Below are 57409 nucleotides of genomic sequence, written 5' to 3' on the forward strand. Positions count from 1 at the left end.
ACCTACCAAAGCCTGGCCGGGATTTAAACTGCCCACGACCTCTTGACCCATGGCCTTTTCTTTGACTTGCTGAACAAACTCCCTAACAACGGGCAAAGCAACGTCCGCCTCTAATAAGGCCATGCGGACTTCTCTCAGCATTTCTTGCGTGTTGGCTTCGGTAAGACGAGCCTGTCCACGCATAGTTTTTACTACTCTAGATAAACGATCAGTTAAATTATCAAGCATTATTCATCACTCTATGGTTAGGCAGAAAGGTATATAATGATCTTTATTCTTATTGTTTTAATTAATTAAAAGAAGCCTTTCTACTTTATGTCACTAGACATTGTATTGCACTATCTATCAGCTTTGGCATATCTGTTGCTTGCAGCTTCAATTTGGTATCCTTTGTGGAAAAACCAAACGCTGGAAAAGCACAATAAGCTCCGCCACTGGACGTTGTTGCTTATTTTACTCTTGCATGGCTGCGCCGTCCACACGGCAATGCTCTACAGCGACCATATACGCTTAAATTGGGCGCTCAGCATATCTTTAACCGTTTGGATTGGGATGTTCATTTTCTGGATTGAGAGTAATTTCGTGTCACTAAAGGCACTACTACTCCCACTAGGCATCACCAGTGCTCTGGGCTGCTTATTGACCGTATTCTTTCCCATCACCGATACTGGTCTGATCATTAATGTTAACAGTGAGATCTTCCGTATCCACTTGATTATTTCTCTCTTTGCCTATAGCTTCATTGCACTCGCGACCATTCAAGCCCTATTAACTGCCGTTTTGGATCGGCACCTGCATACACCACATGATTTTGATTCTAAGCAAAAACTCTTCAACCGCTTAATTGAGGCACAGCCTCCTCTACTACTGCAAGAACGCATATTATTCAGATTAATTTGGATAGGGTTTGGCTTACTGACACTTTCTGTCATCACCGGCAGCTGGGTTTCCATACGTTATTATGACCAATTACTACCCTATGATCATAAGACTTTATTTACCCTACTTGCTTGGATAGTTTTTGCCTTTTTATTAGCGGGACGCGCGCTATGGGGTTGGCGTGGTCGTATTGCTCTTCGATGGAATCTACTAGGTTTCTTCCTATTGATGTTAGCGTATACTGGTTCTAGATTTGTTTTTGAAATGATTCTCAGACAGTAGGATCAAGCACTTTAAGGTTTAAATGAGATTTATAATTTTAGCCGCCATCATCTTTATCGCGCTCTTATTAATTAATCGCGCCTTGGGCAATGCTCGTCAAGCAATACAACGAGATAAAAACCAGCAACGTGCTAATAACATCAAGGCTGTATCTATTGTCAAATGCGCTCATTGTGGCGTACACCTGCCTGAAAACGAAGCGGTACACTACCATGATCAGACATGGTGCAGCCTAGAACACGCAAAAGAGGCTGACAAACAATAAGCTTTAAAAACTAGAGACAGTTTAGGAGCCGGAGATGAAACTCTCGAGTGACACCAAGAAAAAAACACCTACACTCAAAATCGATCGCCATGGCTGGTTAAGACAATATACCGGCTATATCAGTTCGGGTTTCAATCTCCCGACCGCAGTGCCTGCAAGACAAACTCGGACTCGATCTCCTAATCAAAGCAAACCGGTGCTTCTGAAGCACGTCATGTCACCTAATTACTCTGGTCGGCCCAAAGGCATCAAGCCTAGCTTATTAGTGATTCACTACATAAGCCTACCACCGGATCAGTTTGGCGGCCCCTACATCGAACAGCTCTTTACCAATCACCTAAATCCGACACAGCATCCTTTTTTTGAAGAAATAAAGGATTTACGCGTTTCAGCACACTTTTTAATTCGTCGCAATGGACAAATCATCCAGTTTGTCAGCACAGAAAAGATGGCTTTCCATGCCGGTAAGTCAGATTTTATCGGACGTGGACCGTGTAACCCCTACTCTATCGGCATTGAGCTTGAAGGTAATAGCACCACCGCATTTGAAGAGATTCAGTATGAGCGTCTAGCTTTATTAACCCTCGCGTTAAAACGACGCTATGGTTTGACTGCTGTCAGAGGTCACGAGCATATTGCACCTGGACGCAAACAAGACCCCGGTCCATACTTCAATTGGCAATATTATGGCAAAAGCGCCGGTTGGCTCAAAAGACAGCAGCCTTAATAAGCTAACTAGTAGTTATAATAAATACTACGGATGCTTATTTTTAATGCGCTCTTCCTGGTTAATACGAAAGACCAATTCAACAATATTTTTAACATTATATTTTTGAATTAGATTGGTGCGATGAACCTCGACTGTTCGAACTGAAAGATCCAAAGCAATAGCACACTCTTTACTGGTTAGTCCCTTTTTAATTAAAAGAAAAATCTCTCTTTCTCTATTGGTCATCAGGTCCATCGTAAAAGGTCTATTTTTATTCGTTAGTTTATTTTCTTCATCTGCTTTATTAGCTTTAACGTGCTTTTCTGTTGCTTGTTTCTTGTTGAAAGAGTTTGTTTTCATAATGCACCATAAAATTATTGATTACCCAAGTTTTTATAAAAAAAACGACCATAGTCATGCTGTAATTCAGCTGCATTATGTACACTGAGTTTTCTAAAAATATTTGCTCTATGTGTTTCTACCGTACGCTCAGAGATGAGTAAGCGGCTACTAATCTCCTTATTGCTGCACCCCTGAACCACCAGCTTGCAAATACTTTCCTCCCGCTTAGTCAAACCAATAACTGCCGCAGCCGGCGACTTACTGTTTTTCTCATAAACAATGTTTTTCATGAATTAAAAACTCCTTACTTTTAATTGATATGATTTCTTTATCATGAAAATAAAGAAGCAATTCCTGCTTCTAATCTCCCACCCGAAGCAAGATGTTTCAATTAAATAGTAATTTGGCCCCCATCGAAACAAGCAAATTGTTACCTCATGTTATTTATAAGTAGTTTTTTTAGATTTGTAGGCAATTACCCTAAAAAAACACACCCATTTGCTTTGCAAAAAAACAACTATTCTTTGAAAAATTGAAAATTATTTCTTGAGTTTTATAAAAAAATCTTGTTTTACTAAAAATAAAGTCCTCTTTTTTATAAAACCAATTAAATAACAAAATAAAAACATTAAATATCCATTAGTATTTTTCAATCTTGCTTAATGTCATATTTGTGCTAGAGTAGGAATTATTGAGGCGTTTTAATAACAAACCAAGAGAGGTGCTTATGAGTTCTACCAACTTATCTATTAACGGTCACCACCTAGAGGTTACACCGGCTATCCGTGAATACGTCATGAAGAAAATCGAACGTGTTCTTAAGCACACGGATAATGCAACAGCAGCCATTATCAACCTATCAGTTGAGCCACTTAAGCATCGTGCAGATATTACTGTCCGCGTTCCCGGCAAAGAGCTATTTTGTGAGGCTACTGAAGATGATCTATATGCGGCGATTGACATGCTAGCTGACAAAGCAGATCGTATGGTTCTTAAGCACAAAACTAAAAAATCTGACGCTGCCCGACGCGCAGTTTAGGTCTTAAAAACCACATTTACGCATTGCCTAAATAATCATGTATTGATTATTTAGGCAGTATTGATCTATAACTACTCTTATAGTCGTTCTATTGCACTGCAATAAATCCAGCAATCCGCTGAACTTATCCTAATTTTTAGTGAAATTAAATCCTCATCACGAGGTAAATCATTCATATATGAACCAATTTGCGAATATTTTGAGCGTTGAGAATATCCTTCTCGATATAAATGTCACAAGCAAAAAGCGTGCTTTTGAACAGGCAGCTCTCCTCTTTGAAAACCATCAAGGAGTTTCTCGCTCAACTGTCTTTGATAGCCTTTTTTCCAGAGAGAGGCTTGGCTCTACGGCTTTAGGACATGGGGTAGCTGTACCTCACGGCCGCATTCCAAACTTAACTCAGCCGGCTGCGGCTTTTATGCGTTTGGCCAATCCTATCCCTTTTGACGCCCCGGACAATGAAAATGTCAATATCTTGGTGATACTACTGGTCCCTGAAAATGCCACTCAAGAGCACTTGGAAATTTTAGCTTCTCTAGCAAAAACATTATCCAATGAAGAAATTAGAGCTCAGCTACAATCACTAGACGATGAAGAGGCAATCTATCATCTCTTTGCTCAATCATAAGCCCTAAGGTATCCCCATGGTAACAATCCAAGAATTGGCAAAAGAACATAGAGAAAGCCTGCATTTATCTTGGATAGCCAATAAAGAATTTGGCGACAAAGCACTACCTGAAACTGACCTGTCTTCAGCTGATTTGATAGGCCATTTAAATATGGTCCACCCCGATCGCATTCAAGTATTTGGTACTGAGGAAGTGGGTTTCTTTAATGGCCTACCAAAAGCAACGCAAAAGCGCTTACTTAAAGAACTGGGGGATCATAATGCCCCTTGTATTATTATTGCCGAAGGCCAAAAGACACCAAACACGCTATATAAGTTTTGTCTACAGCAAGGCATTCCTCTTTTGAGCAGTATCGTTGATGCGGCCTATTTAATTGATGCCATCAGGATTTATCTAAGTCGTCGCTACGCACCAAAGACCTTAGTCCACGGAGTATTTATGGATGTCCTTGGGCTAGGCGTCCTTATTACCGGCGAGTCCGGTCTCGGCAAAAGCGAGTTAGCACTCGAACTTATTTCAAGAGGACACGGCTTAGTCGCTGACGATGTGGTTGAGCTGAGTCGGCCGGCGATTGGTGTCATTGAGGGGCGATGTGATACCCTCCTACAAAACCTCCTAGAGGTAAGAGGTATCGGCCTTTTAGATATTAAAACCATCTTTGGTGAAACCTCAGTTCGCCGCAAAATGAATCTTAAACTGATCGTGCACCTAGTGAAATCACACGGCGAAGACTTTGAGCGCTTACCTCTCAATGAACAAAGTGAAGAGGTTTTAGGTCTGCCTATTCCTCGTGTTAAACTAGCAGTTATCGCTGGACGCAACTTAGCCGTTTTAGTAGAAGCCGCGGTACGCAACACCATCTTAAAATTACGCGGCATTGACACCTTGGCTGAGTTTATGGAACGTCAATCACAAGCCATCATGGAAAGCTCAAAAGATGAACCAAGAGATTAGCCCCTTAGTCCTAATTACCGGTATTTCCGGCTCAGGAAAAAGTGTTGCTCTAAACCAATTAGAGGACTTGGGTTATTACTGCGTAGACAATTTACCCATTCAATTACTACATGACTTTGTCGCCACCACGCGTGATGCCGCGATCAAAAAAGTAGCAGTGGCAATTGATATCCGCACGCCGGGTGACATTGGCAGTTTACCCGACATTATCACTGCGTTACGAGCCAGAGGCACGCCAGTCCTGACTATTTTCTTAGAGGCTGATGATCACATTATTCTCCAGCGCTATTCTGAATCCCGCCGGCGCCACCCCCTAACAGACCGTGTAAATAATACGGAGGGAGAAACACCCTCTTTAGAGGAATGCGTACGCTACGAACGAAAGCATTTAGCCCGTCTAAAGTTGCAGGAACACAACATAGACACATCAAATATCAAACCTGCCCAACTTCGCGCGTGGATAAAGGACCTCGTGGGTGTTGATACTCGAAGTATCCTTTTGACTTTCGAATCTTTTGCCTTTAAAGTCGGTGTTCCTTCTAGCGCAGATTTAGTTTTTGATGTAAGATGTTTACCAAATCCTTATTACGACCGTGAGCTGCGTCCTTTGACCGGTCGTGATGAGCCCGTAGCTTTATGGTTATCACAATTCGATATTGTGAATGAGCTAATCCAAGATATCGCCAGTTACATTGAAAAATGGCTTCCCTGTTATCAGCAAGACACACGCAGTTATCTTACTATAGCCATTGGATGTACCGGCGGACAGCATCGTTCTGTTTATGTTGTTGAGCAATTAGCCAAGATATTCTCCAATCATAAGTCGCTACGCGTCAGGCACAGAGCCCAGACGCCCAACCTATAATCATGATGAGTATAAAAAAATCATTGCTCTCTGCTGTATGTGTTGGCGGTTTATTTTTTTCAAGTATAGCCTCCGCTGCCCTACAGCAAGACTCCTCAATCCAGCAATTAATTGGGGAGAGTGAAAGCACAAACACACCTACAACCGAATCTTTCCGCATTACCGTACACGGTATTTTTCCGGAAAGCGAATATGAAAGTCTATTTAACGGTTCGCTAGAAAACGCTCCCACTCACAGTGCGGAAGAGTTGCAAGCCGCCTTAAACCCGCAAGCCGCCATTGAGCTTACGCATGACTTAAAAACTCAACCTACCTTACGTGCTGAGAGCCAGCAGGGTTTAACCGGTCAACATGTCCGTGCTAAGCGTGGTAAGTCCTATGTCGTAAAAGGCATACGATACACCCCTTTTGCTTCCATCTCTGAATTTACCGAAATAGGCGAAGCTTCTTGGTATGGTCCCGGTTTCCATGGTCGAAAAACGGCTGCCGGCGAGCGCTACAATCAAAATGAGCTAACCGCTGCCCATAAAGAGCTGCCTCTTAACAGCGTCGTGCGTGTAACCCACGAGATCACAGGCAAAAGTGTGGTAGTGCGCATTAATGACCGCGGTCCATTTCATGGTGATCGCGTCATTGACATGTCGTATGCTGCTGCCAAAGCGATTGGTATGCTCCAACAAGGTAAAGCCAATGTCAAAATTGAGCTTTTACCCAAAGGCAAACCAAGTCTTTAAGCTGTTAGCCTAGAGCTTGCTACGAGTACAAGCGCCTAACTTATTCATTTAAGTAGGCGCTTTTTGATCCGCTTAGCTATCTTTCAACTCCAACGCCGCTTGATAAGCCTCATCCCTAGACACGCCCATCACTTTGTGAAGGATTTTTGCGCTGTCTCGTACCGATACGCCATGCGCCAGCAACTCCTTTAACAAAGGCAGATAGTCATGATTGACTTGACTCTTGCTGGGTGGTTCAAACACTAAAACAAACTCACCCTTTTCTCTTTGCTTATCCACAGCGAGCCAATCAGACAGCTCTACAATCGGCAGACACTGAATTTGCTCAAAGCGCTTAGTCAACTCACGCCCCACCATGATCTTGCGAGCAGGCTGTGTAGCACACAACTCAGTCAGCACCTTAAAACACTCTTTTAAGCGATGGGGCGTCTCATACATAACTACCGTCATAGGTTGTGCCAACCAATACTGCAACCACGCCTGACGCGCATTCTTTTTGGCTGGGACAAACCCCGCAAAGGCGAAACTTGGCTGCTCATCTGTCGTAAACCCACTAGCCATCAAGGCCGTAATAACTGCAGATGGCCCGGGAATAGGAGACACATTGAAGCCTGCCGCATGCACCTTAGCAACCAACTTAGAGCCCGGGTCACTGACCGCAGGCGCACCTGCATCAGAGACTAAGGCGACTCGTTTGCCCGCCGCTAACAGCTCAATCACTTTCTCCGCAGCTAACGACTCATTATGCTGGTGCGCTGCAATTAACGGCTTATGAATTGAGTAAGCGTTTAACAATACTTGCGTAGAGCGCGTATCTTCGCAGGCGATCACATCAACCATTTGCAATGCATACAAAGCACGCTGCGAAATATCGGCCAAATTACCAATAGGCGTAGCCACCACATAAAGGCAGTGAGACGGCCATTGCTGACGCGACAAGCGCTCCTGCACCGTCATATTAATTAATTCATGCTCAGCATCAGCTGCTGCTAAGCTAGGTAGACAATTTGATCCCTCTTGACTCATTTTTCACCTTCCCATGACTAAGATAAGATTTTAACCCCTAGCCTACAGCAAGGTGAGCTTATTATGAAAAATGACAAGACTCAAATTAATATTAATAACACAACGCTTAAAGTTGCCATGCAACAGGTTCCCTGCGAGCAGGAAGTCGTTTTTAATTTAGCTTCAACACCAGACTTGCGACGCCCATACGGTCGCTATGGTAAAAGGCGCAACAAAAGAAGAGCGAGTATTCACTCAACTAAGTCGGCACCTTCTCCTAGCCTCTCATCCTCTCAAGCTCAGGGACAATCTTTTGAGCAACGAGCGATTAGTTTTTTGCAAACAAAAGGTCTGCGCTTAATCGCCAAAAACCTACGCTGCAAGGCAGGAGAAATTGACTGTGTAATGCTAGATAAAAGCACCCTAGTCTTTGTAGAAGTGCGTCAGCGTAGTCATCGGCATATTAGCAATGCAGCAGCCAGCATCACCAAAGAAAAACAACGTAAGATTAAACTGGCGGCTAATTACTTTTTACCCAAGTTGCACCAACACCTAGGACTCAATGAACCACCCTATTGCCGCTTTGATGTAGTCACTTATGATGGCGAAGAGCAAAGCCATCGGTGGTTTATTAATGCATTTTATTAAATTGCTTCAGGTTACTCGGTTCAACAATCACCCGACTAAACTTTCGGCTATGATATTAGTCTACTCTCTTAAACCAATCACGATACTTTTAAAAGATGAGCACCTTAAATCGCATCGAACAGCACTTCCTTGACAACGCAGCCCTTGTTGAACAGAGCTTAAAGGTCTTAGCTGAGCCTTTAGCACAGGGGATCGATCTGATGTTTCAGACGATTAGTAATAATGGCAAGGTGTTAGCTTGCGGCAATGGCGGCTCCGCTGCAGACGCACAGCATTTTATTGCAGAGCTGGTCGGGCGTTTTGAACGCGACCGCTTTCCCCTGGCCGGCATTGCGCTTAATACAGACACCTCTATTTTAACGGCTGTTGGCAACGACTATGGCTATGACCAAGTTTTCGAGCGTCAGGTACGTGCTTTGGCTCAACCTGCAGACTTATTAGTGGCAATTTCTACAAGTGGTAACTCAACGAATGTTATTCGCGCTATCGAAGCAGCAAAAGAGTATGATATTCCTATTATTGCCCTCACAGGTCGCGGTGGTGGAACTATTGGGGAGCTTTTGACATCTAACGACATTCACCTTTGTGTACCCCACGACCGCACCATGAGGATTCAAGAAATCCATATCTTGCTTTTACATATTTTATGTGATGGTCTGGATGTAGCCATACTCGGAGATTAAAGGATGTTATCTAACACCCATTTAGGCCCTAAGTCAGTAAACTTATCGAAAAAAACTAAGCTTCGTCAATTATTAATTGCCGGCACACTTGCTTCATCACTTGCATTGACTGCTTGTGTACCCCTTGTCGTTGGTGGGGCAGCTGTTAGCGTTGCTACGGTGGTCAGTGATCGCCGCCCTGCCAGTATGCAGGCCAATGACAAAAAAATCAGCATATACGCCGAAAACAAAACAGGTGCAGTTGTTCCATCAGCGACATCACGAGTCAATGTGATGACATTTAACCACCGTGTTTTATTGACTGGTGAGGTAGCATCAGAAGAAGACAAACGCATCGTAGAGCAAGAAGTGCGTGAAATTGACGATGTCACTGACGTTGTCAACCAATTAATTGTTGGTCCGGTCGCCGATTTCTCTACTCGCAGCAATGACACATGGATTAGCACCAAAGTCAAAACAGACTTCTTAGCTACTTCCGGCGTCCCGAGCGGCACCATTTTAACAACTACCTCACAAGGTGTGGTTTATCTTATGGGTCAAGTTACTGCGCAAGAGTCTGAAGCAGCAGCTAACGCAGCAGCCGGTGTCTCTGGGGTCAAAAAAGTTGTTAAAGTATTTGATTTGGCAAGCACCACAAATAAGATCTCGACTTCGGCTGGCAACACGTCCAGCACAAGTGCTCCAAACGCAGGTAGCAACGTAAATAGCTCAGCCTCTACTAACGCAACACAAACTTTTCCTTTGGCAAACTAACATAAAAATTCGCTAACGCTCTAACCATGAAAAAAAGTTTTATCTCAATTATCGCTGTAGCAGTGATTGCTGTTTTAGCTTTCTTTACTTACAACACGGTATTTGCAAGCAAATCGGCACCACAAGTTACCTTTAACAGCATTGATGGCAAGACCTTCAAAACGGATGATTTAAAAGGTCGTGTCACGATGGTCAAGTTTTGGGCTACTGACTGCGTCACTTGCATGAAGCAAATGCCCGATACCGTTGCCCACCATGAAAAATATAAGGCTCAAGGCTTTGAGACGGTTGCTGTCGCCATGAAGCACGACAGCATCGACGCGATTCAACGCTTAATTGATGAACGTGGTTACCAATTTACCATTGTGCACGATGTCGATGGCGCCATAGCCAAAGCGTTCGGAGAGGTACGCTTTACTCCCGTCGCTTTTTTATTTGACCGTAAGGGCCAACTTGTTCGAAGCTACATTGGTGATTACGACACCAATTTATTCATCGAAGATTTAGAAAGAACCCTAGCCCAAAGCTAATGGCCTTTGAGCTGCTGCATCCTTATTTATAATTACCACTTTTAGAGACAACAATGACTGAAACCAGTATCACCCCTGCCATAAAGGCTGAGATCATCTCTGAATCAATGCCCTACATTCGTCGTTTTCATGGCAAAACGATTGTCATCAAATTCGGTGGTAATGCCATGATTGACGAGCAATTGCAAAAAAGCTTCGCTCACGACGTTGCTCTTCTTAAGCTAATCGGTTTAAATCCCATCGTTGTTCATGGTGGTGGCCCACAAATCGATAAAGCCCTTAAGCGTTTAGGAAAAGAAGGCACATTCTTACAAGGCATGCGTGTCACTGACGCTGACACCATGGAAGTGGTCGAATGGGTCTTAGGCGGTCAGGTACAGCAAGATATTGTCATGATGATCAACCAAGCTGGCGGCAAAGCGGTGGGCCTAACAGGCAAGGACGGTGGACTCATTAAAGCAAAGAAAAAACTGATGGATAACCTACAGGATCCGGACAATCCTTTAGACATTGGTTTTGTGGGTGATGTGCAATCAATCGACCCCTCGGTTATTAAGGTGCTTCAAAACGATCAGTTTATCCCTGTCATTAGTCCTATTGCTTATAACGAAGAGGATGATGCTGTTTATAACATCAATGCCGATATCGTTGCCGGCCGTATCGCTCAGGTCATGATGGCTGAAAAGCTTGTTTTATTGACCGATATACGCGGTGTGTTGGATAAAGAAAAGCAGCTAATCAAACGCCTAAACACCAAGAGCATTAATGAGTTAATCGAAGATGGCACGATTAGCGGCGGCATGTTGCCTAAGCTGACCGGTGCATTGGAAGCAGCCAACGCCGGGGTTAACTCTGTGCATATTATTGACGGACGCGTACCGCACAGCTTATTACTTGAGATTTTGACTAATGACGGCGTAGGCAGTATGATTACCGTATAAAGGTAGCTTACTTACTAATGAACCGCAGTCGATTTATCAAGCCATTACAAGCAAAAAGTCACTCTTACCGCGCGAAGACATCACCTTCTTCGCGTGTCTGGTTTTTTGATTTAGATAATACCATCCACGACGCCTCTCACTCTTTCTTTGAGCAAATCAGTATTGGCATGGTTAATGCTGTCATGCAGCATATGCAATTAGACAGCGTAGCGGCTAAAGAGCTCTGTGAGCTTTATTGGAAGCGCTATGGTGCAACCATGATTGGTATGCACAAACATCACCAACTCGATCCCGAGCAGTTTTTGCTGGACTCACATAACTTTGATGTCAGCAAACACATGAAGTTTGAGCACCACCTACCCGCGTTATTAGATGCCGTTCCCGGTACTAAATATATTTTGACCAATGCGCCTGAGCACTATGCGGTACAAGTAGTAGAAGGATTAAATATCAGTCAGTATTTTGCCGGTATTTGCGCAGTCAATCATATGATCGTATTTGGCAAGTACAAGCCAAAACCGGCGCCCGCTCTTCTACGTCAATTACAAGCCAGTCTAGGCTTAGAGCCTCAACAATGTGTCTTGGTAGAGGACACTCTAAGCAATCTTAAAACCGCAAAAAAAGAGGGATGGCAAACAGTGTATATCTACCATCCCGGCACGCCTTTTGGACCTCAACAAGTGATTCGTCCTGCTTATGTAGACTTAAGAGTGCGCTCTCTCTCTGAGCTACTAAGACACCCCTTTGCCCAAGAGTAACACCTACCTACTCAGCCATCTTTTCTTTCATCGCTGCAGCTGTCGCAAAGCCATTAATACGCTTACCGTTATCAAACATAATTGCCGGCGTGCCTGAGACATTAGACGCATGCATCAAAGCCAGAACTTCATTAAATGGCGGGTCACAATCTTCTTGTTGCGCTGGCTTGATATTATTATCCATCCAGTCTTGCCAAGTAGTCACCGGATCATCCGAACACAGAATATTACGCGATTTTGCGAAAGAATCCGGACTTAAAATAGGCGTCACAAAGGTATAAACGGTCACATCCATCTTTTTAAACTCCGCCTGTAGCCTTTTGCACCAAGGGCAGTTAGGATCTTCAAAAGTAACCAGGCGCTGCTCACCTGTACCGTAAGTTGCCTTGAGCGCCATATCTAAAGGTAATGAATCAATATCAATGCGATTCATTTCTTCCATACTGAGCTCAGTGAGATTAGCTTTATTAGCCAAGTCATAAAGCTGGCCACTAAAAATAACAAACTCACTATCCGCATCGGTATAAACAATACTACCCTGCACTCGAACCTCATAAAGATTGTCAAAAGGGGTTTTATTTACCGCCGCAATAGGCAAATTAATTCGATCGCTTAGATTCTCTTTGATTTTCTCTTCGATGGTTTCTGCTGCAGCCACTTGAGCCACACACAAACTTAAGGCACTCAGAGTAAGGCATGTAATTTTCTTAAACATACTAACAACAACTTGATTTGACACGGTCACTCCTCTTCAATGACGTACTGTACTATAGCTATTTATGCGACATTAACACGCTAAAAATGCGTTTAGTTCCTCGCCGCTGAGCGCACAAAATAATGTTTGAGTAGCGGCATCTTATTAATGAGCTTGAGCCCGGCATTGCGAAGCATAGCCACCGGGGGAAGATTAATTGAAAACAATCTGTATAGCCCATCAGTTGCCACTCGCATATTAAAAATAGCCTCGGCACGTTGATGCTTATAGCGTTGCAATAAGCGTATATCATTTAATGCTCGCACAGACTCACGATCAGTTAGTACCTTACACAAGGTTTCTACATCGCCTAAGCCAAGGTTAAGACCTTGTCCGGCTAGAGGGTGCACCCGATGCGCTGCATCACCGACTAAAGCAACGCCCGGCCCAATCATCCCGGAGCTTTCTAAGGTTAATGGGAAACCATACATTGGACTACGCAATGTCACATTGCCCAATCTACCCTGAGCAGTCGCCTGTAAGGCATTGGGCAAACGCTTCGCTAATTCATCTGAGTCCATGGCTTGATACTTATCAGCAATGTACTGCGGTGCCGACCAAACCATCGAAACTTGATGGCCATCTGCGGTGTCCGGCAGCGGTAAAAAGGCCAATACGCCAAAATCGCCAAACCACTGAATTGCCGCATCTAAATGAGGTTTATCAACGGTCAACTGAGCCACTAATCCACTATCACCATAGGCCTTACGCTCATGACGGATACCGCAGGCTTGGCGCACCGTAGAATTTGCTCCATCAGCCCCTATTAGCAGCTGAGTCTTTATGATCTGACCGGAGCCGCATTCAATGTTTCCATGCCATTGATCATACGATTTAAATGTATCCTCGATCCAAGGTACGCCGTACACCTTGAGCGCATTAAACAGCGCGTTTTCAATTTCACCGGACTCAACGATATAGGCCAGTTCCAGCATCTGTGATTGCTTAGCATCTAGCACAATCATGCCGTCAAGATCGCCATGAACCTCCATCTGACGCACCGGATTACGGCGCTCATTAGGCATCATAGACCAGATGCCTAGGTGCTCTAAAAACTGCTGGCTCGCCAAAGATATCGCATAAATACGCGGATGATATTGCTCACCCAGACTATGCTTAGGGTGTATTTTTGGCGCTAATATAGCGACGTTAAATTGATTTTTTGCCAGCTGTAAAGCTGCTGCCATGCCTACAATACCGGCACCACAAACGACTACATCATAGGAAATATTTTTCATCTTACTCATCGCGCGTTAGGCTCTCCCATACCAACAGGCCATAAAACCCAAACCCTTGTATCTTGCTTCATACGACCGGCCATTTCACCCGCTTCTTCACCACTGCCCCAAAAAAAGTCAATACGAGCAGCACCTTTAATGGCGCCTCCTGTATCTTGGGCAACCACCACTTTTTCTAGAGGGCGATTAGTGGATGGATAAGTCGTCGCCAGATAAAGAGGACTCCCCAAAGGCACATAATCAGGGTCCACAGCGACCGTCCTTTGTGCCACTAATGGAATGCCATAAGCACCCTTAGGTCCGGCGATACTATCAGTAATACGCTCTTCTCTAAAAAACACCATCGCCTCGTTGACATTGAGCATCTCATCGACACGGTGTGGGTTTTGCTGAGCCCATGCCTTAATGTTTTGCATTGAGGTTTGTGCCAAAGGCAATTCCCCCTGATCTGCTAACCAACGACCAATCGACGTATAGGGGCGACCATTATGATCTGCATAAGCCAAGCGTATAGAACGGCCATTGTCTAATTGTACGCGACCCGACCCCTGGACCTGCAAAAAGAAAGCTTCAACCGGATCATTTAGCCAAGCTATCACCGGAGGCTTGTCACTATTGCTGCCTATTTGGGCTCGCGTATCATAAGGCACGACCTTATTGCCCTCGACCTTACCACGAACACGCTTACCGGCTAACTCCGGATAAACAGCCCCCAAATCAATGGTTAATAAATCCTTAGGCTTAGCATACATTGGCCATTGATAGTCACCGCCTTGAGAGGTTGAGCCCTGCACAACCGGCTCATAATAACCGGTCGCCATCCCTCGTCCAACCAGCTCCCAAGGCTGTAAGTGCTGCTCTAAAAAAAACTTGACCATACTGGGATCGGGCTCTTCGCCATTATGCTGAGTAAACTCTGCTACATCGGCACAAAATGGCTGCCAATCCTGTGGGGTTGCACGAGCTGGAATTGTTAAAGAGCCTGATACCGGACGCATCAACCCCCGGCAGTTATTGATCAACGTAATCCAGAGATTCTCTGTATTGTCATCCTGCCAGCCCGGCAGATTTTCCCATTGCACCGGTCGGTACTGCCCTCGCAACGAGCGAGGATCAGTCTGTCTAAAACTTGACAATGCCGGCACCTGTAATGGGGCATGCATATCAAAGTCAGCATCAGCCCTATCATCGGCTGCGTAATCTGAAGAAGTCGTGCAGGATACCAAACCTAAACTAAGCAATCCAGCAAAAACAGATAAATATATCTTCTTCATATAAAACCTTTTAAAACAACTCTGTTAAGATGTAAAATGAATAAAAAGAATAGCTCTTATATCTTATATAAGACCCAAGCAGTAATAATAACTATATTAACCAAAGACACGCTCAAGATTTTCATCATAACATTATGATGAGCTAGGCAAAACACGCCTTTTGTAAAATCATTGAGAAATACCAATAGAAACTCTCTGAGGAGACCAAATGACTCAATCAGCGTTTAAAAAACCTTTAGAAGGCCACTCTCTTCATTACTATGATGCAAGAGCAGCTGTCGATGCCATCCGCCCCGGCGCTTACGACAAACTACCCTATTCTTCTCGCGTTTTAGCCGAGAATTTGATCCGTAAAGCCGATGGTCAAACCGATCAAGACACATTAAATACATGGTTGACCCAACTCACCGATAGAAAGCGAGACGTCGACTTCCCATGGTTCCCCGCGCGTGTTGTTTGTCATGATATTTTGGGACAAACGGCGCTGGTCGATTTGGCCGGTCTGCGCGATGCTATTGCCGACAAAGGCGGCGATCCTTCAAAAATCAATCCTGTCGTCCCAACTCAGCTAATTGTTGACCACTCCCTAGCTGTCGAGCATGCGGGCGATGATCCCGATGCCTTTGAAAAAAATCGAGCGATTGAAGATCGCCGTAATGATGACCGCTTCCATTTTATTAAATGGACCAAAACAGCCTTTGAAAATGTGGATGTCATTCCGCCGGGCAATGGTATTTTGCACCAAATCAACCTAGAGCATATGTCACCCGTAATTGAGGTACGAGAAGGCATTGCCTTTCCGGATACGCTTGTCGGTACAGATAGTCACACGCCCATGGTTGACGCATTAGGCGTTATTGCCGTCGGTGTAGGCGGTCTTGAAGCTGAAACTGTTATGTTGGGTCGTGCTTCCTGGATGCGTTTACCGGAAATTGTCGGCGTAAAATTAACCGGCAAACTCGGTCCCGGCATAACTGCGACTGACCTTGTCTTAGTGCTGACTAAGTTCTTACGTGAATCCAAAGTCGTTTCTGCTTATCTTGAGTTTTTCGGTGAAGGTACGGCCAACTTAAGCTTAGGAGACCGGGCAACCATTGCCAATATGGCGCCGGAATATGGCGCTACTGCTGCGATGTTCTATATTGATGACAAGACCATTGATTACTTAAAACTAACCGGACGCGAGCCTGAGCAAGTCCAATTAGTAGAGGATTATGCAAAAACAACCGGTCTGTGGGCAGATACATTGCAAGAAGCCCAATATGAGCGTATTTTAGAATTTGACTTATCAACGGTCAAACGCTCATTAGCAGGTCCTTCTAATCCACATAATTTATTACCATTAAGCGAATTAGAAGAACGTGGCATATTAGGCAATTATGATAGCAAAGACGGTGAAATGCCCGACGGTGCGGTCATTATTGCTGCAATCACCAGCTGTACCAACACCAACAATCCGCGAAACGTCATTGCCGCCGCTCTCTTAGCACGCAATGCTAATCGCTTAGGCTTAGTTCGCCAACCATGGGTTAAGAGTTCCTTTGCTCCTGGCTCAAAGGCGGTTGCCCTATATTTAGAAGAAGCAGGTCTTTTACCTGAGCTGGAAAAACTTGGTTTCGGTGTGGTTGCTTTTGCGTGCACCACCTGTAATGGCATGTCAGGCGCTTTAGATCCTGAGATTCAACAAGAAATCATCGATCGTGATCTGTATTCTGTCGCTGTTCTTTCCGGTAATCGCAACTTTGATGGCCGTATTCATCCACACGCTAAGCAAGCATTCTTAGCCTCACCGCCGCTCGTGGTCGCCTATGCGATTGCAGGCAGTATCCGTTTTGATATTGAAAAGGATCCCCTTGGTTTTGATCCTGACGGTAACCCGATCACACTGCAGGATATTTGGCCAAGCGATGAGGAAATTGAAGCAGTCCAAAGCCAAGCGGTGAAGCCTGAGCAATATCGCAAGGTATATATCCCCATGTTTGCAAAGGATGATACCACTGAAAAAGCCAGTAGCCCGCTGTATGACTGGCGTCCGATGTCCACGTACATTCGCCGCCCACCTTACTGGGAGGGTGCATTGGCAGGTGAGCGTACGCTTAAAGATATGATTCCTCTGGCTGTCCTAGGCGACAACATCACTACCGACCACTTATCCCCTTCTAATGCGATTATGCGCGATAGTGCTGCCGGCGAGTACTTACACAAAATGGGCTTACCGGAAGAAGATTTTAACTCTTATGCTACGCACCGAGGTGATCACCTGACAGCGCAGCGTGCTACCTTTGCAAACCCTAAGTTGTTTAACGAAATGGTTCGCAATGACGACGGTACCGTAAAGCAGGGTTCACTCGCTCGCATTGAACCAGAGGGCAAAGTCACACGCATGTGGGAAGCCATTGAAACCTACATGGAACGTGAGCAGCCACTAATCATCATTGCCGGTGCTGACTACGGTCAGGGCTCATCACGTGACTGGGCCGCCAAGGGGGTACGTTTAGCCGGTGTTCAATCGATTGTGGCAGAAGGCTTTGAGCGTATTCACAGGACCAACTTAATTGGTATGGGTGTATTACCACTTCAATTTAAGGAAGGTGTTAATCGCTTGACCTTAGCGATTGATGGCACGGAAACTTATGATGTGCTTGGTACGCCAGCGCCTCATTGCGAGTTGACCTTGAGAATCAAACGCCGTAACGGTGAGACGGTGGACGTACCGGTCATCTGTCGCTTAGATACCGCTGAAGAAGTCAGTATTTACGAAGCGGGTGGCGTACTACAGCGCTTTGCTCAAGACTTCCTTGAAGGCACTCAACACTGAGCCACAGCGCATCGCAACTTATAACCACAAACCGCTATAGAAATATCTATAGCGGTTTTTCGATATGTTCAATTGCCAATGCATTAAAAAACGCTGCGAGCCAATGACCAGCAGCGTTTTAAACTAACTCAATACAGAGTCTGATATAAATTACAAATTAACTATGCTTAAAAACTAAGCATTAAGCAACGTCATTGTGATTTTTACGTTGCTCGATCATATTCATAAGAACCAATGCATCTGGCGCATGCTCAGATACATACTCTACTTGCTGTTCTACTTCTTTGCCATTAGGCTGATAAGAAACAGCTGTAAATTCCTCACGGAGACGAGTCAATAATTTCATAATTTTCTCCTTTCTAATAATTATTTATGATTGTTTGGTCTTGCGACACACCCCTCGCAAAGACCCTAACTTACGATTACCAATACAATATCAATGAATTTCTAATAAAAATATCTTTTTTACAACGACATCATAACGAGTATATATGACAGTAGCATGAAAAAAATACTACATATTAGTCATATAATTAGCATGATTTATTGTAGTGATTTATAAGTCATTAGTATTAGACTATCAATAAAGTCCATTGGTGCCCAAGTAAAAACGTCAAAACCAGTGTTTTCCCTAGAATGTAAAGCCAGCTTGAAGATAGAGGACTTACTAAAAAGCACCTGCTTAGGTAGTACTTAGGTATCGATTAAAGCTTTTTTGATTTTGCTGCTTTTAGCGCATTGATTTGATTTCAATGATGCCTAATTTTTAAATTAATTATTAATCTAGCATCCTAACTTAGCATCATTTTTAATGACCATATAGACCATATATTTGTATATCGACCTCTTTTAGGACTATATATTTTAGGACTATATATTTTCTTTATTGTGCGCTAAGCAATAGATTAGTCTAACACAATCCAAGCAAGCCTGCAAGAGGCGATACAAAAAAAATACAATTATGCTGCACCGCCCCCATCCTTTATAATAAAAAAATGGTTGATTATCGTCATCTAATTTTAATTATTAAATGATAGTATTAATTATCTAATAAATAAAATTTTAAAGGTACGTAGTATGAGCCAAGAGTTATCTGAGCACGCCCGTCGTCTTTACGCTGAAATCATGGACAGCCTGGATGAAGAGCTGGAGATGGAAATTGATGATGAGCGCTATGACGCCATCCTGCAAGAGGCAGGCTTTGAGCATCAATCCGACAGCATGGACCGCCGTTATTATTTCCGTGAGCTGCTTCGTTTGCAGTGTGAGCTCGTCAAGTTACAAGACTGGGTCGTTAACAAAAAACTCAAAGTTGTGGTGATTTTTGAAGGTCGTGATGCCGCCGGTAAGGGTGGCGCCATTAAGCGTATTACTCAGCGTTTAAACCCTCGTGTTTGCCGTGTTGCTGCCCTTCCTGTGCCCAGCGATCGTGAACGCACCCAATGGTATTTCCAACGTTATGTTTCACACCTGCCCGCAGGTGGCGAAATCGTATTATTTGACCGTAGCTGGTATAACCGTGCCGGTGTCGAGCGTGTGATGGGCTTCTGTACCGACGAAGAATACGAAGCATTTTTCCGTGATGTCACCGAGTTTGAAAAAATGCTTGCTCGCAGCGGTATCATTTTGATTAAATACTGGTTCTCTATTTCTGATGACGAGCAACACCGTCGTTTCTTAATGCGCAAACACGATCCATTAAAGCAATGGAAACTATCGCCAATGGATTTGGAATCTCGTCGTCGTTGGGAAGACTACACAAAAGTCAAAGAAATCATGATGCAACGCTCGCATATCCCTGAAGCGCCATGGTGGGTGGTTGAGGGTGACGACAAAAAGCGCGCACGTTTAAACTGTATCTCCCACTTGTTGTCACAGATTCCGTATGATGAAACAGAACATCTTGATTTAGAGCTGCCAGAGCGTATTCATAACCCCAACTATAAGCGCTTACCAACACCTAATGAAATGCTAGTGCCGGCTATTTATTAGTAAATAGCGTGTTCGCCCACTGAGCCAAACGACAAAAGCCTTGAGCTAAATCTCAAGGCTTTTTTACATGTTGACGGACTATAACTTTAAACTACCATTACCGCAAGGATCTGCCTGGCTAATCATGCTGCCTCCGGGTACAGACCGAGTCAACCAAACATTACCGCCAATCACTGAGCCCTTACCAATCACTACTCGACCGAGAATGGTTGCACCTGCATAGATAACCACATCATCCTCTACGATAGGATGGCGGTCATTACCCTTGTGTAAATTACCGTGCTCATCGCTTGGGAAACTTTTAGCACCCAAAGTAACTGCCTGATAGATACGGACATTCTTACCAAGAATAGCCGTTTCACCAATCACCACACCGGTACCGTGATCAATAAAACAGCCCGGACCGATGGTAGCTCCCGGGTGAATATCAATTCCGGTATGACTATGAGCAAGCTCAGCAATAACACGAGCGATAATCGGCGCACCGAGTTTGTATAGCTCGTGAGCAATACGATGCGATACCATGGCGTGAACACCCGGATAGCATAACAACACTTCATCAACGCTGGTTGCCGCCGGATCACCTCGATACGCTGCACGTACGTCTTGATCTAATAGGCCCCTAACCTTCGGCAAGGTGGCAGCAAATTGACGCACGACTTCAACGGCTTGCACACGAATCCTATTAAGTGCATCACCATTACCTTGGATTTTTTGCAATAACTCTAAACGAACCTGAGTAAGCAGCAAATTTAAGGCTTTACCAAGCGTATAACCAACATAAAAGTCTTCATTTTCCTGGACTAAATCCTCAGGTCCCAAACGCATAGGGAATAAAGCTCCGGAGAGTGAATGCATCGCATCAGCAATTATCTCCGGCGAGGGCAAATGTCGCCCCCCCTTTTCATCTAAACGATTTTGCTCAGTACGCCATTCTTGACGCTTTTCTTTGAGGCCACTGACAACATCATCAATGGCAAAATCATGAGGAAAATCATTCATAGAATCACATTTAAAAAACGGCATAAACTATCCTTCAAAGAATCTACTAATTGACTGATTTTACCATTATGCTTTAAACAGCAAGTCCATTAGTTACTTGCTTGTAGTAGACGTGGGTTTTCCCAACCTCCACCCAAGGCGCGGATTAAGTTAACTTGATTCTGTAAACGGTTGGCGCGCAAATTCAATTGGCGTATTTCAGCATTATAAGTGGTATTTTGCACCTGAGTGACACTTAAAAAATCCACCAAACCTGCCTGATATTGATTGAGGGTAATTGCGAGCGATTGGCGTGACGCATTTAAAGCACGTTGCTGCGCCTCCTGCTCACGGACCAAATTAGCCCCGGTGGTCAATGCATTCTCCACTTCGCGCATTGCCTCTAAAACCGTTTGTCGATAGCCGGCAACTTCCGCTTGATAGTCGGCCTTAGCAGAAGCCACTCCGGCCCTACGCGCACCGCCATCAAGAATACTCAATACCAACTGAGGACCTAAAGACCACACATTGATGGGTGAATTAATCCAATCAGAAAAGTTTGACTCTTGAAAACTGCCACTGGCGGATAAATTAAGGCGTGGGAACCAGGCTGACTGAGCCACACCGATATTCGCATTGGCAGCAGCCACATTACGCTCTGCCGCTGCAATATCAGGACGCGCACGCAATAACTCGGAAGGTAAACCGACCGGTACGCTAATTGGTTCGGGTAAATAATTCGGCTTTTCAGCCAAACTGAAGGTGGAAGGTGTCTGCCCAATCAATACTGCGATGGCGTTTTCATGAGTGCTTCGTGTTGTTTCAATCGAAATGGCATCGACTCGCGCATTTTCCAGTTGCGCTTCAGCAGCCACCACATCTGCATAAGCTGCGACGCCTTGCTCATAACGATTGCGAGTGATTTGCAGCGATTGCTCATAAGCACTAATAATTTGCCTTAAAAGTTGACGCTCCAGATCTGTACTACGTAAACTGAAATAATTTTGCAATAGCTCCGCTTGCATGCTTAAACGCGCATCAGCCAAATTAATTGCAGCCGCTTCCTCTGAGGCCGAACTCGCTTCTACCTGCCGACGTATTCTGCCCCATAAGTCAGCCTCCCAAGATACATCAGCGCCCAAAGAATAACGACTTAAGACATCAGACTCTGAACCTCCGGATCGATTCGCTGACGTCGTACTATCTAAGCTTGGAAATAAACCGGCGCGAGAACCTCTTGTTTGTGCAATAGCTGCTTGATAACGAGCTAAGGCCTGCGCTACGGTTTGGTTCTCCTGATTCAGGATAAATATTAATTGATTTAATTCTGCATCATTAAAATCAGTCCACCAATCGCCGCGAATCCACGCTTGGCTGGGTTTAACCTCAATCCACTGCTCACTGTTGACCGGCACCCCTTTAAAAGCAGCAGCCACGGCAGAGTCCGGCACGTGATAATCGGGACCTACCGCACAAGCAGCTAACACGCTTGACATGGAAGCTGTCAGAATTAATCGCTTAATACTCATACTTTATTCTCAACAATTCTCGTATTTTTGGAACGCCTACGTTTAAACCAAGTAGATAATTTATCCAAATATAAATACACCACCGGTGTGCTATACAGTGTCAGAATTTGACTCATTACCAGCCCGCCAACAATCGTAATACCTAAGGGTTGACGCATTTCCACGCCGGCACCCGTGGCGAGGATTAATGGTAATGCACCAAAAATCGCTGCAAACGTTGTCATCATAATCGGTCTAAACCGCACTAAACATGCCTCATAAATCGCCTCTTCGGGGCTGATATTGCCCGCCCGCTGCCGCTGTAGAGCAAAGTCAATCATGATGATGGCATTTTTCTTAACAATCCCAATTAATAAAAAGACCCCGATTAGCGCAATAATTGTAAATTCCATATTCACCATATTTAACGCTAATAAAGCACCAAAACCTGCTGATGGCAACGTTGATAAAATGGTGATGGGGTGAGTGTAGCTTTCATATAAAATACCTAACACCAAATATAGCAAGACCAACACAGCCAAAATCATCAAAGGCTGCTGTTTTTCCATTTCTTCAAAGTCGGCGGCAGAACCGTCAAACCCCGCCTGCACCAAACGGGTCGGTAAATTAATATCCACCAGTGCCTGAGCAATTGCATTACGCGCCTGATCTAGGGTGACACCCTCTGCAAGAGCGAATGTAATCGCATCCGCCAACATGCCGTCCTGCTGACTCACCCTTAGAGGGGCATTACCGACTCGTAACGTCGTAAAGGAGCTAATGGGAATTGCCCTACCGTCTGAGGTCAACACCATTAAATCATCAAGGACCGACGCATCACGCGCATAACGTGACGCTGCTCCCATGACGACATTGTATTGATTAAGCTCTTCATAAATGACCGAGACCTGTCGAGAAGCATAAAGATTATTTAGCGTATTGGTGACAAGACTCATATCGACGCCTAAGCGTTGTGCTTTTTCTCTGTCAATTTCCAATTCTAAACGACGCCCTTTATCATCTGAACCTTCGGAAACATCCACTAATTCCGGTAGTGCCTGAAAAGCACGACGAACCTTTTCAGTCCACTCACGCAGCACCCCCAAATCACCGGCTTTTAGTAGAAACTCATAATCACCGCCCGCTTCCCCACCTAAACCACCGGTAAAGATATCCTGCATGGCAAACAGAAAAATTGAGGAGCCGGGAATGTGCCCCAGTTTGCGGCGCAATTCATTAATTACTTCTTGAGAACTTGCTTCGCGCTCTTCAAATGGTACTAATTGAATCGTCATAAAGCTACTCGTACTGCCGCCGCGACCACCGGCAGAACCGCTGACTGATTCTACATTTGGATCCGCTAAAATAATACGCCGATACTCTTCCAGTTTAGGCTTCATTGCCTCAAAAGAAGTACCCTCATCCACTCTAAACATACCGCGCATCAAGCCTGTGTCTTGCTGTGGAAAAAAACCCTTTGGCACCGTCAAAAACAGATGGACATTTAAAATAACAACCAATATTAACGAGAAAAAAGTGACAAAACGCCACCTAAAACTCCACGCCAAAGTCATTTCGTAGAACTTAAAAATAGCCTCATAGCCTTTTTCAAACAGGCGCACGAAAATATTGGATTGCTTGACGGCGCCCTTGTCGTTTGTTGTTTCACGTATTTTTTCGGAAGATAACCATAGCGCACACAGCATTGGCACCAGCGTTAAGGACACCACTAACGACACTAACACAGCAATAGTTAATGTCATCGCAAATTCAAAAAATAGATTCCCGACTAAATCACCCATAAGTAACAGCGGTAAAAACACGATAACGAGAGATAAGCTCATCGTCACAACCGTAAAACCTACTTCTTTAGAACCCACAAAAGCAGCTTCTTTGGGTGAAAGCCCTTTCTCAATATAGCGCGAGATATTTTCTACTACGACAATTGAGTCATCGACCACAAAACCGGTGGCAACAATTAATGCCATCAAAGAGATTGTATTTAAGGAAAAACCCATAAAATACATCACAATAAAGGTGCCGAATAAAGAGATAGGCACCGAAACGACCGGAATAAAAGTCACCCGAAGATTTCTCAGAAAGGCTAACACCACGATAGCCACCAAAATCACAGCGATGACCAGTGTCTTTTCAGCCTCTTTCAAGGTCGCGCGAATACTCGGCGAACGGTCTTGAGCTAAGATCAAATCAACTTGTCCCGGCAGCAATGCGCTTAGAGTGGGAAGTTGCTCTTTGACTCCCTCCACCGTTTCAATAATATTGGCAGATTCCTGACGGCGGACCATCAGGTTAATGGATTGCTTTTCATTCAGAAAGCCGAAGTTATACTCATTTTCAACCGAGTCATAGACATGGGCAACATCACTTAAGCGCACTGCATTGCCATCTTGCCAGCGAATGATTAAATCCTTGTAGTCATCAGCCTTATATAAAATACCGTTGGTATTAATAATCCAGCGTAAATTCTGATTCTCAATAAAACCCCGCGGTTTGTTTTGATTAGAATTACTAATCGCCCGACTCACCTCATCTAAACTGATACCGTAACTGGTTAGCTGCATTGGATTTAAATCAACGCGCACAGCAGGCATTGAACTACCACCAATCGTGACCTCACCGACTCCTTCCACTTGAGCAATTTTTTGCGCAATGATGGTGCTGGCCATATCGTACAACTCACCCAAGTTATGGGATTCTGAGACTAAGCTCAACACCATAATAGGGCTGGATGCCGGATTCAATTTACGATAAGTGGGTGGATTGCGCATGCTACTTGGCAGCAGCGGTATCGCCTTATTAATAGCAGCCTGAACCTCACGTGCCGCATCATCCACATTCTTATTCATATCAAACATGATGCTAATGCGCGTGTTGCCTTCTTGACTGCTCGCACTGATCGAGTCAATACCGGAAATACTGCCGATAGACCGCTGCAGGGGCGTCGACACACTACTCGCCATTGTTTCCGCGCTGGCGCCGGGTAAACGAGCGGTCACTGAAATGAATGGCACCGCCATTTGCGGTAACGGTGCCACCGGCATCGCTAAGTAGCTCACAATGCCGCATACGGCTAGAGTTAAGGCAAGTAAGAAGGTGGCGACAGGACGTTGAATAAAAGGCGCTGAGATGCTCATCATCAACCCTCTTCTACCGCATTAGTCGCTGATTGCTGCTCTTTATGACCTTTGCCACTCACCAAGCGGTCAAAATACAGATAAATAACCGGCGTCGTAAATAAAGTCAATACTTGACTTAATAACAACCCGCCGACCATCGCTAAACCTAGCGGCTGTCGCAATTCTGAACCTACACCGCTGGAAAGCATCAATGGAATGGCTGCGAACAAAGCTGCCAAGGTGGTCATCAAAATAGGTCGAAAACGTAGTAAAGCAGCCTGACGTACGGCATCATAGGGCGACAATCCCTGCTCACGCTCTGCTGCTAAGGCAAAATCCACCACCATAATGCCGTTCTTTTTAACGAGACCGATGAGTAGAATAATGCCGATGATACCGACCATATCCAAATCCATACCGGCAAGGCTCAACGCAATAAATGCTCCTATCGTCGCTGAAGGTAACGTCGATAAAATAGTAATAGGATGAATATAGCTCTCATAGAGCACACCCAACACGATGTACATAGTAAAGATAGCCGCTAGTAAAAGCAACGCATTACTGCTTTGAGCACTGACATACGCTGATGTCGTTCCTTGGAGTCGCATATCGACGACATCGGGCATCCCGATTTGTTCCGGTAGAGCTTCAATCTGTGGCAGCACATCAGATAATGAATAACGGGGTGCTAAATTAAAAGAAATCAAGCTTGATAGGAATTGATCAATTCGCTGCACTTCCAATGGCGTATAACCCAGCTCAATCGTCGCGACATCAGTTAACCTGACCAGACCATCCGCCCCCTCAATAAACACATCTGATAAAACAGTAGGATCTTGAGAGAAAGCAGGATCGACCTCTAATACCACTCGATATTGTGCTGACTGGGTAAATACCGTCGAAATCAAGCGCTGACCAAAGGCAATATACAAAGCCTCATCAATGTCGGCCATACGAATCCCAAAGCGCGCGGCAGCATCTCTATCAACATTGACTTTGGCTTCTAAACCATTCATTTGATAGTTTTCAACAACATCCGTAAGCCCCGCAATCTCTCTAAGCCCGTCAACAAAATAAGGCACCCACACTCTTAGCAACTCACTATCAAGAGAAGATAAACTTAACTGATACTGGCTGCGAGCAAGCTGCGTATCAATAGACAAATCCTGATTCAGCTGTAAATACACCTCAATACCCTTATAGTCGGCAGCGATTTCTTCAAGACGTGTCATGATCGTCTGCGCACTATCTCGGGCACCATGCGACTTTAATTCTATCTGCATACGACCGGTATTCAGACTCACGTTATTTCCATCAACCCCAATAAAGGAAGTGACTGATGCGATATCCTTATCCTCAGAAAAAGCATGCGCAATGTCTGTCTGTAGCGCGGCCATTCGATCAAAAGAAACGCCTTGATCGGCTTCAGTCATCACAACCATTAGGCCGGTATCTTGCTTCGGGAAAAAGCCTTTGGGGATCCACCAATACAAAGCCGCCGTGATGACTAAGGTAATCATAAAGACAACCAGCGTAAGGAATTGATGGGCTAAGACTTTATCAAGCAAACGAGCATAGCCGGCGATTAAGCGATCAATCTGTTTGCCTAACCAATTAACAATAAAATTACCCTTAGGCTCATCACCGCTTAGCTCGCCCTCTGCATTTCTTGGCGCCGCTTTAAGCATACGCGCGCACATCATCGGCGTAAGAGTTAATGAGATGACCAGAGAAATCAAAATCGCCACCGCCAGAGTCATAGCGAACTCTCTAAATAAGCGGCCGATGACATCCCCCATAAAGAGCAATGGAATCAATACGGCAATTAATGAAAAGGTAAGGGAAATGAGTGTAAAGCCGATTTCTTTGGCGCCCTTTAAGGCCGCATTCATTGGGGTTTCACCCTGCTCAATATGGCGAGCGATATTCTCAATCATGACAATTGCATCATCAACCACAAAACCCGTTGCGATAGTGAGTGCCATTAATGTCAGGTTATTCAGGCTATATCCCAAGAAAAGCATGACAATAAATGTACCAATAATAGATAAAGGCACCACAACTGAAGGAATAAAGGTCGCTGTTAATGTGCGTAAAAACACAAAAGTAACTAAAACCACCAGCAACACAGCCATCACCAGCTCAGTCTGAACATGGCTGATCGATTGACGAATAGACTCAGTACGGTCTGCCACCGCCTCTACTTGTACCGACTGCGGCAACGATGCTCTGAGTTTTGGCAATTGTGCCAAAATATCATCAACCACATTGATCACGTTCGCATTAGGTTGTCGCTGAATATGTAATAGAATGGCCTGCTTATCATTAAGCCACGCCGCTTGTCGGATATCTTCTGCATCCTGAACGACGCTAGCCACTTGCTTTAAGCGCAGAGGAGCATCATTGACATAGGTGACAATGATATCCTCATATTCTTCAGGCGTAAAAAGCTGACTGTTTGTATGAATGGTCGTGGAGCGCCGAGGTCCATTTAAATTACCTGAAGGCTGATTGATATTAGCGGAAGAAATAGCCGCCCGCACATCATTAAGGGTTAAACCATGTGCCGCCAAGGCAACAGGATTAGCCTGAACACGAAACGCAGGTTTTTGACCGCCGGCAATACTCACCATACCCACACCGGATACTTGGGAAATATCTTGCAAAATGCGCGTTTCAACCAAATCACGCACCTCGTAAAGCGGTAGCGTATCAGAGGTGATGGCCAAGGTGATGACCGGCGTATCCGCGGGATTCACCTTGTTATAGATGGGCGGCATCGGTAAATCAGACGGCAGCAGATTAGAAGCCGCATTAATGGCAGCTTGCACTTCCTGCTCAGCCACACTGATTGATAAATTTAAGTTAAATCGTAAATTTATCACCGACGCACCGGCCGCACTGGAGGAGCTCATTTGCTCTAAACCGGACATTTGTCCGAGCTCCCGCTCCAATGGCGAGGTAACCAAAGCCTCCATCGTGGCCGGACTGGCACCCGGATACATCGTCGTAACTTGGATAGTCGGATAATCGACATCAGGTAGGGCTGAAACTGAAAGCTGTCGATAAGAAAACAGCCCTGTCAACAGCACGGCAATCATCAGCAGTGTTGTTGCAATAGGCCGACGAATAAAAGGAGCTGAAATATTCAATCGACTATCTCTACTTTAGAGCCTGCACGCAAGCGATCAATACCTTCTACAACCACTCGATCGCCCTCAACTAAACCATCAGTCACTTGGGTATAGCCGGTATCCACAATGCCGGTAATAACCTCGCGCTGATTAACCGTATTGCCCTCATCAACTAAAAATACAAAGGCGCCTTCGCGACCGTGCTGAATCGCATCGGTTAGTACACTTAAACTGTGATCGTAGCGCTCAGCAAAAAGCCATGCATTCACGAATTGATTAGGGAATAAATTGTGCTCGCTATTATTGAAGCGTGCTTTTATTTTGACTGTACCGGTTGTTGAATCGATTTGATTATCCATTGATAATACAAAGCCTTCTTCAATAAATTGGGACGAGTTACGATCAAATAACTGCACTTGAATTGGAATATTCTGATAGAACTTAGAGGCTATTTGCGGTACAAACTGCTCAGAAACTGCAAACTCCACATCCATAGGCTGATTCTGTGTAATCGTAACCAAACCATCGGCCGAATTAGCCTGTACCAAATTACCAATATCAACTTGGCGCAGACCTAAACGACCGCTGATTGGCGCAGTAATTGTTGTGTACTCAAGTTCAATTTCCGCTTCATCTATTTGCGCTTGTAAGCTGGCACGGTTCGCTTTTAATTGATTAACTAAGGCTTCTTGAGTATCGACTTGCTGCCTGGCGATGGAGTTTTGCTTAAATAAAGTCCGGTAGCGACGCGCATCTGCTTCCGCATTAAGTAACTGCGCTTCATTTTGTTCATACTGCGCACGCGCCTGCTGCAGCCTAGCTTTGAAAGGACGTTGATCAATTTCAAACAAAGGCTCGCCTTCCTCTACAAAAGCGCCTTCTTCGAAGAGAATCTTGGTCAACAAACCGCTCACCTGACTATTAACCAGTACCGTTTCAGAGGGAACCGCGGTACCTAAACCTCGAACAATAAAATTCATGGAGCGCTCTTCTGCAGTCACCACGCTAACCTTGGTCACCATGCCCATCATACCGCCCGGGCCTTGTCGTGGTCCGCCCATTCTGCCAGCCCCCGCACCTGCGGCTGCCGGTTCATCTGCCGATGACGTCTTAAGGGCTTCCTTGCCCCCCATAAAGTAATAGTAAATAGCAAAGACGACGACTGCCAGCAATAGCAGCATGACAATCAATTTTAAGAATCGCTGTCCGGGCGACGTTGTTTTGGAAGATAAATCATAGCGCTCTGCCCTTGCTCTTTTCTCTACTGACTCGGGAGCCTGCTCTGACTTAGTTGTCTTAGATGACTCAGGTGGGTTACTCACTCAAACATCCTATAAATTACTATGTATAAAAACTCATCATTATTAATTAAAAATTGCAAAAAGCAATTTTAAAACCGGTAGGCCTGGTAACTAAATGCGCCTCTAACTGCCGGCTTAATTGATATAAGCGCACAAAAGTCACGTATTTATTTGCGCTAATTTCCGGATAAACCTCACTCGTCTTTGGCACCCAAACGCGTATGAGCTGAAAAGGCTGCCCACCTAAAGCACGCTCATAAACTCCATTTGCCGATGTCGTGGCATACTCAGGATCACGCGAGGCTCGAATAAAATGCAATAAGCTATTTACTCCCTCAGCAAGGGGCCTAAATGACGCCACCCACTCATCAACCACTTTTTGTCTTTGTTCAGGGCTACTCGTCAACCACCCTTGATAAGCGGGAAACTCCGTAGAAGACAATCCGCCCGGTACCACATATCGACTCTTAATTTTCGCCAACCACTCACTTTCTCTTGCTGCGCGGCCGATTTTACCCGCATCGTGCAATTCACGACTGACTTGATTTAAATCGATGAGTGCGGATTCAATAGCTGATGAATCAACACCGGGGTAATTCCTATACTCTTGAAGTGTAATTTTTTGCTTATCCAATTCCTGCAACAAGGTATTGCGGGCATCACCTCGCTCACACACATCCATCACATCAAACAGCGCACCAAGTAAACACTCATCACTTTCCGGACTGGCAGATAAGTGCTGCTGAAAAAAGAATAAACGCTTAAAAAGGTACTCTAAACGTAAAAAAGAGCGAATTTTCTCACTAAATGGGTACTCATACAAAATCACGATAATCCCTTGTAAATTAGCCTTTTTCGCTTAACTCCAGCCAACACTCATGCATTTGATGCACTTGTCGCTGCAGCTCAGCCAAATCAACGCCCACACCGTTGTGAATCACATCGTCTGCATGTACTAAACGATCCGCTCGGCTTGCCTGACTGGCAATAATGCGTCGAATTTCATCGACGGTGAGCTGACTTCTAGATTGTACACGCGATATTTGCGTCTCTTCATCACAATCTACGACACAGATGCGTTTAAATTGTGGCCGATAACGCTCGACTGACTCAATTAAAAGAGGAATATCGTAAACCACGTAGGCGCTAGTCGCTTGCTCTGCTTGAATGCGCATGTGTGCCTGGATGATAGGATGAACGATGGCTTCTAAACGTTGACGAGCGTCAGCCTCTTGAAATACTAATTCGCGCATCTTCGCTCGATCCAAAGCCCCGGTATCATCAATCATAGCATCACCAAAAGCCACTCTAATTGCTTCTATTGCTTCACCGCCACTAGCTGTACTTGCCCGTGAAATCTTATCGGCATCAATAATCACAATGCCCAGCTTTTCCAGTAATTTGGTTACGGTCGATTTGCCGGAACCAATCCCACCTGTTAGACCGATCTTGAACTGCTTCATTTGCTCCCCTAAACCATGCGGCTATTTATCCATACCACCAAATAATATATGCTGCTACAGATAAAAAGGGACCAAAAGCAATACTACTTACAGTCTTTTTTGAGAACAAACGACAACTCATCACAACGACAATAGCCAAGCAGCACGCAATGAATAACAAATACAGTACTGATTGCGCATCAAACCAACAGAGCAAAGCTAAAACAAATTTTGTATCACCGGCACCGAACCCCGGCTGAAACCTGCCATTACTCCACTTCTCCATCAATACCTGAAGGATCTTAGCATAGATGGCCCAGAGCATAACTATTGCCAATTGTATCCAAACAATACTATTTAATACAAAATAATGGTAGCTTAAGCCACCGATGGCAAGCGCCAAAAGTAGCCTATCGGGCAATATTCTTAACTTAAGATCAAACCACGACAAGCTCAATAAAAGGGCAATAAATACCAAATAGAACGCCCCCGCTATATCAAGTCGAGGCAACTCGAGACCTAGAACCAAAAACGCCAACACAACCAACCAAGGAGGATAACGCTTCTTATAAGGACGCACGTCTCGCCAGTAACAATCACCGCGATATTGCCTGTAAATGCTCAGCAAATAGGATGGTAAAAAGAAATAGAGTATGAACCCTAGGAAGGTCAAAAAGAAAAAGAGCTGAAACATCTGAATTTCCTCCATAGGAAAATCTTAGCTTAAGCTCTTTGTCATATGTTGGTAGTAGGATATATTTATCCCTGATGAAACAATGGATTAGAATGATGAATTAGTGCAGTGTCCTGTCGCTGTCTGTATCGCCCTCGACTAACTCTATATCCTCATAGTCAGTCTCAGACTCGTAAGTTAGGACATGGGCATCAAGTTTGACAAACGCATATAACAAAGCGGCAATGGATTGGTAAAAATCAAAATTAGTGCCCTCTATTTGCTGTATGCCGTCTTGCCATTCTTCTGTCCATGAAAGCAGAGAAACTTCCAAGTACATACCTTGGACTTGTGCAACAGACTCCATGATCTTCGGATCCTGTTCATCAACGACCGCTAAGCACCACGCAGAAATAGCCGCAAGATAGACAGAGATATGATCGACTGCCCCGCCAAACTCGGGATTTAATGGTAGTTCGTTATGCTCTAAAAAGACGGATAACGGTAAGTTATTCTGTAAAAAATCAATATCTTCCTGGTCTAAATAGAGTGATGCTAAGGGTGGCACGGTCTCTGTTTTTTTAGTTAAAAAGAGGATTTTAAAATCCTCTGCTAAAGCAACACGTGCCTCATCGCTACCATCCATCGCCTTGAGGGCGTTAGACACACGCTCGACCTCTTTGTTAAAGCCAAGACCTACAAAGAAATCCAGCAACTGATCCATCTCATCCGAACAATAAAATGCAAACAAGTCCTTGCTTATCACATCAGCAAAAACACTCGAAAACCACTCAAAAATCGAAGAGCGCTCGGCATTAAATGGGGTCCAATTAGCTTGAAGTTCCTGATACATAGTGGCTTAAGTCCTTTGGGTAACGCTAAAATTAAACAATATTGTTTCTATTTTACGCATATATCTCGCGGCCGTCTTTCGCGAGCGATAAGAATAAAAAAGTGAGTGCTCAAATCAAAAAGCTCACTCACTTTTAAACGCGTGTGCACCTATCCACACTAGCGGTTAAACACTGTCACTGACTCCGGACTCAAGGCGATACGTTCGCCTTTTTTGTAGTCTGCTTCCTGCTGTATTTGTTGCGGTAAAAAAACATCGACTTCTTGTCCCTGGTCTTCATCGATCACATGCAATCTGACAAATGGACCTAAGTCTTGGACATCTTGTAAGTAGCCGTGAAGCATAAAGCCATTATGCTCTGTCGGGCGACTCAAGCGCCATTGATGAGGACGAACATAGGCTCTGGCAGCACCATCACGGACTTCCTGTCCGCTCTGGTCGTCTGTAAGCGCCACAGAAAACTCATTGAAATGCCACCTTGAATCCTCGACAACGCCTTCAAACGCGGTGGCCTCACCTAAGAACTCCGTAACAAAGGGGGTTTGCGGCTGGTGATAGAGGTATGATCCGCTTCCCTCTTGCTCGATCCGACCATGATTCATTAAAACGATATTATCAGAAATTTCTAAGGCTTCTTCTTGATCATGAGTAACCAAAATACTCGTCACACCTAACTCATGATGAACACGTCTCAACCACTGACGCAACTCTTTACGAACCTTAGCATCCAATGCACCAAAGGGCTCATCCAGCAATAACAGCTTAGGACGCACCGCCAAAGAGCGGGCTAAGGCAATGCGCTGGCGTTGGCCTCCGGAAAGCTGTGCCGGAAAAGAGTTAGCCAAATGAGGCAGCTGGACTAATTCCAATAAATGCGTTACGCGTTCTTTAATCTCTTTTTTCGACGGTCGCTGACTACGCGGCAAGACAGTTAAACCAAAGGCCACATTATCAAATACGGTCATATGGCGAAATAAAGCATAGTGCTGAAACATAAAACCAATGTTACGCTCCTGCACCGACCTGTTGGTCATGTCCTGGCCATCTAAAATGACCTGCCCATTATCGGCAAACTCCAAACCCGCAATAATACGTAAAAGAGTTGTTTTGCCGCAGCCTGATGGACCTAATAAAGAAACCAACTGGCCTGTTTCCACATGCAAGTTGATGTTTTTTAATGCCTGAAAACCACCAAAATGCTTGTTAATATTTTTAATTTCGATGCTCATGCCGCCACCTTATCTTGCTTTTTGTCCATAGTCTTTAAAAAATCCTTTTTCCCTGCGTGAGAAGCTAATGCTTGCTTGTACTTACGCTTTTCCCACCAACTCAGCGCATGCTGTAAGAGCAAGGTGAGGATCGCTAAAAATGCTAATAAGCTGGCAGCAGCAAAAGCCCCTACCGGGTTGTAGTCGTTATAAAGCACATCAATGTGTAGTGGTAACGTATTAGTCAATCCGCGAATATGCCCTGAAACCACCGAAACAGCGCCAAACTCACCCATCGCACGCGCATTACTTAAAATAATTCCGTACAACAACGCCCAACGGATATTTGGCAATGTCACGCGCCAAAACATTTGCCAAGACGATGCGCCTAACACTAAGGCTGCCTGCTCTTCGCTTGAACCCTGACTTTGCATCAAGGGAATTAATTCACGCGCAATAAATGGGAACGTGACAAACAACGTCGCAATGACAATGCCCGGCACCGCGAAAATCACTTGAACACCAATCGACTCCAGCCAGCTACCAAGAAAACTATAGCTTCCGAATAGTAAGATAAACATCAAACCCGCCACAACCGGTGATACCGAAAATGGCAGATCCAATAAGGTGGTCATCCACTGCTTACCTCGGAAATCAAAGCGTGTGAGCAACCAAGCCACGGCGATCCCGAAAATTACATTAATCGGCAACACGATCGCTGCGGTTAACAAGGTCAGCTTAATCGCTGAGACCGCGTCCGGCTCAGTTAATGAAGCGATATATAAACCCCAGCCTTGACGGAAGGCTTCCACAAAAATAGAGAACAATGGAATAACCAGCATAACGCCCAGAAAAGCAGTAGCAATTGCTATTAATAAAAACTTCAACCAACGAGGCTCATCGACAGAATTTTGATTTGTTCTTTTCATGTTTAATCCTTATGCTCTACCTTCAAGACGGCGACTAATACGCCATTGTGCGGCATTGATGATAAAGAGAATCGTAAAAGCAATGAGCAACATAAATAAGGCCACAGCGGACGCTCCCTGCACATCAAACATCTCTAGTTTTGCTGTAATAATGACCGGTAAAATTTCAGACACCAGCGGGATATTACCGGCAATAAAAATCACGGAACCATACTCACCGGTCGCTCGGGCAAACATCATGCCCGTACCCATCAATAAAGCCGGTGTTAACTCGGGTAAAATGACGCGTCGAAACGTAGTCCAGCGATTTGCCCCTAAGGTCGCGGAAGCCTCTTCTAACTCAGGTTGCAGCTCTTCCAGTACCGGTTGCACCGCACGCACAATAAACGGCATACTGACAACGACCAAGGCGAGGTAAATACCGGTTGGAGTAAAAGCAATCCGCTGTTCAAAGAATTGACCCAACCAGCCGTTTGGCGAATAAAGTGTTGCTAAGGTAATCCCTGTAACCGCTGTTGGCAAGGCAAAAGGCAAATCAACCAACGCATTCATCAGAGACTTACCGGGAAACTGATAACGCACCAATACCCAAGCCACTAAGGTACCAAAAAACAGATTAGTAAAGGTCGCATACAGTGATAAACGAAGGGTTAAAAAAATGGCTGCCATCACGCGCTCTTCGGTGATTGTGCTGATAAACACATCCCATCCCATACCAGAAGTGACCCAGAACAGCATAGCAAAAGGTAAAAGCACCAAAATGGATAAGCAAAACACACTTACCCCTAAACTTAGACCAAAGCCCGGTAGTATCGTTTTTTGTTTGAGTAAAAATTGCATTATTTAATACCGCTTTTTAACAGCAAATGCGCTTAGCCTCATAAAATGAGTTCTAAGCGCATTGAAGCTGAATTTTAAAACTTTTTTATTATTTAGCGCTTGTTGACTTCGTCAAAAATACCGCCATCAGCAAAGTAGGTTTGCATAATTTCCGGCCAATCACCAAACACTTCTGTCGCACGGAAAGTCTCTACCGGAGGGAAGCGATCAGCGTTTTTCTCTAATACCTCTTGGCTACTAGGACGTAGGTATAAAGAAGCTGCTAACTCTTGCGCAGGCTCACTCCACAGGAAATCTAAGTACTCTTTGGCAGTCGCTTCTGAGCCCTTACGCTCAACTACTGTATCGACAATAGCGACAGGGTTTTCAGCTTTAATGGAGTAAGTTGGGTAAATCACTTCAAATTGGTCTTTACCAAACTCATTGGCTGCCATATGTGCTTCATTTTCAAAGGTTAGGAGCACATCACCAATACCTCGCTGTACGAAAGTCGTCGTCGCAGCACGGCCACCATTTTCTAAGATTGGCGTATTTTTCAAAATACCACGCGCTAATTCTTTGGCTTTTTCATGATCGCCATTATGCTCTTTTAAAGCGGCACCATAAAGTGCTAGGAAACTATAGCGGCCATTACCGGTGATTTTCGGGTTAGCAATCACGATTTGCACGCCGTCTTTTGTCAAATCTTCCCAGTCTTGGATGTTTTTAGGATTGTCTTTGCGCACTAAAATCACGGTTAAGCTGGTAAAAGGTACCGCATTGTCAGGAAACTCCTGCTCCCACTCTGCATCAATCAGACCCTTGTCAACCAACAATTGAATATCTGAGCTTTGGTTCATTGTCACGACATCCGCTAATAAACCGTTGGCCACACTCATCGCTTGCTTAGAAGAACCTGCATGTGACTGCTGAATAGTTAAGGTCTCACCGTTATGCTTGGCAGCATAATCCTCTAAAAACAAAGGATTAAATTCCTTATAGAAGTCACGCATCACATCATAAGATACATTTAAAAAAGCATCTTTACCGTCTTGTGCTTGGGCACTGACAGAAAATGCAGCAGAAGCCGCGATAGACAAGACTAACGCAGGCTTCAGCGCTGATGATAAAAAACTTTTACCGAATTTCATAAGTATTCCTAAATAATATTTTTGTCTATTGAACGCCTCAAAAAGACATAAGAAAGAATATAACTCTTTTTTCTTATAATTAAAAACAATAAATTTACATATTTATATTACCAAAAGAAATATAAACATATTGATTTAAGCATTAAAAACCTTGTCAATATTAGAGAAGAACGAAGAATCTTGGGGCTTTTTTATGACACAAATCAATAAAGCCCGTCGCCGAGTGCTGACAACGAGCGGTAGCGTCTTAGGCTTAGCCTCTATTAGTGCGATTAGTGGCTTAACCCCGGCAGCCAAAGTACTAGCAGCAACCCAAACTGACGCAGGAAGCGGTCCCTCCTTACCGGATTATGCCTCTTGGAAAGATCCCGATAGCTTAATTATCCATAGTGCAAACACGATGGAAACTAAGCGTAGTGCTTTCGGTAGTGGAATCATTACACCACTAGAACGTTTATTTGTACGTAATAATATCTCGCCCCCAAGTGAGGATATTATAAAAGTTCCGGACGCTTGGGAGATAGAGATCGCGGGGGTAAAAGACCCATAAACTCTGACCGTTGCGGATCTTAAAAAGTTAGGTATGACTACTGTAGCCATGGTCCTACAGTGTAGCGGCAACGGTCGTGCCTACTTCCCATCAAGGCCAAGTGGTACTCAATGGACCGTCGGCGCAGCAGGCTGTGTCGTCTTTAGTGGTGTTCCTGTTAAAACCCTACTAGAACACGTCAATGGCATGAATGATGGTGCCAAATATATGACGCTGAACGCATTCGCCAAACCATGTTCGAAAGCATGAGCGCTATGCCCTCTTTTGACGCAATGGATGCAGATGACATAGAGGCGGTAATTGCTTACTTAGTCTCGGCCATTGAATAATTGCCCTAGCTCTAAAGCAATAAATTAAAAAAGCGCCTTGTATATGTAGAAGGCGCTTTTAAATGAATTGTCAGTAAATTGTTAATTTACACAATACCGCTCGCTTGCTCATCGGCATGATAAGAAGAGCGGACCATCGCTCCCACCGCCGCATGGCTAAAGCCCATTTTGTAGGCTTCCTCTTCGAGCCAAGCAAATTCATCAGGGTGCATATAACGCTCAACAGGTAAATGATAACCGGAGGGTGCCAAATACTGACCGATAGTAATCATATCAATGTCGTGCTCACGCATATCACGCATGACCTCAAGAATTTCGTCATTATTTTCGCCTAAACCGACCATAATGCCGGACTTAGTCGGGATACCCGGGTACATACGCTTGAAATCCTGAAGCAACTTAAGTGAGTGCTTATAGTCCGCCCCCGGTCGTGCTTGCTTATATAAACGAGGAATTGTTTCTAAGTTGTGATTCATCACATCAGGCAAACCGGCAGCAAAAATATCTAAGGCTCTTTCTAAGCGACCACGAAAATCAGGGACTAAGACCTCAACCTGAGTTTTTGGTGAACGCGTACGGACCTCATTAATACAATCTACGAAGTGCTGCGCCCCACCATCGCGCAAGTCATCACGGTCTACCGAGGTAATCACTACGTAATTAAGACGCATTAGTGCGATCGACTCAGCTAAGTTAGCAGGCTCTTTTTCATCTAAAGGATCGGGGCGACCATGACCGACATCACAGAATGGACAACGACGGGTACACTTATCACCCATAATCATGAATGTCGCTGTCCCCTTACCAAAACACTCACCGATGTTTGGACAAGAAGCCTCTTCACAGACCGTCACCATTTTATTTTCTCTTAAGATACTCTTAATATGGTTGAACTGTGAATTTGCCGGTGCGGCTTTTACGCGAATCCACGACGGCTTTTTAATCGGCTCTCTTTGTACTACTTTGACTGGAATACGAGAAACCTTGTCAAAAGCTTTTTGCTTTTTGGTCGCAACATAGCTTTCGTCTTTCTCTAAAATTGGTAAATTTGTACTCACTGCTTTTGTCCTCTAAATTAGAGTGATAGTGTTGTCTAGGCGATGACCTACTAAGCCAACGCTAATTTAGCGCTAAATATGCTCTGAAGTTCTTCAACCACTTTATCAGAAACTTCTTCCACCGTCGCTTTTATCCCCAAGCTTTGCATATCTATTGTACGTAAGCCCTCGTAACCACAAGGATTTATGCCCAAAAAAGGCTCTAAGTCCATCGCCACATTAATTGCCAAGCCATGATAAGTACAGCCGTTAGTAATTTTAACACCAAGGGCCGCGATCTTAGCCAAACCATCGCCGGGAACGTCTGGCATTGGCACATAAACACCCGGCGCCTTTTCTTTGCGACAGGCATTAGGGATACCAAAATAAGCTAATGTCCTGATTATTGCATCTTCAAGACCTTCCACATACTCTTTCACGAACATCTTGTAGCGATTAAGCTGCAACAAAGGATACACAACGACCTGTCCGGGGCCATGATAAGTGACCTGCCCACCACGATTACAGTGCACAATGGGTATTTGCTTGGGATTTAAAATGTGTTCCGGCTTTCCTGCCTGACCGAGGGTGTAAACAGCCTTATGCTCTACCTGCCAAATCTCGTCTGCTGTGTCGTCACTACGAGCCTCAGTAAACTCCTTCATGGCATGCCAGAACGGTTCGTAATCTGATAAACCCTCAAATTTCTTAATTTTGATCATAGATAGTGATGGCTTAGCTACTTAGTGATTTTGCACCTAATAGCTAAGCGTAGGTTAGAGCACCGCTTTTACAAGTTCATGCCCATGTAGAGCACGGTAAATATTATCTAATTGCTCACGTGACTCAACATAAACAGTCACGGTCAAACCAACATAATTACCCTTACTACTTTCTCGGAAGATAATTGTTTCATGATTAAAGCTGGGATCGTGCTCTAAAATGATGGGCGTCAAAAGCTGCACGATTTCCGGATGATTTACACTCATCACTTTGATGGGAAAATCACATGGATACTCAATCAAAGATTCTTCTTTTGGTATGTCTTTCATATCAATCAAAGTGCTGCCAGCACCTTTCCATAAGCTTGTTTTAGAGCCTTGTATATGGGTCCGACCTCACCGTTTGCAATAGGCTTTGCATCGAGCTCTGTGATCGGCAAAATTTCTTTAGTGGCAGAAGATAAAAACAACTCATCCGCTTGCTCAACCTCTTCCTTCGACACCGGTCGCAGATGCAAAGGAATACCCTCGGCTTGGCACAACTCCTCAATCAAGCCATAGCGGATTCCCTCTAAGACCAAATTATCCTTGGGTGGGGCGATCACTGCACCATCTTTAACCACCCAAATATTCGCCGAAGAAGCTTCCGATAAATAACCATCACGAAACTGAATAACATCATCCACACCGCGCTCAACGGCGTATTGCTTAGCGAGGACATTACCAAGTAAAGAAACCGATTTAATATCGCAGTGCAACCAGCGCATATCCAGCATACTGACCGTACGTAATCCCTGCTCAATTTCTTTTACACTGGGTGCTACGCGAGGAGCTGCCATCAAGAAGATAGTCGGCTTAATCGGTGGATTCGGAAAAGCATGGTCGCGCTTAGCCACACCACGGGTCACTTGTAAGTAGACTAAGCTATTATCCCATGGCGCACGCTGAGCCATCATTGTCATCAGCTGTTGCCACTCTTCTGCCGTATTGCCTGTTTGTAGGGAAATCTTGTCCAAGCTGCGCATCAAGCGAGCCACATGCTGCTCTAATCGAAACGGTTTACGATTATAAACCGGCACAACCTCATAAATACCGTCACCGAAAATAAAGCCTCGATCTAACACAGAGATCGTTGCTTGGCTCAAAGGCAAAATGTCACCGTTTAAATAAACGTCAACATCTTCTGTAACGCCCGGAATTAACTCTTCAATCATCAATAACTCGCTTCGAACAAACTCTTAGAAAGAGCCCATTAACTTATCCCATAAACGGCCAAATAGACCGGCCTGCTCAACTGCTTCAATCACCACTAAGGGATCCTCTTTCATGATGTGGCCATCTAATACAAACTGCACTAAGCCAACCTGCTGACCACGCTGTAATGGCGCAACAAGCTTCTGATTAATCTGTGTAATGGCCTGTACCTCATCTTCGCGTCCACGAGGAACAGTAATAGCAACCTTATTCTTTGAGCCTAATCTGGCTTCCTTGGTCTTGCCCTCCCAAACGCGCAAGCTAACTATTTCATCACCCGCATCAGCTACCTCTCTGGCAACAAAATTAGCATAGCCCCAATCTAATAACGCCTGATTAGCGCGTTCGCGTGCAGCGATACTTTCCGTGCCAATCACCACCGACAATAAACGACGACCGTCACGTTGTGCCGTTGTAATTAAACTATAGCCTGCCGATGACGTATGACCGGTTTTTAAGCCGTCAACACCTAAATTACGACGCAATAAACCATTACGATTATGCTGATTGATATTATTGTAGCGGTATTCTAACTGACTGAAATAGTGATAGTACTGCGGATGATCTAAAATGATGTGCTGCGCTAATACCGACATATCACGGGCCGTGGTATAGGTACGCTCTGAAGGTAAACCGGTTGGATCACCAAAGCTAGTATTAGGCATACCAAACGCTGCAGCGCGCTTATTCATCTGATCGACAAACACATTGAGTGAGCCACCCACGGTTTGAGCCAATAAAATACTGGCGTCATTACCCGACTGCACAATCATACCTTGTATCAACTCACCGATTTTCACCGGTGTATTGATCTCAATAAACATACGGGATCCCTCAGCAGCACGAGCTTGCGGGGTCACCATCACCTCTTGCTCTAGCGAGATACGACCTTTATCCAGCGCATCAAACACCAAGCTCGCTGTCATCAACTTAGTCAGAGACGCAGGCTCAACACGCATATCCGGATCTTTTTCTGCCAAGATCTGCCCAGTATCGACATCCATGAGTATCCAACTACGAGTCTCAATATCCGGCACCACAAAATTAGAGAAACCAACAACGGTTGGCGTATCCGGCGTCGTTGGGACGATCGAAGAAATATTAGTTGCTTCTGTTTCGGTTGGCGTCACAGGCTGCAGAATAATTTGTCCGCTCGTCGTGCTGTCTGCTGCTTTTTTACCTGATAAAAACGTATAGGCACCAACACCCACCAAAATTAATATCAGTAAAATTACTATTCTTTTAAACATCGTCGTTACTCTAAATCGCTATAAATAATGGATTGGCTATTGTAAAACTAAATCAGGTCAATACCCTTGAGATAGAGCTCTAACTGCTTCCGAAGTTCAATCAAGGCCCCATGAAAGTAATGCCCCACACCAGGCAATACTGTGACCGCCTGCTGTTTGCTTGTCAACCACTCAAAGGCGTCACTCAGAGGAATCACCTCATCCTGCTCACCATGGATAACAAAGGTATTGTCCGGCAAATCAACCTCTCTATAACTAAAACGCCACACACCCACACCAGCGAGCAACAACGCAGAGGGCATCGTCAATAGGGATTGTGATGGCGCTTCGGCAATCAGCTCAGCAATTTCTTGGTGAAGCTGAGCTGCGACTGCTGAGCCAAAGGAGAAACCACCAATCAACCAAGGCAGTCCTGCCAATTGAGGATGCTCAGCTAAAAACTGCTGCACCACCTGAACCATATCGTGAGTCTCCCCTCTGGCCTCATCAAACTCACCTGCTGATTGACCGACCCCTCTAAAGTCTGGACGCAATACAGCATAACCATGATTGACTAACAAACGTGAAATGGTGGTTACTACTTTATTATTACGGGTTCCTTCAAATAAAGGGTGAGGATGTAAAACTATCGCCCAACCCTCAGGGGCATCTTTTGGGTAGTCGATCATGACATCTACAATACCGACACCACCCTGATATAACTTAGTCGCTTGGGACATATAATCATCCAATCCTTTTAAATATAAAGTATTAATCACCCTATGGCAGGGCTTCAATATGTATATCTCGAGGCTTATACTCCACGATTCGCGGTGAACCGGAGCTCATTTTCAGCTCACTTGGTTTAAAACCAAGCCAACCCGCTCCTAAGCCGTAGATAAGTACATTAACTAACAACAGTAAAATAAATAGGTTGCGCATCGTGTTATTCTGCTCTACAGACTATTTGGGCAAAATGGAATTTATCGTGACACATCAGATCAATGCGCGACCGAATCTTGCAAACAATATTGCGCATAAACCAACAACCCCGCCAATACGGGATCGTCAAATGGGACAAGCTCCATTGTATCAAATCCGTGTAACCTAATTTGTTCTGCAAGCAGACGATGCAATTCAGGCACAACATAATCCGCCGCACCACCGGCATAAAACACCACCGGATTTAATCCATACTGCTCAACGACACAAGTCCATTGGCGCAAGACCGCAGCCGCCTGAGCAGCAATCATGCCACTTTCTAAGGCATCGGCAGTCGACAGAGGGAAGGTCATCGGCAAGCTTGATTTTCCCCACTTAATCGCCGGTAGCTGAGCTGTCCCCTGAGCCAAGCTATCAGCCATCATCTGCAGCCCCGGGAAGATCAAACCACCCAAAAACTCGCTCTGATACACAGTATCCACAGTCGTCGCCGTACCGAAGCTGACTAACATGACTGGACGATGCTGCGCCTTTTCATGCACACTAAGTCCCAACATAGCCAGCCAACGATCCGATCCTAATTGGCTGGCGTCAATATAGGCATTTTTTAAGTGCAAAAGCTGTGGTTGCGAACTCAGCCAATATTGCTCATAGGTCCCGGCACCATGATGAAGGCGGAGTTGCTTACTAATCTTGGCTGCGATTATAGAACCGGCCACATTCACACCGATCACTAAGGTTGGTTTTTTATTAAATTGCCCTAAACGCTCTGACAATCGCTCTATTTCATCGTGAGTCAAAATAAATTTATTTGATTTAGGGAGCCCTTCGGGTGTACGACATGACAGCGACTCATAATAAACAAACTTAATTCGTGTATTACCGGCATCAATTAATAGCACGGCTTTGGACGCATCATACATCCCGAACCTCTTCCACGGATTGAGCTTCAGTGGCACGCACAGATACATCGCCATAAATGACTTGCTTAAGCCCATCCTCAGTCATCACCTGCAAGCAAGCATTATTATCAACCCCTTGGGCGACGCCACTGTACATCACCTCTGCACCGTTTAACACATCAACAGTTTGACCGACCAAGGCATCCACTGCTGCATGCCGCGCTATAAATGGCTCAAACCCCTCATCTTGGTATTGCAAAATGGCTTGATACCAAGCGTTGGCAATTAGAGCTACCATCGCACTGACGTTTTCTGCTGCTTTATTTTCACGTTCCTTTAATGTCGAAAGAACAGAAGTCCAATCGGCCACTGGTCGTTGTAATGACTCACTTAACACCTTTGCATGAGTAAGGTTTAAACCCATACCGACAACGACCACATGGTGGTGCGCCGAAAAACGAGCCACCGTTGGTTTAACCGCCTCGACCAACAACCCTGATAACTTAGCGCCATCAAATAAAATGTCATTAGGCCACTTCATAGTTAAGCGATACTGATGCCTTGTACCCACCAATTGGCGTAACTGCTCACAAGCCACAATGCCACAAATTGGCGCCAGCATGGGCAATTGACTAGCAGGCAAGTCCACATCAAAGGCACATGAAAACATCAATGTGGTCTTATCTAAATCCTTCCAATGACGACCGCCCCGTCCCTTACCTTGTGTTTGATGATGCGCCCCCAGCAATGTTGGACGCTGCTGCACCGGTTCAATCTGACGGGCACCGGTCATTAGCTGGGCATTGGTTGAATCAATACTGTCAACCCACTGCACTCCAGCAAAACCGGGTAATTCTTGCTTAATATTGACTGCTAATTGCTCTGCAGCCGGTAACGTGATTAAAGGCATAGTTCAAATCTAAACGACTTAAAGTCTACTGTAAAAAAGGTTGTAAATAACACATTGTCCTCTCCGTTGCTCCACGGTGCTGTGACATCCATTGTTTTGCAGCCAATCTCATGGCTTCACGCTCCTGAGCATGATTGAGCAACTGCTCAGCCTGTTTCACTGCCTCTGTCGCATCATTGACTCGTATCGTCGCACCGGCCGCTATCGCATCGTCTACTGCCTGCTTAAAATTAGCTGTGTGTGGCCCAACCATAACCGGCACGCCGGCCGCACTTGCTTCAATATTATTTTGTCCGCCAAAATCAGCAAAACTACCGCCAATAATTGCGACATCTGCTAAGCCATAATAAAAAAACATCTCACCCACACTATCGCCTAAAAGCACTTGACACTGCCTGAGAGCCTCAATCGAGGGTTGCTGCGAACGTTGCAAATAAGCCAGAGTTGATTTGTCTAATAGCGTACTGACTTCGCCAAAACGTTGTGGGTGACGTGGCACCACAACATATAAGGCCGCTTGTTGTCCCATTTGACTAATAGCATTGATAAACATGGCCTCTTCACCATCACGCGTGCTGGCAATTACCACTACTGGACGTTGCAACTGCTCTTTAAGATGTATCGCTTTTTCCATCAAAGACTCGACAACGGTAACATCAAACTTTAGATTACCTGCTAATTTCACCTGACTAAGACCATATGACCTTAAACGCACCTCATCTTCCGTTGTTTGGGCTAAGATCAGGGTTAAGGAATCAAAAGCATCTCTCAGTACACGCCCCATCCAACGACTTTGCTTTAAGGTCGACTCAGAAAAGCGAGCGCTTACCATGAGCATTGGAATCTCTTGAGTTTTTGCTTCCGCTAATAGATTGGGCCAAAGCTCCCTTTCGATCAAGATGCCACAGCGCGGCTGCCAATGATTTAAAAAGCCGGTGACCGCCTTTGGCAAGTCATAAGGAACCCATGCTTGTCGCAGCTGGCCTGATACTATATATTGCTTAAAAAAAGAGGCCCCCATCTCTCGACCGGTCGCTGTCATATGCGTTAGTAGTACCGGCAACCCCTGATCCAACAAAGCTTGAATTAATGGTTGAGCAGCGCGCGTCTCACCTAAACTCACCGCATGCACCCAGACCGGACGTTGAAAAACGTCCATGTGGTCAGCAGATATGTTTGCAGCATAATCACCGAAACGTTCGGGAGAGGGAATTTCCCATACACCACCGGCACGCTGAGCTTTACGCTCCAACAACTTGAAAATAATCGGCGATGCCAAACGCAATAACGTCGTATAGATGAAGCGATTCATCACTGCTCCGATCGCTCGAGCCCCAACGCTTGATTTAATTTTAAAATAACAGCATCACGACTTGGTGGCACTCCCCTATCACCCAAACTCGCAGTCATGCCGGAACCTGTTACTGGTGCACGCACAGGCGTCGAAGCGCAGTAAATACCAATCGTCGGACGCCCTAATGCGGCGGACAAATGGGTTAAGCCGCTATCTAAACCGATCATCAAGCGGGCTGCCGCCAAGTGCTCAGCCACTTCTTTTAATGGTAAACATATCAGAAGTTCTACATTAGGGTATTTTTTTACTAACTCAGCGGCTCGTTCGGCTTCCTTGGCATTGCCTGCCAATACGCGCAACGCTAGACCTTGCTCAAGCAAAAAATCCAACACTGCATGCCAATCCTCTTCAGGCCAAAGCTTATCATCACGACTTGCAGATGGCATCACGACCGCATAATTCTGGATTTCCACCCCATCAGTAAAAGCCTGCAATCCAAAATCAGGAGGCCCTTCATAGGTATAACCTAAGGCTAATGCAGCTAATTCCCGCTGACGAATAACCGCCGGCTGCCAAAACTCAACACGATGACGCTTTTTATAAAATAGCGAAGCAAAACGCTCTCGGGCAGATCTCCAATCAAGACCGTGACGCTCACCAATGGTTTGTCGGACCACCCAGACCGACTTCATTAGTGCTTGCATATCTAACACAATATCGTATTTTGTTTGGCGTATTGTTTTTTTAAATTCTGCTCGTTCGCGTCGAGCTGCGCGACCTAACCACTGTTTGCGCCAACGACGATGTGAGATAGTAATGACTCGATTAACCGCAGGATGCCACGATGGAATCTCTGCGAAGGCTTCTTCAACTACCCAGTCAATTATGGCATCTGGGTAATGCTTAGCAATATCAGAAATCGCCGGTAGCAAAAAAACCAAGTCACCTAAAGAGGAAGAACGCACAATTAGTATTTTTTTAGACATATACCCTTTCTACTCTAACAATTTAAGCTTAGCACTTAACGGCAAGTGATCGGAAATTTTATTCCACGGCCTACCCTTGAGAACCTCGGTGGTATCAATCTCAAAGCCTCGCTGATACATACGGTCCAAACGTAACCAAGGAAAAGAAGCCGGATAAGTCCGTGGATTATAGTAGCGCCGCTCAATAAAAAAAGCCTCTGTCAAGCGCTTAAAATTATCAGACCGCATATAATTTGCTAAACGCTCCAAGCGGTTTTTCAATTCCGGATTTTGCCACATCAAGTTCATCTCATTAAAACCTTTTTGGAAGTTAAGCTTAACAGCCGGAAGCTCCGCATCGATACGCTTTGCCTCATCCTCAAAGACCTCTTCTAAATGCAACACAGACATTAACTCACTACTTAAGCGTTCGGTCCAATCATTAAAATCACCGGCAACAATAATTGGTTCTTCCGCTTTTACCAAGCGATTAATACGTGACGAAATAGCTTCTGCCTGACGCTTGCGGCTCTGCTTAAAAAGACCTAAATGCACAACGAAGCAGTGAATGTTTTTCTTATTGACACACACTTGGGCATGTAGAACACCACGCTGCTCCAAACGATGATCCGAAATATCCTGATTCTCCTGATACACAATCGGGTAACGGCTTAGTAAGGCATTACCATGATCGGTGCTGCGTCGAATGGCATTGCGTCCATAAACGACGTGCATATCAAGTGCTTCCGCTAAACGTTCCGGCTGGTTATGAAGCGTACTTTCTAAGTCATTACGCCCTTGTACCTCTTGTAAAAAAATTAAATCTGCATTTTCACGTTGCAACGCTTCTTTTAAGCTAGTCAACGAAGTACGTATCCCTAAAGGCGCCTTACCTTTGTGAATATTGTATGTTAGAACTTTTAATTTAGTCATAACAATGGAATCTACACCCGCTCAAATTAAGATTAAGGCATTTAGAACTGATACCCAAAAAACACTATTTGGAGAATCAATTGATAGAAGAAATTAACCCCAGTTCCAATGACAGGCTGTACAACTCCGAGCATTAACAAAAGCAATAAAATCCAGATACCATAAGGCTCGATGCGTGCTAGCTTCTGCTCCACCTCAAATGGCACAATGTTCATCAGAACACGACCACCATCAAGAGGCGGTATTGGCAGTAAATTTAATACCATCAATACCAGATTAATTGAAATACCGGCTAGAGACACCTCCCACAGAAAGCCATCTACTTGGCCCAACATGACTAAGATGCGCAATAAAACAGCCCACATAAAGGCCATCACAAAATTGGCTGCCGGCCCTGCCAACACCACCCAAATCATATGCTTACGAGGCTCTCTCAGCTCACCTTGATTGACCGGCACCGGCTTTGCCCAACCAAACAACATCCCACCCAAAAAGAGAGTTAAGGTCGGGAAAATTATCGTACCAAATGGATCAATATGACGGACCGGATTTAGGCTGACCCTACCCAACACAAAAGCGGTATTGTCACCAAATCTCTTGGCCACATAACCATGAGCAGCTTCGTGCAAGGTAATCGCAAATATCACGGGAATAGCATAGACTGTGATCAGTCTAATGGTTGTTTCAATGTCCATATAAAACTTATTTAAGCAAAAGCTAGCCTGAGAAGGTATTACAAGCCTGCAAACTACCTTGCTGCAAACCTATCGTAAACCATTGTACACGTTGTGCAGACGAGCCATGAGTAAATGAATCCGGCACGGCATAGCCCTGAGCATTTTGCTGAATACGGTCATCACCTACAGCCGCAGCGGCATTCATCGCATCTCTGATATCGCTCTCGTTGATAGTATCGCCCTGTTTTTGTAACTCATGAGCCCAAATACCGGCAAAGCAATCTGCTTGCAACTCAGTTAGCACTGAAATCTGATTCGCTTGACGCTGACTGGCACGTTGTTGGGCTGCTTGGGTTTGCTCTAAAACGCCTAACACACGCTGCACGTGATGCCCTACCTCATGAGCAATGACATAACCCTGCGCAAAGTCACCACGTACCCCCATACGCTTACCGGTTTCACGGAAAAACTCTAAATCTAAATAAATCGTTTGATCGCCTGGACAATAAAAAGGGCCCATAGCACCCTGCCCTAAACCACACGCTGTGCGAGTTGCGTGGTCATATAAGACTAAGCGTGGTTCTCGGTACGTTCCTATCTGATGAAGCCTAAACTGCTCACTCCAAATATCCTCAGTCGTACCCAATACCTGTGCGACAAAAACACCCTCGGCATCAGTCAACTCACCTGTCGTACCACGCTGTGAGACTGTACTCTGATCATAACTCGTGGAATCTAAACCACCTAGAAACTGCAAGGGGTTAACTCCAAAAGCCAACCAAGCAACCAATGCAATGACGATGGTACCAATGCTAATTTTACCGCCACTAAAGATCGGAATGCCTCCACGTCCGGAAGAACCCCTTTGTCCACGACGATCCTCGACGTTTCTACTTTGTCTTCTGCCACCAAGCTTCATTTAAACTAATCTCTCTGTAAAGGCCCTATATTACTTGCTAGTGCATGTGCCAGCCATTAGATACCACAATGGATTGCCCGGTCAACGAGTTACTAGGGAAGGTTGCCAAAAATAGCGCCGCAGAACTAACGTCTTCAAGGGTCGTAAACTCATTATTTACCGTATTTTTGAGCATGACATCTTTGACGACTGCCTCTTCGCTGATACCTAGCTCCTGAGCTTGCTCCGGAATTTGCTTTTCTACAAGAGGGGTTAAGACAAATCCCGGGCAAATTACATTAGAACGCACATTGTGTGCTGCGCCTTCTTTGGCCAACACTCGATTTAACCCTAACAAACCGTGCTTTGCTGTGACATAAGGAGCCTTGAGCACAGACGCTTCATGAGAGTGTGCTGAGCCCATATATATCACCGAACCGCCACGATTATCCTTGTACATATGCTTTAATACCGCTTTGGTAGTCAAAAAAGCACCATCCAAATGGATAGCCAACATCTTCTTCCACTGGGCATACTCGAACTTATCAATAGACTCAATAATTTGAATACCGGCATTTGAAATCAAAACATCAACAGCACCAAAGTAAGCTACTAAAGCATCTACGCCCTGATTGACCTGCTCTTCATTGGTCACATCCATTTCGATCGCCATGGCACGGCCACCGGCAGCCTCGATCTCAGCTACGACCTTTTCAGCACCCTCTAAATTCAAATCAGCTACACCGATCGCCGCACCGGCTGCTGCAAATCTTAGCGCCATATCACGGCCCAAACCACTACCTGAACCGGTAATCAATGCAACTTGACCATCTAACGAGTAACTTGCCTGTGTCATCCTATGTCCCTTTACCTATGTAATTAATCTATCAAAAATAACAGTAGCACTATCTTAGTACTGTTCCCAGTGTATTATCAAACGTTTATATTACATAATAAAGCAACTCACTATCTCATTTGCTTTTTTTTAATAAATTTGATGACTACTATGAAAAAAATATTCTTTGTCACTGGAGCCACGGCCGGCTTTGGTAAAGCGACCAGCGAAAAACTCATTAGCGAAGGGCATGTTGTTATCGGTTGTGGTCGTCGCGCCGAACGTCTTGAAGCCATGCGCAACGAACTCGGTGATCGTTTTCACCCCTTAGCTTTTGATATTCAGTCAAAAGAAGCCATCGCCGATGCGATCAATAGCTTACCCGCCGAGCTAAAAGAAATTGACGCACTGGTTAATAACGCCGGTCTTGCAAAAGGACTGTCCAACGCACAGGAGGCCGATCTTAGTGACTGGGATCAAATGATCAGCACAAACATCACTGGCCTTGTCCATGTGACGCGCCATATCTTACCGGGCATGGTCCAACGCAACCGCGGCATGATCATTAATATCGGTTCGATTGCCGGCAATTGGCCCTACCCGGGCGGCAACGTCTACGGTGCTACCAAGGCCTTTGTGCGCCAATTCAGCCTAAATTTACGGGCAGATTTAGCCGGCACTAACGTTCGCGTAAGCAATATCGAACCGGGCCTTTGTGGTGACACTGAGTTTTCAAATGTACGCTTTGATGGCGATGAATCAAAAGTTAAAGCCATCTATGAAAATGTCGACTTTGTCAGACCAGAAGATATTGCCAACATCATTTCATGGCTTGCTACGCAGCCTGAACATGTCAACATCAACTCACTGGAAGTGATGCCAGTCGCGCAGTCATTTTCTGCTTTGAAAGTGACAAGAAAAGCAAAAGACTAATCTGAACCATCAAAAAACCGCTAATCCATTGTATTTGAATTAGCGGTTTTTAGTATCAAGTAGACAGCTTAATTACTGCTCTTCTGCCTTTTTACGAAGGCGAATATGCAGCTCGCGCAACTGCTTCTCATCAACCTCAGAAGGTGCTTGTGTTAATAAGCACTGAGCACGCTGAGTTTTAGGGAAAGCAATCACATCGCGTATGGACGAAGCACCCGCCATGATCGTTACTAGACGGTCTAAGCCAAATGCTAATCCACCGTGTGGAGGTGCACCGTAGCGTAATGCATCTACCAAGAAACCAAACTTAGTTTGAATTTCCTCTTCACCTAATTTAAGAGCCTTGAATACTTTCTTCTGGAGCTCAGAGCGATGAATACGAATTGAACCGCCACCAATCTCCCAACCATTTAAGACCAGGTCATATGCTTTGGCAAGCGCTTTTGAAGGATCACTTTCTAAGAAATCCTCATGACCATCTTTAGGACTGGTAAACGGATGATGCGCAGCAACATGACGTTGCTCTTCTTCGTCGTATTCGAACATTGGGAAGTCGACGACCCACAATGGTTGCCAACCCTCTTCGAAGAGACCATTTTCTTTAGCAAACTCACTACGACCTAACTTAACGCGCAATGCACCCATCGCATCATTAACCACCTTAGCCTTATCAGCACCAAAGAAGAGAATATCGCCATCCTGTGCTCCTGTACGCTTTAAGATTTCTTCGAGTGCGGCATCGTGAATATTTTTAACAATGGGCGACTGTAAACCATCACGACCATTGGCAACTTCATTAACCTTAATCCACGCAAGACCCTTGGCGCCATAAATAGCAACGTACTGCGTGTAATCATCAATCTCTTTACGAGAAAGAGCCGCACCGCCCGGCACTCTTAGCGCAATGACACGACCATTGTCCATATTGGCCGGACCACTGAACACCTTGAAATCAACGTCTTTCATCACCTCGGTCAACTCGGTAAACTCCAACTTGACACGTAAGTCAGGCTTATCGGAACCAAAGCGCGCCATTGCCTCTGACCAAGGCATGGTTGGGAATTGACTTGGCAACTCGACCGCTTTAACCTCTTTGAAAATATGACGCATCATTTCTTCAAAGATCTCACGAATTTCTTCCTCATTTAAGAAAGAAAGTTCGCAGTCGATTTGAGTAAACTCAGGCTGACGATCCGCACGTAAATCCTCGTCACGGAAGCACTTGGTGATTTGATAATAGCGGTCAAAACCGGAAACCATCAACAACTGCTTGAACAACTGCGGAGACTGAGGTAAAGCAAAGAACTCACCGGGATTAACACGAGAAGGAACTAAATAGTCACGAGCACCCTCTGGTGTACTCTTGGTTAGCATGGGTGTCTCGATATCAATAAAGCCAAGCGAGTCTAAAAACTTACGAGACTCCATGGCAACACGATAGCGCAACATGAGGTTTTTTTGCATCACATCACGGCGCAAATCAATGACGCGATGTGTTAGGCGAATGGTCTCCGATAAATTATCGTCATCTAACTGAAATGGAGGAGTGACGGATGAATTTAATACCTCAATTTCATCACATACAATTTCGATCTCACCAGACTTAAGATCCGGATTAACCGTACCTTCCGGTCGATGACGTACAACGCCTGTTACTTTTAAGCAGAATTCACTGCGGATGCCTTCAGCAATCTTAAATGCGGTTTCATTTTCAGGGTTACAAACCACCTGCGCCAGACCCTCTCGGTCGCGCAAGTCAATAAAAATCACACCACCGTGGTCGCGACGACGATGAACCCAACCGAATAAAGTAACTGTTTGATCTAAGTGATCTAGACAAACCTGACCTGTATAGCAGGTGCGCTTCATATTTACTCCGAACACGCTCAATAGCGCTTTTATTAGTTTATATACTAAATTTTAAAACTTGTTGAATGGACTCTGTAACTGCTTAACCCTCGGCAGCACCACCGCCTGATGAGGGCTTACCACCATCACGGAAGTCAGTCACATACCAACCGGTACCTTTAAGCTCAAACCCAGCCGCAGTCACTTGCTTAACCATCGTATCCTGGTCACAGGAATCACAATGGGTCAATGGCGCATCAGACATTTTTTGTAAAAGCTCTTTTTCTGAGCCACAATTCTCACAACGATATACATAAATAGGCACAACACACTCTCTAACAGTAATCGTCCATAAACTAGGAACAAAAAGGGATATAAAGGGCTATATTTTAGCCCTTTTTACCCCTAAACGTTGCTCTTTAAGAGCTAGATTTATAATAAGATAAACGCCGCAGCAGCAATTAAGGTCGGACCTAAAGCAGCTAAAAGCAAATACTGTGCTGCAATCGCATGATTCGGGAATGATCGTCTTAAGAGCGAAAAACCCGCAGGGTTCGGCGCATTAGCGATAACGGTTAAACCACCACCAGTGACAGCACCGGCAACCAACATATAGCGCCATTCTGAGCTAGTACCCTCTACTAAAGAACCCAAGTAGGTTAGCGCAGCATTATCAGTAATAGCTGTTAGCGACGTTGAGCCTACAAATAAAACCATCGGTTCTAAACTGCCCAATAGACTCTGGAGCCACCACTGCTGCATACCACCTAAAATCAACAAACCTGCCAAGAAAAAACCAACCATTAGGCCCTCTTTGATTAATAGAGGATTTTGGTAACGGTTATAAGCAGTACAGTAACCGATAAACAACATCAACATACCCATAAAAATATGTGGATGATGCGAGAAATACACCACGCCTAATAAAAATAGGCAATGAATTATGATGACACCAGCCGGCACACTTTCTGCTCGCTCGGCAACGCCGCCACGCTCAATACGGGTTTCTTTGCGGATAGGTACCCTAGCTGTACGAACAATCTCACGACGACATACAAACGTTATTAATACCGCATTGATAATGACAGCAATGGCCGCTTTCCAGCCAAAGGTAGTTAACATAAAGAAGGAATCCCAGCCGAAGGTATTAGCTACGATTAGAACCGGCGGCGCAGCAAAAGCAGTTAACACACCACCAATAGAAATATTAACAAACAGCACACCCAACGCCATATACTTGTACTTAGTGCTTTGTGCTCGACTAAAATAGCCCTCGCGCAACATCAAAGCAGCCAAAGTCATTGCCGCTGGCTCGGTAATTAATGAACCGACGAGTGGCACTAAGCTTAATGTAATAAAAAACTGTGCAACTTCTGTCTGCAAAGGCAATACCCTTGCTAAGTAACTGACAATACGTTGTACCAAATCTAAAATTGGACGACTGGCCGCGATCACCATAATGGCAAAAACGAATAGCGGCTCCGTAAAATTACGGCTGTCTATGTACTCAACTGCGGCATTTAGACCACCGCTTGCTGCCATAAAAACTAAAAATATGGTTGCCCATAGACCGAACACACCCTCTACTTCAGATAGTAAATGCCAAAGTCCCTGGTGTGGACCCGGCCTGTCTGCAATCTTGGCAAACACAGGGACTGAGAAGGTGTGAACAATCGCAAGACCAAATAAGATGGTTGCGAGTAACTCGGTTGACGTTGGCATGCTTTTGGCCTCCAAAAATAAAAGCTGCTATTTTTAACAATCTGTAATTATAAATATCAATTAAGGGATCGATTTTAAACCAGATTGAAAAACTTCGCAGCATTGAAGGCACTAATAATATTTCTATGAACATGATGTATCACAACTATCATGTCATTCGGTAAAATTTAAATATTATTAATAACAGCAAATGATGCTAGAAAATCTTAAGTGGCTGAACATCGGCATGTTCAACTAAATCAGCCAAGTCTTTTGAAATCTCATAGCCAATAATTGCTGTACCACTCAACGAATACTCTGCGACCTTTTCGCCAGCACTCGTCGGCTGCGTGTCTGTCGTAGTGTTTAAGCTATAGCCCTCGAAGCAAAACAGAGGAATCACATCTTCAAGTCTTTGCAAATAGAGAGCATCGCCGTTACGCTCACGTCGACCTTTGGGACTGACTGGGAAGCCAAATTGACCACTACGCCTAAAAAGCTTTTTGAAAGGATAATACCTATGACCCAAACGATGCACTAAAACAAGTCGCTTATCAATATGATCTTTTCTGCTCATTATCTCTTACCTCATGGTACCTAATTAGATTAGATACAAATAAATAGTTAAAACAAACAGGTAGTCATCGATAGCTCCTAGGTGAGTAATGAATAGAAAAATATGATANAAGCCATATCATCGACTTATGATTATTACTTAAAATATAAAATAAATCAATATAAACTAATAGTAAGTACTTGTGGGTATTGAAAGAAACGAAATAACAAAGCAAAATCAAAGCTATCTTATAAACAAAGAGGACTAAATGTCTAAGAAAAGTATCATGATCGGCTGCGACGGTAAAATCACGCTAAAAAAAGAGATGTTGAGACATTTAAAAGTTAAACCGGGTGAAGAGTTAAGCTATAAGCTACTTCCCGGCAACAAGGTGATACTAGCCCTAAGCAACGATCAACAAAATAGCAACAACAAGGACACCAAGCCACCTAATCTCTTCGAACTAAGTGACTTAGAATATACAGCGATAGATATTTATAACACCTATGACAAATCCGACAAGCAATTATCATTACACTAAAGCCTAAACTGCTTTAAGCGATCCGTTAAAAGCTCTGTACTTATTTCTCCTACATGCAAAGCTTTTAAACGATTATTATTAAAAAATAATGTTACCGGTGTGCCCAGTGTTTGATAATATTCCGAAATTTGAAAATAAGGATCCATTAGGATCTCATCGGCGAGTGATAGCTTTTCATCGCTTAAAAACTCTAATACCAACCTTTCAGATTCACCTTGATTAATAAAATAGAACTTAATATCCGGATAGTCAGTCATTGCCCTTTCTAGGGCCGGCATCTCCCGTCTACAAGGGCCGCACCAAGTCGCCCATAAATTAATGACCACTAATTCATCAGAATGAGTTGATAAATTAACGAAATCATTCGTCAGGGCTTTTAACTGGATATCTGGCAAATCTTGTGCGCCAGCTTTCACGGTCATATGCATTGTTAATACGATCGCAGCAGAAGTTATAACAAGCACTCCTACCGCAATGGCTCGGTGTCGCCAAGTGTTTAGGAAAAATACAGTTAGTACAGCGGCAATGATGGCCCAGCTCACGTCAAAGCCACCCTGCCATATATATAAGATGCGCAATGGGTTATGGCGATAAGACTCCCAATGCCTAAAAACAAAGCCTAGACGTGCCGCTATAAAGGCAGCAATTGTTAGTAATCCTGTCCACGAGTCAAAACGGGGGTGAATGAGTTTCTTTAACAACCCACCAAGAATCATTAGAACAATAAGTCCTACTAAAAAAGAAAAAACAGGTGGAGGCAAAAGAAATGGGCCTATAATCATTGTGCTCAATTCGTTTAAATGAGTAGACAATAAAGTGTAGCAGTTATTAGAAGCGCTTAGTAGTGTGCGACGCATCAACTACTACACAAGCACATCGTTCGGCGAGTTGGTTAGTCAGTCAATGGATGGATCGGGCATAATAAAACCCCCTGAGAGCGTATGCTTTCAGGGGGTTGATGTAATTTGCCTGACGATGACCTACTTTCACGGGAGCGAATCCAACTATCATCGGCGCGAAGGCGTTTCACTGTCCTGTTCGGGATGGGAAGGAGTGGGTCCACCTTGCTATGGTCGTCAAGCGAAGCTTGTATTGCTTGGTTTAGCAATTAGGAAGAAGCACAAT

At 44.6% G+C, this 57409-nt stretch carries 60 protein-coding genes, 1 rRNA gene and 1 pseudogene (1 of these 62 running past the window's edge); 20 read left to right on the top strand and 42 right to left on the bottom strand.

What is annotated here, in order from left to right:
- On the bottom strand, nt 1-228 hold the beginning of the coding sequence (gene ffh / locus B092_RS0104465) for a signal recognition particle protein (RefSeq protein WP_018574047.1). It extends 1272 nt beyond the left edge of the window; only the first 228 of its 1500 coding nucleotides appear in the window; it begins with the start codon at nt 226-228; its stop codon lies beyond the left edge, outside the window.
- 87 nt (nt 229-315) lie between these two features.
- Between ffh and B092_RS0104470 the strand changes: the two genes are divergently transcribed.
- The 3 genes from B092_RS0104470 to ampD are packed head-to-tail and all read left to right on the top strand — an operon-like array spanning nt 316 to nt 2153.
- Nucleotides 316-1161: a cytochrome C assembly family protein gene (locus tag B092_RS0104470; protein ID WP_018574048.1), complete on the top strand. Its 846-nt coding sequence runs from the start codon at nt 316-318 to the stop codon at nt 1159-1161.
- 22 nt (nt 1162-1183) lie between these two features.
- Nucleotides 1184-1426 (top strand): PP0621 family protein, encoded by a 243-nt coding sequence (locus B092_RS0104475; protein ID WP_018574049.1) that lies wholly within the window; start codon nt 1184-1186, stop codon nt 1424-1426.
- Between the two features lie 34 nt (nt 1427-1460).
- Nucleotides 1461-2153 (top strand): 1,6-anhydro-N-acetylmuramyl-L-alanine amidase AmpD, encoded by a 693-nt coding sequence (ampD, locus tag B092_RS0104480; protein WP_018574050.1) that lies wholly within the window; start codon nt 1461-1463, stop codon nt 2151-2153.
- Between the two features lie 27 nt (nt 2154-2180).
- Here the strand turns inward: ampD and B092_RS14650 are convergent, their stop codons facing one another.
- Together B092_RS14650 and B092_RS13690 are read right to left on the bottom strand one after the other, a co-directional pair.
- On the bottom strand, nt 2181-2495 hold the full coding sequence (locus tag B092_RS14650; protein WP_018574051.1) for a LuxR C-terminal-related transcriptional regulator: 315 nt from the start codon (nt 2493-2495) through the stop codon (nt 2181-2183).
- A gap of 14 nt (nt 2496-2509) precedes the next feature.
- Nucleotides 2510-2767 carry a LuxR C-terminal-related transcriptional regulator gene (locus tag B092_RS13690; RefSeq protein ID WP_018574052.1) on the bottom strand — a complete coding sequence of 86 codons (258 nt, stop codon included), beginning with the start codon at nt 2765-2767 and terminating at the stop codon, nt 2510-2512.
- Between the two features lie 437 nt (nt 2768-3204).
- Between B092_RS13690 and hpf the strand changes: the two genes are divergently transcribed.
- The 5 genes from hpf (at nt 3205) to B092_RS0104515 (ending at nt 6698) form a co-directional block, all read left to right on the top strand.
- Entirely contained in the window at nt 3205-3516 is a 312-nt protein-coding gene (gene hpf, locus B092_RS0104495; RefSeq protein ID WP_018574053.1) for a ribosome hibernation-promoting factor, HPF/YfiA family, read from the top strand.
- Nucleotides 3517-3694: 178 nt separating this feature from the next.
- Nucleotides 3695-4144 carry a PTS IIA-like nitrogen regulatory protein PtsN gene (gene ptsN / locus B092_RS0104500; protein ID WP_018574054.1) on the top strand — a complete coding sequence of 150 codons (450 nt, stop codon included), beginning with the start codon at nt 3695-3697 and terminating at the stop codon, nt 4142-4144.
- 16 nt (nt 4145-4160) lie between these two features.
- A complete protein-coding gene (hprK, locus tag B092_RS0104505; protein WP_018574055.1) occupies nt 4161-5099 on the top strand; it encodes an HPr(Ser) kinase/phosphatase in 939 nt (312 codons plus the stop codon).
- Entirely contained in the window at nt 5095-5964 is an 870-nt protein-coding gene (gene rapZ / locus B092_RS0104510) for an RNase adapter RapZ (RefSeq protein WP_169333959.1), read from the top strand. The genes hprK and rapZ overlap by 5 nt, the downstream gene beginning before the upstream one ends.
- 2 nt (nt 5965-5966) lie before the next feature.
- A complete protein-coding gene (locus B092_RS0104515; RefSeq protein ID WP_018574057.1) occupies nt 5967-6698 on the top strand; it encodes a septal ring lytic transglycosylase RlpA family protein in 732 nt (243 codons plus the stop codon).
- 72 nt (nt 6699-6770) lie between these two features.
- Here B092_RS0104515 and rsmI read toward each other — a convergent pair whose 3' ends face one another.
- Nucleotides 6771-7724, bottom strand: coding sequence for a 16S rRNA (cytidine(1402)-2'-O)-methyltransferase (gene rsmI, locus B092_RS0104520; RefSeq protein WP_018574058.1), 954 nt, complete (start codon nt 7722-7724; stop codon nt 6771-6773).
- 63 nt (nt 7725-7787) lie between these two features.
- Between rsmI and B092_RS0104525 the strand changes: the two genes are divergently transcribed.
- The 6 genes from B092_RS0104525 to B092_RS0104550 all read left to right on the top strand — a co-directional run bounded on the left by B092_RS0104525 (nt 7788) and on the right by B092_RS0104550 (nt 12016).
- Nucleotides 7788-8351 carry a YraN family protein gene (locus tag B092_RS0104525; protein ID WP_018574059.1) on the top strand — a complete coding sequence of 188 codons (564 nt, stop codon included), beginning with the start codon at nt 7788-7790 and terminating at the stop codon, nt 8349-8351.
- 95 nt (nt 8352-8446) lie between these two features.
- Nucleotides 8447-9034, top strand: coding sequence for a phosphoheptose isomerase (locus tag B092_RS0104530; protein WP_018574060.1), 588 nt, complete (start codon nt 8447-8449; stop codon nt 9032-9034).
- A 3-nt stretch (nt 9035-9037) separates the two neighbouring features.
- Nucleotides 9038-9787 carry a BON domain-containing protein gene (locus tag B092_RS0104535; protein ID WP_018574061.1) on the top strand — a complete coding sequence of 250 codons (750 nt, stop codon included), beginning with the start codon at nt 9038-9040 and terminating at the stop codon, nt 9785-9787.
- 26 nt (nt 9788-9813) lie between these two features.
- Complete coding sequence (locus B092_RS0104540) at nt 9814-10317, top strand: peroxiredoxin family protein (protein ID WP_018574062.1); 504 nt, start codon at nt 9814-9816, stop codon at nt 10315-10317.
- Nucleotides 10318-10370: 53 nt separating this feature from the next.
- Nucleotides 10371-11258: an acetylglutamate kinase gene (gene argB / locus B092_RS0104545; RefSeq protein ID WP_018574063.1), complete on the top strand. Its 888-nt coding sequence runs from the start codon at nt 10371-10373 to the stop codon at nt 11256-11258.
- A 17-nt stretch (nt 11259-11275) separates the two neighbouring features.
- Nucleotides 11276-12016, top strand: coding sequence for an HAD-IA family hydrolase (locus B092_RS0104550; RefSeq protein WP_018574064.1), 741 nt, complete (start codon nt 11276-11278; stop codon nt 12014-12016).
- A 7-nt stretch (nt 12017-12023) separates the two neighbouring features.
- Here the strand turns inward: B092_RS0104550 and B092_RS0104555 are convergent, their stop codons facing one another.
- From B092_RS0104555 to mltA, 3 genes are all read right to left on the bottom strand, one after another.
- Nucleotides 12024-12755, bottom strand: coding sequence for a DsbC family protein (locus tag B092_RS0104555; protein ID WP_018574065.1), 732 nt, complete (start codon nt 12753-12755; stop codon nt 12024-12026).
- A gap of 68 nt (nt 12756-12823) precedes the next feature.
- The gene (locus B092_RS0104560; protein WP_018574066.1) at nt 12824-14017 is read right to left on the bottom strand and encodes an FAD-dependent monooxygenase; all 1194 of its coding nucleotides are present in this window, start codon (nt 14015-14017) and stop codon (nt 12824-12826) included.
- Nucleotides 14014-15282 (bottom strand): murein transglycosylase A, encoded by a 1269-nt coding sequence (gene mltA, locus B092_RS0104565; RefSeq protein WP_018574067.1) that lies wholly within the window; start codon nt 15280-15282, stop codon nt 14014-14016. Before mltA ends, B092_RS0104560 begins: the two co-directional genes overlap by 4 nt.
- Nucleotides 15283-15490: 208 nt before the next feature.
- Between mltA and acnD the strand changes: the two genes are divergently transcribed.
- Nucleotides 15491-18100, top strand: a complete 2610-nt coding sequence (acnD, locus tag B092_RS0104570) for a Fe/S-dependent 2-methylisocitrate dehydratase AcnD (protein ID WP_018574068.1) — start codon at nt 15491-15493, stop codon at nt 18098-18100.
- Nucleotides 18101-18281: 181 nt separating this feature from the next.
- On the opposite strand, the gene B092_RS15365 is transcribed toward acnD, so the two are convergent.
- Complete coding sequence (locus B092_RS15365; RefSeq protein ID WP_018574069.1) at nt 18282-18446, bottom strand: hypothetical protein; 165 nt, start codon at nt 18444-18446, stop codon at nt 18282-18284.
- Between the two features lie 731 nt (nt 18447-19177).
- Here B092_RS15365 and ppk2 point away from each other — a divergent pair.
- Nucleotides 19178-20092 (top strand): polyphosphate kinase 2, encoded by a 915-nt coding sequence (gene ppk2 / locus B092_RS0104580; protein WP_018574070.1) that lies wholly within the window; start codon nt 19178-19180, stop codon nt 20090-20092.
- Nucleotides 20093-20170: 78 nt separating this feature from the next.
- Here the strand turns inward: ppk2 and epsC are convergent, their stop codons facing one another.
- The 13 genes from epsC to B092_RS0104645 all read right to left on the bottom strand — a co-directional run bounded on the left by epsC (nt 20171) and on the right by B092_RS0104645 (nt 37228).
- Nucleotides 20171-21118 carry a serine O-acetyltransferase EpsC gene (gene epsC, locus B092_RS0104585; RefSeq protein WP_018574071.1) on the bottom strand — a complete coding sequence of 316 codons (948 nt, stop codon included), beginning with the start codon at nt 21116-21118 and terminating at the stop codon, nt 20171-20173.
- Nucleotides 21119-21183: 65 nt separating this feature from the next.
- Entirely contained in the window at nt 21184-22602 is a 1419-nt protein-coding gene (locus B092_RS0104590) for an efflux transporter outer membrane subunit (protein WP_018574072.1), read from the bottom strand.
- Nucleotides 22599-25736 (bottom strand): efflux RND transporter permease subunit, encoded by a 3138-nt coding sequence (locus B092_RS0104595; RefSeq protein ID WP_026253598.1) that lies wholly within the window; start codon nt 25734-25736, stop codon nt 22599-22601. The genes B092_RS0104590 and B092_RS0104595 overlap by 4 nt, the downstream gene beginning before the upstream one ends.
- A gap of 2 nt (nt 25737-25738) precedes the next feature.
- The gene (locus B092_RS0104600; protein WP_018574074.1) at nt 25739-28870 is read right to left on the bottom strand and encodes an efflux RND transporter permease subunit; all 3132 of its coding nucleotides are present in this window, start codon (nt 28868-28870) and stop codon (nt 25739-25741) included.
- Nucleotides 28867-30174, bottom strand: a complete 1308-nt coding sequence (locus tag B092_RS0104605) for an efflux RND transporter periplasmic adaptor subunit (protein ID WP_018574075.1) — start codon at nt 30172-30174, stop codon at nt 28867-28869. Before B092_RS0104605 ends, B092_RS0104600 begins: the two co-directional genes overlap by 4 nt.
- A 46-nt stretch (nt 30175-30220) precedes the next feature.
- Nucleotides 30221-30982, bottom strand: a complete 762-nt coding sequence (gene zapD / locus B092_RS0104610; protein ID WP_018574076.1) for a cell division protein ZapD — start codon at nt 30980-30982, stop codon at nt 30221-30223.
- Nucleotides 30983-30998: 16 nt separating this feature from the next.
- On the bottom strand, nt 30999-31616 hold the full coding sequence (coaE, locus tag B092_RS0104615; protein WP_018574077.1) for a dephospho-CoA kinase: 618 nt from the start codon (nt 31614-31616) through the stop codon (nt 30999-31001).
- 25 nt (nt 31617-31641) lie between these two features.
- Nucleotides 31642-32289 (bottom strand): prepilin peptidase, encoded by a 648-nt coding sequence (locus B092_RS0104620; protein ID WP_160115311.1) that lies wholly within the window; start codon nt 32287-32289, stop codon nt 31642-31644.
- A gap of 100 nt (nt 32290-32389) precedes the next feature.
- Nucleotides 32390-33121 (bottom strand): molecular chaperone TorD family protein, encoded by a 732-nt coding sequence (locus tag B092_RS0104625; protein ID WP_018574079.1) that lies wholly within the window; start codon nt 33119-33121, stop codon nt 32390-32392.
- A gap of 158 nt (nt 33122-33279) precedes the next feature.
- Nucleotides 33280-34350 (bottom strand): sulfate/molybdate ABC transporter ATP-binding protein, encoded by a 1071-nt coding sequence (locus B092_RS0104630; protein WP_018574080.1) that lies wholly within the window; start codon nt 34348-34350, stop codon nt 33280-33282.
- On the bottom strand, nt 34347-35258 hold the full coding sequence (gene cysW, locus B092_RS0104635; RefSeq protein WP_018574081.1) for a sulfate ABC transporter permease subunit CysW: 912 nt from the start codon (nt 35256-35258) through the stop codon (nt 34347-34349). Before cysW ends, B092_RS0104630 begins: the two co-directional genes overlap by 4 nt.
- Nucleotides 35259-35267: 9 nt before the next feature.
- Entirely contained in the window at nt 35268-36098 is an 831-nt protein-coding gene (gene cysT, locus B092_RS0104640; RefSeq protein WP_018574082.1) for a sulfate ABC transporter permease subunit CysT, read from the bottom strand.
- Nucleotides 36099-36190: 92 nt separating this feature from the next.
- Nucleotides 36191-37228, bottom strand: coding sequence for a sulfate ABC transporter substrate-binding protein (locus B092_RS0104645; protein ID WP_018574083.1), 1038 nt, complete (start codon nt 37226-37228; stop codon nt 36191-36193).
- Nucleotides 37229-37421: 193 nt separating this feature from the next.
- On the opposite strand from B092_RS0104645, the gene B092_RS15995 reads away from it, so the two are divergent.
- Entirely contained in the window at nt 37422-37778 is a 357-nt protein-coding gene (locus B092_RS15995) for a hypothetical protein (RefSeq protein ID WP_018574084.1), read from the top strand.
- 33 nt (nt 37779-37811) lie between these two features.
- Complete coding sequence (locus B092_RS16000) at nt 37812-38027, top strand: molybdopterin-dependent oxidoreductase (RefSeq protein ID WP_083907460.1); 216 nt, start codon at nt 37812-37814, stop codon at nt 38025-38027.
- A 166-nt stretch (nt 38028-38193) separates the two neighbouring features.
- Here the strand turns inward: B092_RS16000 and lipA are convergent, their stop codons facing one another.
- From lipA to B092_RS0104725, 15 genes are read right to left on the bottom strand one after another with little or no spacing between them, the layout of a single operon-like run.
- On the bottom strand, nt 38194-39165 hold the full coding sequence (gene lipA / locus B092_RS0104655; protein WP_018574085.1) for a lipoyl synthase: 972 nt from the start codon (nt 39163-39165) through the stop codon (nt 38194-38196).
- Between the two features lie 50 nt (nt 39166-39215).
- Nucleotides 39216-39866, bottom strand: a complete 651-nt coding sequence (gene lipB / locus B092_RS0104660) for a lipoyl(octanoyl) transferase LipB (protein WP_018574086.1) — start codon at nt 39864-39866, stop codon at nt 39216-39218.
- Between the two features lie 54 nt (nt 39867-39920).
- Nucleotides 39921-40196 (bottom strand): HP0495 family protein, encoded by a 276-nt coding sequence (locus tag B092_RS0104665; RefSeq protein WP_026253599.1) that lies wholly within the window; start codon nt 40194-40196, stop codon nt 39921-39923.
- A 5-nt stretch (nt 40197-40201) separates the two neighbouring features.
- A complete protein-coding gene (locus tag B092_RS0104670; protein ID WP_018574088.1) occupies nt 40202-41080 on the bottom strand; it encodes a D-amino acid aminotransferase in 879 nt (292 codons plus the stop codon).
- A 24-nt stretch (nt 41081-41104) separates the two neighbouring features.
- Nucleotides 41105-42370, bottom strand: a complete 1266-nt coding sequence (locus B092_RS0104675) for a D-alanyl-D-alanine carboxypeptidase family protein (RefSeq protein WP_018574089.1) — start codon at nt 42368-42370, stop codon at nt 41105-41107.
- Nucleotides 42371-42417: 47 nt separating this feature from the next.
- On the bottom strand, nt 42418-43089 hold the full coding sequence (locus tag B092_RS0104680) for an alpha/beta hydrolase (RefSeq protein WP_018574090.1): 672 nt from the start codon (nt 43087-43089) through the stop codon (nt 42418-42420).
- 40 nt (nt 43090-43129) lie between these two features.
- Nucleotides 43130-43291: a hypothetical protein gene (locus B092_RS15595; protein WP_018574091.1), complete on the bottom strand. Its 162-nt coding sequence runs from the start codon at nt 43289-43291 to the stop codon at nt 43130-43132.
- Nucleotides 43292-43350: 59 nt separating this feature from the next.
- Nucleotides 43351-44214, bottom strand: coding sequence for a type III pantothenate kinase (locus B092_RS0104690; RefSeq protein ID WP_018574092.1), 864 nt, complete (start codon nt 44212-44214; stop codon nt 43351-43353).
- Nucleotides 44207-45103, bottom strand: coding sequence for a biotin--[acetyl-CoA-carboxylase] ligase (locus B092_RS0104695; protein WP_018574093.1), 897 nt, complete (start codon nt 45101-45103; stop codon nt 44207-44209). The genes B092_RS0104690 and B092_RS0104695 overlap by 8 nt, the downstream gene beginning before the upstream one ends.
- Nucleotides 45104-45128: 25 nt before the next feature.
- Complete coding sequence (locus tag B092_RS0104700; RefSeq protein WP_018574094.1) at nt 45129-46415, bottom strand: 3-deoxy-D-manno-octulosonic acid transferase; 1287 nt, start codon at nt 46413-46415, stop codon at nt 45129-45131.
- On the bottom strand, nt 46415-47383 hold the full coding sequence (gene waaC, locus B092_RS0104705) for a lipopolysaccharide heptosyltransferase I (RefSeq protein ID WP_018574095.1): 969 nt from the start codon (nt 47381-47383) through the stop codon (nt 46415-46417). Before waaC ends, B092_RS0104700 begins: the two co-directional genes overlap by 1 nt.
- A gap of 9 nt (nt 47384-47392) precedes the next feature.
- Nucleotides 47393-48295: an endonuclease/exonuclease/phosphatase family protein gene (locus B092_RS0104710; protein WP_018574096.1), complete on the bottom strand. Its 903-nt coding sequence runs from the start codon at nt 48293-48295 to the stop codon at nt 47393-47395.
- 41 nt (nt 48296-48336) lie between these two features.
- On the bottom strand, nt 48337-48990 hold the full coding sequence (locus B092_RS0104715; RefSeq protein WP_018574097.1) for a site-2 protease family protein: 654 nt from the start codon (nt 48988-48990) through the stop codon (nt 48337-48339).
- Nucleotides 48991-49012: 22 nt separating this feature from the next.
- Nucleotides 49013-49891 (bottom strand): KPN_02809 family neutral zinc metallopeptidase, encoded by an 879-nt coding sequence (gene ypfJ, locus B092_RS0104720; RefSeq protein ID WP_018574098.1) that lies wholly within the window; start codon nt 49889-49891, stop codon nt 49013-49015.
- Between the two features lie 37 nt (nt 49892-49928).
- Entirely contained in the window at nt 49929-50726 is a 798-nt protein-coding gene (locus B092_RS0104725; RefSeq protein ID WP_018574099.1) for a 3-hydroxybutyrate dehydrogenase, read from the bottom strand.
- 150 nt (nt 50727-50876) lie between these two features.
- Between B092_RS0104725 and B092_RS0104730 the strand changes: the two genes are divergently transcribed.
- Nucleotides 50877-51638 carry an SDR family oxidoreductase gene (locus B092_RS0104730; protein ID WP_026253600.1) on the top strand — a complete coding sequence of 254 codons (762 nt, stop codon included), beginning with the start codon at nt 50877-50879 and terminating at the stop codon, nt 51636-51638.
- Nucleotides 51639-51710: 72 nt separating this feature from the next.
- On the opposite strand, the gene aspS is transcribed toward B092_RS0104730, so the two are convergent.
- From aspS to B092_RS0104750, 4 genes and pseudogenes are all read right to left on the bottom strand, one after another.
- Entirely contained in the window at nt 51711-53507 is a 1797-nt protein-coding gene (aspS, locus tag B092_RS0104735; RefSeq protein WP_018574101.1) for an aspartate--tRNA ligase, read from the bottom strand.
- Nucleotides 53508-53592: 85 nt separating this feature from the next.
- Nucleotides 53593-53811 (bottom strand): annotated as a pseudogene (locus B092_RS13705) (FmdB family zinc ribbon protein); the annotation flags it as partial.
- A gap of 107 nt (nt 53812-53918) precedes the next feature.
- Nucleotides 53919-55208 carry a putative Na+/H+ antiporter gene (locus B092_RS0104745; protein WP_018574103.1) on the bottom strand — a complete coding sequence of 430 codons (1290 nt, stop codon included), beginning with the start codon at nt 55206-55208 and terminating at the stop codon, nt 53919-53921.
- A 196-nt stretch (nt 55209-55404) separates the two neighbouring features.
- A complete protein-coding gene (locus B092_RS0104750; RefSeq protein WP_018574104.1) occupies nt 55405-55764 on the bottom strand; it encodes a hypothetical protein in 360 nt (119 codons plus the stop codon).
- Nucleotides 55765-56011: 247 nt separating this feature from the next.
- On the opposite strand from B092_RS0104750, the gene B092_RS13710 reads away from it, so the two are divergent.
- Nucleotides 56012-56284 carry a hypothetical protein gene (locus tag B092_RS13710; RefSeq protein ID WP_018574105.1) on the top strand — a complete coding sequence of 91 codons (273 nt, stop codon included), beginning with the start codon at nt 56012-56014 and terminating at the stop codon, nt 56282-56284.
- On the opposite strand, the gene B092_RS0104760 is transcribed toward B092_RS13710, so the two are convergent.
- Together B092_RS0104760 and rrf are read right to left on the bottom strand one after the other, a co-directional pair.
- Nucleotides 56281-57096 (bottom strand): TlpA disulfide reductase family protein, encoded by an 816-nt coding sequence (locus tag B092_RS0104760; RefSeq protein WP_232244286.1) that lies wholly within the window; start codon nt 57094-57096, stop codon nt 56281-56283. The genes B092_RS13710 and B092_RS0104760 overlap by 4 nt on opposite strands.
- Nucleotides 57097-57251: 155 nt before the next feature.
- Nucleotides 57252-57365 (bottom strand): 5S ribosomal RNA (gene rrf, locus B092_RS0104765).
- Between the last annotated feature and the right edge of the window lie 44 nt (nt 57366-57409).

Source organism: Oligella ureolytica DSM 18253 (assembly GCF_000373745.1).
In the GTDB taxonomy this organism is placed as follows: domain Bacteria; phylum Pseudomonadota; class Gammaproteobacteria; order Burkholderiales; family Burkholderiaceae_B; genus Oligella; species Oligella ureolytica.

Coding starts and splice junctions, on each gene's coding strand:
- B092_RS0104530 (WP_018574060.1), top strand. CDS start 8,447: ATGAGCACCTTAAATCGCATCGAACAGCACTTCCTTGACAACGCAGCC.
- B092_RS0104595 (WP_026253598.1), bottom strand. CDS start 25,736: ATGAGCATCTCAGCGCCTTTTATTCAACGTCCTGTCGCCACCTTCTTA.
- B092_RS13710 (WP_018574105.1), top strand. CDS start 56,012: ATGTCTAAGAAAAGTATCATGATCGGCTGCGACGGTAAAATCACGCTA.
- B092_RS0104715 (WP_018574097.1), bottom strand. CDS start 48,990: ATGGACATTGAAACAACCATTAGACTGATCACAGTCTATGCTATTCCC.
- aspS (WP_018574101.1), bottom strand. CDS start 53,507: ATGAAGCGCACCTGCTATACAGGTCAGGTTTGTCTAGATCACTTAGAT.
- B092_RS0104750 (WP_018574104.1), bottom strand. CDS start 55,764: ATGAGCAGAAAAGATCATATTGATAAGCGACTTGTTTTAGTGCATCGT.
- B092_RS0104470 (WP_018574048.1), top strand. CDS start 316: ATGTCACTAGACATTGTATTGCACTATCTATCAGCTTTGGCATATCTG.
- waaC (WP_018574095.1), bottom strand. CDS start 47,383: ATGTCTAAAAAAATACTAATTGTGCGTTCTTCCTCTTTAGGTGACTTG.
- B092_RS0104540 (WP_018574062.1), top strand. CDS start 9,814: ATGAAAAAAAGTTTTATCTCAATTATCGCTGTAGCAGTGATTGCTGTT.
- hprK (WP_018574055.1), top strand. CDS start 4,161: ATGGTAACAATCCAAGAATTGGCAAAAGAACATAGAGAAAGCCTGCAT.
- B092_RS0104695 (WP_018574093.1), bottom strand. CDS start 45,103: ATGCCTTTAATCACGTTACCGGCTGCAGAGCAATTAGCAGTCAATATT.
- rsmI (WP_018574058.1), bottom strand. CDS start 7,724: ATGAGTCAAGAGGGATCAAATTGTCTACCTAGCTTAGCAGCAGCTGAT.
- B092_RS0104690 (WP_018574092.1), bottom strand. CDS start 44,214: ATGTATGATGCGTCCAAAGCCGTGCTATTAATTGATGCCGGTAATACA.
- ppk2 (WP_018574070.1), top strand. CDS start 19,178: ATGAGCCAAGAGTTATCTGAGCACGCCCGTCGTCTTTACGCTGAAATC.
- mltA (WP_018574067.1), bottom strand. CDS start 15,282: ATGAAGAAGATATATTTATCTGTTTTTGCTGGATTGCTTAGTTTAGGT.
- B092_RS0104725 (WP_018574099.1), bottom strand. CDS start 50,726: ATGACACAGGCAAGTTACTCGTTAGATGGTCAAGTTGCATTGATTACC.
- ypfJ (WP_018574098.1), bottom strand. CDS start 49,891: ATGAAGCTTGGTGGCAGAAGACAAAGTAGAAACGTCGAGGATCGTCGT.
- B092_RS0104730 (WP_026253600.1), top strand. CDS start 50,877: ATGAAAAAAATATTCTTTGTCACTGGAGCCACGGCCGGCTTTGGTAAA.
- B092_RS0104675 (WP_018574089.1), bottom strand. CDS start 42,370: ATGTTTAAAAGAATAGTAATTTTACTGATATTAATTTTGGTGGGTGTT.
- B092_RS0104550 (WP_018574064.1), top strand. CDS start 11,276: ATGAACCGCAGTCGATTTATCAAGCCATTACAAGCAAAAAGTCACTCT.
- B092_RS0104535 (WP_018574061.1), top strand. CDS start 9,038: ATGTTATCTAACACCCATTTAGGCCCTAAGTCAGTAAACTTATCGAAA.
- cysW (WP_018574081.1), bottom strand. CDS start 35,258: ATGAAAAGAACAAATCAAAATTCTGTCGATGAGCCTCGTTGGTTGAAG.
- B092_RS15995 (WP_018574084.1), top strand. CDS start 37,422: ATGACACAAATCAATAAAGCCCGTCGCCGAGTGCTGACAACGAGCGGT.
- ptsN (WP_018574054.1), top strand. CDS start 3,695: ATGAACCAATTTGCGAATATTTTGAGCGTTGAGAATATCCTTCTCGAT.
- B092_RS0104745 (WP_018574103.1), bottom strand. CDS start 55,208: ATGCCAACGTCAACCGAGTTACTCGCAACCATCTTATTTGGTCTTGCG.
- B092_RS0104560 (WP_018574066.1), bottom strand. CDS start 14,017: ATGAGTAAGATGAAAAATATTTCCTATGATGTAGTCGTTTGTGGTGCC.
- B092_RS0104710 (WP_018574096.1), bottom strand. CDS start 48,295: ATGACTAAATTAAAAGTTCTAACATACAATATTCACAAAGGTAAGGCG.
- B092_RS0104525 (WP_018574059.1), top strand. CDS start 7,788: ATGAAAAATGACAAGACTCAAATTAATATTAATAACACAACGCTTAAA.
- lipB (WP_018574086.1), bottom strand. CDS start 39,866: ATGATCAAAATTAAGAAATTTGAGGGTTTATCAGATTACGAACCGTTC.
- B092_RS0104630 (WP_018574080.1), bottom strand. CDS start 34,350: ATGAGCATCGAAATTAAAAATATTAACAAGCATTTTGGTGGTTTTCAG.
- B092_RS0104665 (WP_026253599.1), bottom strand. CDS start 40,196: ATGAAAGACATACCAAAAGAAGAATCTTTGATTGAGTATCCATGTGAT.
- B092_RS0104475 (WP_018574049.1), top strand. CDS start 1,184: ATGAGATTTATAATTTTAGCCGCCATCATCTTTATCGCGCTCTTATTA.
- B092_RS0104680 (WP_018574090.1), bottom strand. CDS start 43,089: ATGTCCCAAGCGACTAAGTTATATCAGGGTGGTGTCGGTATTGTAGAT.
- B092_RS0104625 (WP_018574079.1), bottom strand. CDS start 33,121: ATGTATCAGGAACTTCAAGCTAATTGGACCCCATTTAATGCCGAGCGC.
- B092_RS15595 (WP_018574091.1), bottom strand. CDS start 43,291: ATGCGCAACCTATTTATTTTACTGTTGTTAGTTAATGTACTTATCTAC.
- B092_RS0104515 (WP_018574057.1), top strand. CDS start 5,967: ATGATGAGTATAAAAAAATCATTGCTCTCTGCTGTATGTGTTGGCGGT.
- B092_RS14650 (WP_018574051.1), bottom strand. CDS start 2,495: ATGAAAACAAACTCTTTCAACAAGAAACAAGCAACAGAAAAGCACGTT.
- cysT (WP_018574082.1), bottom strand. CDS start 36,098: ATGCAATTTTTACTCAAACAAAAAACGATACTACCGGGCTTTGGTCTA.
- B092_RS0104670 (WP_018574088.1), bottom strand. CDS start 41,080: ATGATTGAAGAGTTAATTCCGGGCGTTACAGAAGATGTTGACGTTTAT.
- acnD (WP_018574068.1), top strand. CDS start 15,491: ATGACTCAATCAGCGTTTAAAAAACCTTTAGAAGGCCACTCTCTTCAT.
- B092_RS0104645 (WP_018574083.1), bottom strand. CDS start 37,228: ATGAAATTCGGTAAAAGTTTTTTATCATCAGCGCTGAAGCCTGCGTTA.
- B092_RS0104620 (WP_160115311.1), bottom strand. CDS start 32,289: ATGTTTCAGCTCTTTTTCTTTTTGACCTTCCTAGGGTTCATACTCTAT.
- hpf (WP_018574053.1), top strand. CDS start 3,205: ATGAGTTCTACCAACTTATCTATTAACGGTCACCACCTAGAGGTTACA.
- argB (WP_018574063.1), top strand. CDS start 10,371: ATGACTGAAACCAGTATCACCCCTGCCATAAAGGCTGAGATCATCTCT.
- B092_RS0104700 (WP_018574094.1), bottom strand. CDS start 46,415: ATGAATCGCTTCATCTATACGACGTTATTGCGTTTGGCATCGCCGATT.
- ampD (WP_018574050.1), top strand. CDS start 1,461: ATGAAACTCTCGAGTGACACCAAGAAAAAAACACCTACACTCAAAATC.
- epsC (WP_018574071.1), bottom strand. CDS start 21,118: ATGCCGTTTTTTAAATGTGATTCTATGAATGATTTTCCTCATGATTTT.
- B092_RS15365 (WP_018574069.1), bottom strand. CDS start 18,446: ATGAAATTATTGACTCGTCTCCGTGAGGAATTTACAGCTGTTTCTTAT.
- B092_RS16000 (WP_083907460.1), top strand. CDS start 37,812: ATGACTACTGTAGCCATGGTCCTACAGTGTAGCGGCAACGGTCGTGCC.
- B092_RS0104590 (WP_018574072.1), bottom strand. CDS start 22,602: ATGAGTATTAAGCGATTAATTCTGACAGCTTCCATGTCAAGCGTGTTA.
- B092_RS13690 (WP_018574052.1), bottom strand. CDS start 2,767: ATGAAAAACATTGTTTATGAGAAAAACAGTAAGTCGCCGGCTGCGGCA.
- coaE (WP_018574077.1), bottom strand. CDS start 31,616: ATGAAGCAGTTCAAGATCGGTCTAACAGGTGGGATTGGTTCCGGCAAA.